At 47.9% G+C, this 57,671-nt stretch carries 48 protein-coding genes and 4 tRNA genes (2 of these 52 cut by a window edge); 14 read left to right on the forward strand and 38 right to left on the reverse strand.

Annotated features, from left to right (window positions below):
* The 6 genes from Q4488_RS07055 to Q4488_RS07080 all read right to left on the reverse strand — a co-directional run.
* Positions 1 to 96, reverse strand: partial view of an acyl-CoA thioesterase gene (locus Q4488_RS07055; protein WP_303579775.1) — the beginning only. The gene continues 465 nt to the left of window position 1, outside the view; the window shows 96 of its 561 coding nt (coding positions 1–96); it begins with the start codon at positions 94 to 96; the stop codon falls past the left edge of the window.
* Positions 97 to 165: 69 nt separating this feature from the next.
* Entirely contained in the window at positions 166 to 1,980 is a 1,815-nt protein-coding gene (locus tag Q4488_RS07060) for an SLC13 family permease (protein ID WP_303579776.1), read from the reverse strand.
* A gap of 72 nt (positions 1,981 to 2,052) precedes the next feature.
* Complete coding sequence (locus Q4488_RS07065; protein WP_303579777.1) at positions 2,053 to 2,934, reverse strand: DMT family transporter; 882 nt, start codon at positions 2,932 to 2,934, stop codon at positions 2,053 to 2,055.
* A 136-nt stretch (positions 2,935 to 3,070) separates the two neighbouring features.
* The gene (locus Q4488_RS07070; RefSeq protein WP_303579778.1) at positions 3,071 to 3,940 is read right to left on the reverse strand and encodes a GyrI-like domain-containing protein; all 870 of its coding nucleotides are present in this window, start codon (positions 3,938 to 3,940) and stop codon (positions 3,071 to 3,073) included.
* A 184-nt stretch (positions 3,941 to 4,124) separates the two neighbouring features.
* Positions 4,125 to 4,451 (reverse strand): chaperone modulator CbpM, encoded by a 327-nt coding sequence (locus Q4488_RS07075; protein WP_303579779.1) that lies wholly within the window; start codon positions 4,449 to 4,451, stop codon positions 4,125 to 4,127.
* Positions 4,444 to 5,400, reverse strand: a complete 957-nt coding sequence (locus Q4488_RS07080; protein ID WP_303579780.1) for a DnaJ C-terminal domain-containing protein — start codon at positions 5,398 to 5,400, stop codon at positions 4,444 to 4,446. Before Q4488_RS07080 ends, Q4488_RS07075 begins: the two co-directional genes overlap by 8 nt.
* A 652-nt stretch (positions 5,401 to 6,052) precedes the next feature.
* On the opposite strand from Q4488_RS07080, the gene Q4488_RS07085 reads away from it, so the two are divergent.
* Positions 6,053 to 7,192, forward strand: coding sequence for a PLP-dependent aminotransferase family protein (locus tag Q4488_RS07085; protein ID WP_303579781.1), 1,140 nt, complete (start codon positions 6,053 to 6,055; stop codon positions 7,190 to 7,192).
* 99 nt (positions 7,193 to 7,291) lie between these two features.
* Here Q4488_RS07085 and Q4488_RS07090 read toward each other — a convergent pair whose 3' ends face one another.
* The 5 genes from Q4488_RS07090 to Q4488_RS07110 form a co-directional block, all read right to left on the reverse strand.
* Positions 7,292 to 9,823 carry an MFS transporter gene (locus Q4488_RS07090; protein WP_303579782.1) on the reverse strand — a complete coding sequence of 844 codons (2,532 nt, stop codon included), beginning with the start codon at positions 9,821 to 9,823 and terminating at the stop codon, positions 7,292 to 7,294.
* Between the two features lie 153 nt (positions 9,824 to 9,976).
* Positions 9,977 to 10,399 (reverse strand): hotdog fold thioesterase, encoded by a 423-nt coding sequence (locus tag Q4488_RS07095; RefSeq protein WP_303579783.1) that lies wholly within the window; start codon positions 10,397 to 10,399, stop codon positions 9,977 to 9,979.
* A 106-nt stretch (positions 10,400 to 10,505) separates the two neighbouring features.
* Entirely contained in the window at positions 10,506 to 11,291 is a 786-nt protein-coding gene (locus Q4488_RS07100) for a sulfite exporter TauE/SafE family protein (protein ID WP_303579784.1), read from the reverse strand.
* 43 nt (positions 11,292 to 11,334) lie between these two features.
* Positions 11,335 to 11,847, reverse strand: coding sequence for a M48 family metallopeptidase (locus tag Q4488_RS07105; RefSeq protein WP_303579785.1), 513 nt, complete (start codon positions 11,845 to 11,847; stop codon positions 11,335 to 11,337).
* A complete protein-coding gene (locus tag Q4488_RS07110) occupies positions 11,844 to 12,308 on the reverse strand; it encodes a DUF1499 domain-containing protein (RefSeq protein WP_303579786.1) in 465 nt (154 codons plus the stop codon). Before Q4488_RS07110 ends, Q4488_RS07105 begins: the two co-directional genes overlap by 4 nt.
* A 280-nt stretch (positions 12,309 to 12,588) precedes the next feature.
* Between Q4488_RS07110 and Q4488_RS07115 the strand changes: the two genes are divergently transcribed.
* Positions 12,589 to 13,473, forward strand: coding sequence for a DMT family transporter (locus Q4488_RS07115; protein WP_303579787.1), 885 nt, complete (start codon positions 12,589 to 12,591; stop codon positions 13,471 to 13,473).
* On the opposite strand, the gene Q4488_RS07120 is transcribed toward Q4488_RS07115, so the two are convergent.
* A complete protein-coding gene (locus Q4488_RS07120) occupies positions 13,426 to 13,980 on the reverse strand; it encodes a GNAT family N-acetyltransferase (RefSeq protein ID WP_303579788.1) in 555 nt (184 codons plus the stop codon). The two genes, Q4488_RS07115 and Q4488_RS07120, sit on opposite strands and share 48 nt — an antisense overlap.
* Before the next feature lie 202 nt (positions 13,981 to 14,182).
* Here Q4488_RS07120 and Q4488_RS07125 point away from each other — a divergent pair, with 202 nt between their 5' ends.
* From Q4488_RS07125 to rrtA, 3 genes are all read left to right on the forward strand, one after another.
* On the forward strand, positions 14,183 to 14,917 hold the full coding sequence (locus Q4488_RS07125) for an XRE family transcriptional regulator (RefSeq protein ID WP_303579789.1): 735 nt from the start codon (positions 14,183 to 14,185) through the stop codon (positions 14,915 to 14,917).
* A 173-nt stretch (positions 14,918 to 15,090) separates the two neighbouring features.
* Positions 15,091 to 17,271 carry a VIT and VWA domain-containing protein gene (locus Q4488_RS07130; protein ID WP_303579790.1) on the forward strand — a complete coding sequence of 727 codons (2,181 nt, stop codon included), beginning with the start codon at positions 15,091 to 15,093 and terminating at the stop codon, positions 17,269 to 17,271.
* 7 nt (positions 17,272 to 17,278) lie between these two features.
* Positions 17,279 to 17,905: a rhombosortase gene (gene rrtA / locus Q4488_RS07135; protein WP_303579791.1), complete on the forward strand. Its 627-nt coding sequence runs from the start codon at positions 17,279 to 17,281 to the stop codon at positions 17,903 to 17,905.
* Here rrtA and Q4488_RS07140 read toward each other — a convergent pair.
* The gene (locus Q4488_RS07140) at positions 17,877 to 18,566 is read right to left on the reverse strand and encodes a 16S rRNA pseudouridine(516) synthase (RefSeq protein ID WP_303579792.1); all 690 of its coding nucleotides are present in this window, start codon (positions 18,564 to 18,566) and stop codon (positions 17,877 to 17,879) included. The genes rrtA and Q4488_RS07140 overlap by 29 nt on opposite strands.
* Before the next feature lie 60 nt (positions 18,567 to 18,626).
* The gene (gene ppsA / locus Q4488_RS07145) at positions 18,627 to 21,002 is read right to left on the reverse strand and encodes a phosphoenolpyruvate synthase (protein ID WP_303579793.1); all 2,376 of its coding nucleotides are present in this window, start codon (positions 21,000 to 21,002) and stop codon (positions 18,627 to 18,629) included.
* Between the two features lie 177 nt (positions 21,003 to 21,179).
* On the opposite strand from ppsA, the gene Q4488_RS07150 reads away from it, so the two are divergent.
* Positions 21,180 to 21,998, forward strand: a complete 819-nt coding sequence (locus Q4488_RS07150) for a pyruvate, water dikinase regulatory protein (protein ID WP_303579794.1) — start codon at positions 21,180 to 21,182, stop codon at positions 21,996 to 21,998.
* Between the two features lie 13 nt (positions 21,999 to 22,011).
* Here the strand turns inward: Q4488_RS07150 and Q4488_RS07155 are convergent, their stop codons facing one another.
* Positions 22,012 to 23,439: an MFS transporter gene (locus Q4488_RS07155; protein WP_303579795.1), complete on the reverse strand. Its 1,428-nt coding sequence runs from the start codon at positions 23,437 to 23,439 to the stop codon at positions 22,012 to 22,014.
* Positions 23,440 to 23,950: 511 nt separating this feature from the next.
* On the opposite strand from Q4488_RS07155, the gene Q4488_RS07160 reads away from it, so the two are divergent.
* Positions 23,951 to 25,054 carry a phosphoribosylaminoimidazolesuccinocarboxamide synthase gene (locus tag Q4488_RS07160; RefSeq protein ID WP_303579796.1) on the forward strand — a complete coding sequence of 368 codons (1,104 nt, stop codon included), beginning with the start codon at positions 23,951 to 23,953 and terminating at the stop codon, positions 25,052 to 25,054.
* 48 nt (positions 25,055 to 25,102) lie between these two features.
* Here the strand turns inward: Q4488_RS07160 and Q4488_RS07165 are convergent, their stop codons facing one another.
* On the reverse strand, positions 25,103 to 25,294 hold the full coding sequence (locus Q4488_RS07165) for a CPXCG motif-containing cysteine-rich protein (RefSeq protein ID WP_303579797.1): 192 nt from the start codon (positions 25,292 to 25,294) through the stop codon (positions 25,103 to 25,105).
* 213 nt (positions 25,295 to 25,507) lie between these two features.
* On the opposite strand from Q4488_RS07165, the gene Q4488_RS07170 reads away from it, so the two are divergent.
* Positions 25,508 to 26,119 (forward strand): LysE family translocator, encoded by a 612-nt coding sequence (locus Q4488_RS07170; RefSeq protein ID WP_303579798.1) that lies wholly within the window; start codon positions 25,508 to 25,510, stop codon positions 26,117 to 26,119.
* A 123-nt stretch (positions 26,120 to 26,242) separates the two neighbouring features.
* Here Q4488_RS07170 and Q4488_RS07175 read toward each other — a convergent pair whose 3' ends face one another.
* From Q4488_RS07175 to Q4488_RS07220, 10 genes are all read right to left on the reverse strand, one after another.
* Positions 26,243 to 26,869 carry a class I SAM-dependent methyltransferase gene (locus tag Q4488_RS07175; RefSeq protein ID WP_303579799.1) on the reverse strand — a complete coding sequence of 209 codons (627 nt, stop codon included), beginning with the start codon at positions 26,867 to 26,869 and terminating at the stop codon, positions 26,243 to 26,245.
* Positions 26,870 to 27,268: 399 nt separating this feature from the next.
* Positions 27,269 to 27,652 (reverse strand): hypothetical protein, encoded by a 384-nt coding sequence (locus Q4488_RS07180; protein WP_303579800.1) that lies wholly within the window; start codon positions 27,650 to 27,652, stop codon positions 27,269 to 27,271.
* Positions 27,653 to 28,014: 362 nt separating this feature from the next.
* Positions 28,015 to 28,740 (reverse strand): YebC/PmpR family DNA-binding transcriptional regulator, encoded by a 726-nt coding sequence (locus tag Q4488_RS07185; RefSeq protein WP_303579801.1) that lies wholly within the window; start codon positions 28,738 to 28,740, stop codon positions 28,015 to 28,017.
* A gap of 166 nt (positions 28,741 to 28,906) precedes the next feature.
* Positions 28,907 to 30,202, reverse strand: a complete 1,296-nt coding sequence (clpX, locus tag Q4488_RS07190; protein WP_303579802.1) for an ATP-dependent protease ATP-binding subunit ClpX — start codon at positions 30,200 to 30,202, stop codon at positions 28,907 to 28,909.
* A 146-nt stretch (positions 30,203 to 30,348) separates the two neighbouring features.
* Positions 30,349 to 30,969: an ATP-dependent Clp endopeptidase proteolytic subunit ClpP gene (gene clpP, locus Q4488_RS07195; RefSeq protein ID WP_303579803.1), complete on the reverse strand. Its 621-nt coding sequence runs from the start codon at positions 30,967 to 30,969 to the stop codon at positions 30,349 to 30,351.
* Between the two features lie 115 nt (positions 30,970 to 31,084).
* On the reverse strand, positions 31,085 to 32,416 hold the full coding sequence (gene tig / locus Q4488_RS07200; RefSeq protein WP_303579804.1) for a trigger factor: 1,332 nt from the start codon (positions 32,414 to 32,416) through the stop codon (positions 31,085 to 31,087).
* A gap of 253 nt (positions 32,417 to 32,669) precedes the next feature.
* Positions 32,670 to 32,745 (reverse strand) — tRNA-His (locus tag Q4488_RS07205).
* Positions 32,746 to 32,769: 24 nt separating this feature from the next.
* Positions 32,770 to 32,854, reverse strand: a tRNA-Leu gene (locus Q4488_RS07210).
* A gap of 63 nt (positions 32,855 to 32,917) precedes the next feature.
* Positions 32,918 to 32,993, reverse strand: a tRNA-His gene (locus tag Q4488_RS07215).
* A gap of 35 nt (positions 32,994 to 33,028) precedes the next feature.
* Positions 33,029 to 33,104: transfer RNA gene (locus Q4488_RS07220), tRNA-Arg, on the reverse strand.
* Between the two features lie 510 nt (positions 33,105 to 33,614).
* On the opposite strand from Q4488_RS07220, the gene folD reads away from it, so the two are divergent.
* The 3 genes from folD to Q4488_RS07235 all read left to right on the forward strand — a co-directional run bounded on the left by folD (position 33,615) and on the right by Q4488_RS07235 (position 38,446).
* On the forward strand, positions 33,615 to 34,466 hold the full coding sequence (gene folD, locus Q4488_RS07225; RefSeq protein ID WP_303579825.1) for a bifunctional methylenetetrahydrofolate dehydrogenase/methenyltetrahydrofolate cyclohydrolase FolD: 852 nt from the start codon (positions 33,615 to 33,617) through the stop codon (positions 34,464 to 34,466).
* Positions 34,467 to 34,691: 225 nt separating this feature from the next.
* Positions 34,692 to 36,827: an FAD-dependent oxidoreductase gene (locus Q4488_RS07230; protein WP_303579805.1), complete on the forward strand. Its 2,136-nt coding sequence runs from the start codon at positions 34,692 to 34,694 to the stop codon at positions 36,825 to 36,827.
* Positions 36,828 to 37,369: 542 nt separating this feature from the next.
* Positions 37,370 to 38,446, forward strand: coding sequence for an FUSC family protein (locus tag Q4488_RS07235; RefSeq protein WP_303579806.1), 1,077 nt, complete (start codon positions 37,370 to 37,372; stop codon positions 38,444 to 38,446).
* A 72-nt stretch (positions 38,447 to 38,518) separates the two neighbouring features.
* Here Q4488_RS07235 and Q4488_RS07240 read toward each other — a convergent pair whose 3' ends face one another.
* Positions 38,519 to 39,952 carry an aldehyde dehydrogenase family protein gene (locus Q4488_RS07240; RefSeq protein ID WP_303579807.1) on the reverse strand — a complete coding sequence of 478 codons (1,434 nt, stop codon included), beginning with the start codon at positions 39,950 to 39,952 and terminating at the stop codon, positions 38,519 to 38,521.
* Positions 39,953 to 40,323: 371 nt separating this feature from the next.
* Between Q4488_RS07240 and nhaD the strand changes: the two genes are divergently transcribed.
* Positions 40,324 to 41,559, forward strand: coding sequence for a sodium:proton antiporter NhaD (gene nhaD / locus Q4488_RS07245; protein ID WP_303579808.1), 1,236 nt, complete (start codon positions 40,324 to 40,326; stop codon positions 41,557 to 41,559).
* Between the two features lie 161 nt (positions 41,560 to 41,720).
* Here nhaD and Q4488_RS07250 read toward each other — a convergent pair whose 3' ends face one another.
* Both Q4488_RS07250 and Q4488_RS07255 read right to left on the reverse strand, forming a co-directional pair.
* A complete protein-coding gene (locus Q4488_RS07250) occupies positions 41,721 to 43,913 on the reverse strand; it encodes an OsmC domain/YcaO domain-containing protein (RefSeq protein WP_303579809.1) in 2,193 nt (730 codons plus the stop codon).
* A 178-nt stretch (positions 43,914 to 44,091) separates the two neighbouring features.
* A complete protein-coding gene (locus tag Q4488_RS07255) occupies positions 44,092 to 44,925 on the reverse strand; it encodes a helix-turn-helix transcriptional regulator (protein WP_303579810.1) in 834 nt (277 codons plus the stop codon).
* Positions 44,926 to 45,048: 123 nt separating this feature from the next.
* Between Q4488_RS07255 and Q4488_RS07260 the strand changes: the two genes are divergently transcribed.
* On the forward strand, positions 45,049 to 46,338 hold the full coding sequence (locus tag Q4488_RS07260; RefSeq protein ID WP_303579811.1) for a YbfB/YjiJ family MFS transporter: 1,290 nt from the start codon (positions 45,049 to 45,051) through the stop codon (positions 46,336 to 46,338).
* Between the two features lie 240 nt (positions 46,339 to 46,578).
* Here the strand turns inward: Q4488_RS07260 and Q4488_RS07265 are convergent, their stop codons facing one another.
* On the reverse strand, positions 46,579 to 47,499 hold the full coding sequence (locus tag Q4488_RS07265; RefSeq protein ID WP_303579812.1) for an AraC family transcriptional regulator: 921 nt from the start codon (positions 47,497 to 47,499) through the stop codon (positions 46,579 to 46,581).
* Positions 47,500 to 47,664: 165 nt separating this feature from the next.
* Here Q4488_RS07265 and Q4488_RS07270 point away from each other — a divergent pair, with 165 nt between their 5' ends.
* Positions 47,665 to 48,615: an SDR family oxidoreductase gene (locus tag Q4488_RS07270; RefSeq protein WP_303579813.1), complete on the forward strand. Its 951-nt coding sequence runs from the start codon at positions 47,665 to 47,667 to the stop codon at positions 48,613 to 48,615.
* 116 nt (positions 48,616 to 48,731) lie between these two features.
* On the opposite strand, the gene Q4488_RS07275 is transcribed toward Q4488_RS07270, so the two are convergent.
* From Q4488_RS07275 to Q4488_RS07310, 8 genes are all read right to left on the reverse strand, one after another.
* Positions 48,732 to 49,757: a histone deacetylase family protein gene (locus Q4488_RS07275; RefSeq protein ID WP_303579814.1), complete on the reverse strand. Its 1,026-nt coding sequence runs from the start codon at positions 49,755 to 49,757 to the stop codon at positions 48,732 to 48,734.
* Positions 49,758 to 49,791: 34 nt separating this feature from the next.
* Positions 49,792 to 51,048, reverse strand: a complete 1,257-nt coding sequence (locus Q4488_RS07280; protein WP_303579815.1) for a M20 family metallo-hydrolase — start codon at positions 51,046 to 51,048, stop codon at positions 49,792 to 49,794.
* A 13-nt stretch (positions 51,049 to 51,061) separates the two neighbouring features.
* A complete protein-coding gene (locus tag Q4488_RS07285) occupies positions 51,062 to 51,964 on the reverse strand; it encodes a glyoxylate/hydroxypyruvate reductase A (RefSeq protein ID WP_303579816.1) in 903 nt (300 codons plus the stop codon).
* 35 nt (positions 51,965 to 51,999) lie between these two features.
* The gene (locus Q4488_RS07290) at positions 52,000 to 53,652 is read right to left on the reverse strand and encodes an ABC transporter ATP-binding protein (RefSeq protein WP_303579817.1); all 1,653 of its coding nucleotides are present in this window, start codon (positions 53,650 to 53,652) and stop codon (positions 52,000 to 52,002) included.
* Between the two features lies 1 nt (position 53,653).
* Positions 53,654 to 54,493, reverse strand: a complete 840-nt coding sequence (locus Q4488_RS07295; RefSeq protein WP_303579818.1) for an ABC transporter permease — start codon at positions 54,491 to 54,493, stop codon at positions 53,654 to 53,656.
* Entirely contained in the window at positions 54,490 to 55,473 is a 984-nt protein-coding gene (locus Q4488_RS07300; protein WP_303579819.1) for an ABC transporter permease, read from the reverse strand. The genes Q4488_RS07295 and Q4488_RS07300 overlap by 4 nt, the downstream gene beginning before the upstream one ends.
* Positions 55,474 to 55,526: 53 nt before the next feature.
* Positions 55,527 to 57,080 carry an ABC transporter substrate-binding protein gene (locus Q4488_RS07305; protein WP_303579820.1) on the reverse strand — a complete coding sequence of 518 codons (1,554 nt, stop codon included), beginning with the start codon at positions 57,078 to 57,080 and terminating at the stop codon, positions 55,527 to 55,529.
* A 67-nt stretch (positions 57,081 to 57,147) separates the two neighbouring features.
* Positions 57,148 to 57,671, reverse strand: the 3' portion of a protein-coding gene (locus Q4488_RS07310; protein ID WP_303579821.1) for a class II aldolase/adducin family protein. The gene runs 268 nt beyond the window's last position; 524 of the gene's 792 nt are visible here — the last part of the coding sequence; its start codon lies off the right edge, out of view — the gene reads right to left on this strand; it ends in the stop codon at positions 57,148 to 57,150.

Raw genomic sequence — 57,671 nt, forward strand, 5'->3', positions numbered from 1 at the left:
ATGCACCTTACCGCCAAAGTTAGCGTAAGAAGGTACCATCAACTCTTTTAAGACGGTCTGCGATGCCTTAACGGTTCGATACTCACGATTACTCATTATTGATAAACCTATCCAATTATTATGGTTGTGACGCTGATCATACCTTTCTGATATAAAAAAGTAGTGCTAAAAAGGAAAAATAATCGGTATCAAAAGCAGTGTGATTAGCATCGAGATCAACTGCAAAGGCAGGCCAACGCGAACAAAATCAATAAACCGATAATTACCCGGCACCAATACCAAGGTATTGACCGGTGAGGCGATCGGTGTCGCAAACGCCGTAGACGCCGCTAATGCCACGGTCATCATGAAGGGTTCTGGATTCATACCTAGCCCCTGAGCAATGGCGATCGATATGGGGGCAATTAAAACCGTCGTCGCGGTATTGGAGATAAATTGACTCAGTACCGAGGTGAGTACAAAGAGTGCGGCACAGATTAAAAGAGGCGTACTATCCCCCAGTGTGGTGAGCAAAGCCGAGACAATGAGTTCGAGTCCGCCACTTTTTTGCATCGCCAAGGCCAATGGCAACATACCGGCAATCAACACTAAGCTACTCGCATTCAATGATTTATAGGCTTCATTCATGGTGATACAACCTGTCAAAATCATCGCCATCGCTCCCAGTAGAATGGCCGCTAAGCTCGATACAGTTCCGTGAATCATCAGGCCCAACATTGTCAGCAGTATGAGTAGCGCTACCGGTGCATGTCCCCAGCGCGCCGAGGTTTCGCTCATCTCCGCGGGTGTTTCTAGCATGACAAAGTTATGCCGTTCATCCAGTGCTTCGATATAACGCCAACCGCCCGCTAATAGTAGGGTGTCACCAAACTGTAGCGGCAAACCATTAAAGCCTGTACTCAACGGCTTACCGTCGCGTAAAACACCGATAACACTTAGATTGTATTGCTCCCGAAAGCGTCCATCACTCAGCGTTTTACCAATCATTGGCGAGCGGTTATGCAACATCACCTCCGCCACGCCAAACTCTTTACTCATGCGGGTGCGCTCATCATCGGGAAATCCCATAGACAAACACCCGTTGGCGACACACAACGCTGCAATGCCTTCCGTTTCACCGTAGGCTAGCAGAACATCGCCCCGTTCGATAATGGTTTCACTCAGCACCGGCATCAGCGATGAAACCAAGCGACCATCGCGACGAATGGCGAACACGGTCACTTCAAAGCGACTGCGCAAACGCTGATCGGATACGCTATGACCGATCAATGGCGAATCCTTAGTGACGCGTAAGCGGTGTAGGTTATCCTCTATACCATAGCGCTCAGCAAACTCTTTCAAGCGCGGATGCTCCGCTTCACGCACCCCCGCTTCAGGCAATAAACGCGGCGCAATGAACACCAAATACAACGTCCCAAACAGCAACATCACGCCGCCAATGATGGTGAAATCAAAAAAGCCAAACGGTGCAAAACCGGCCGCCTGTAACTGAGTACTGACCACCATATTGGGCGGCGTACCGATCAGCGTCATCATCCCGCCGATAAGCGAAGCAAACGACAGCGGCATTAATAGGTGTGAAGGCTGTAATTGTGCCGAGCGACAAATACTCAGCACCACCGGAATAAACAGCGCCACCGCCCCCGTTGAACTCATCACCGCCGACATCCCCGCAACAACAGGAATAAGCACTAATAACAAGCGCTTTTCACTCTGCCCTCCCATGCGCATTATCCAGCTACCCACGGCAGCAGCGACGCCGGTACGAAATAACCCCTCGCCGACCACAAACAAGCCAGCAATCATGACCACCAATGATTGCCCAAATCCAGATACGGTTTCTGCCGGTGTAATAATGCCGGAAACAGCCAACACCACTACCACCATCATGGCGACGATATCCATACGGATACGATCCCAGATAAACAGGCCAATGGTGATCAGTAGCAGTGCAAACACAAAAATAAGCTCACTATTCATAGAGATCTCATACACTCAGACAAGATTATTTTCCTTAATACTCTCTATTCAAGCCTTCAGCAACGCTTACTCTCACTGCCTAGCCGAAGGCTTCAATACCAGATAAACCCCAAATACGGTCACCAAGATAGCCGTCACTTGAACCACGCTTAAGGCTTCGCCAAAGAGCAACCAAGCTTCGACTGAGGTAACCGGTGGTACCAGATAGAAGTAACTTGCCACGCGTGCTGATTCGCCCTCGCGAATCATAAACATCAACAACAAAATAGCAGAGATCGATAAGCCAAAAACCAGCCAACCAAGCGATAGCATTAACGTCAGCGTCCATTCCACCTGACGCTCTTCAAACACAAACGCCAATACCGCCATCAGCATCGCCGTCGAGAGATACTGCCAGATCGCGCCGGTCAGCAAGTCAACTTGACCACCAAATTTCTTCTGATACAAGGTACCAACAGAAATAGCCACTAACGCAATCAGCACCGCTATCAGAGCCGCCGGACGAATCACCAGCGCCTCTGCCTGCTGACCATCCAGCAGAATCATTGCTACCCCAGCTAAGCCCAAAAACAAACCGCTCCACTGCACTAGGCGCAACCTTTCACCAAGCCACTGCCAACCAATGAATGATGTTAACAGGGGCTGTAAACCAACGATAATGGCAGCAATACCCGCGGGCATATCCAACTTAATAGCGGCAAAGACACCACCCAGATAACAACCATGAACCAACAACCCTGTCACGGCCTGATGCCCGCCCTGTCGCAGCGTCGGCCAACGTGAGCGATACAGCAAGGCCAGCACGACAAACACCACCAGTGTCATAATCATCCGCACAAATAACAGATAAAACGGTTCGATATAAGGCAGCGCATACTTCGCGCCGATAAAACCGGTACTCCACAGCAAAACAAATAGCAGCGGCACTAAACGCGTGAGTCGGGGATAGCTCAATTAATTCACCTGTTGATTGATTTGAGATGGGCAAACATAGTCGCTAAAATTGCCCCTAGGTTGACGCGCTGAATGCGGCACATCTGTTCGATTTATGTCAATATTCATACTGCATGCCTTAGTTAAAACGGGCAGATCAATAAAACGACACCGGCTGATAGTAATACAATTCAAATCGTTCCTCTGCATCAAGAAACTGATTACGCTGATATTCGGTAAATGCTGGCGAAGCCCCGGTTTTCAAACCAGAGCTGGCTAACCACTCATCTTGCAAGCGATTAATCCAGGGCAAAAGCTCACCATAGTGACCGGTAAATTTAAACCGGGCATGCAAACCACCCGGAATAATCATCGTATTGATCATGCCTCGTTGCGATACTGGGCTATCGATGCCTAGACAGGCGACATAGCGGCAGTGCTCTAAAGGTGTCAAAGCCGGATTCGAGTGATGCAAACCGATCTGATGAGTGAAGTTGCGATGTTCAGCCGCAGCCCACGCCTGCAGTGCTTGCCAAGCCAAACGAATCGAGCGATCGTAACCCAAGTGTCGAACATAGGCTACCCATTGATTCTCCAGCTCGATAAGATCTGGCTGCGGTAGCGGCAAGCTGGCCACCCGTTCAGCGCACGCGGCGATCTCTGGATCGCTCAAGTACGGCTCGCGTCGAATCGATTCTTGTTGCCGCCAGCGTCCAGGGCTAATGCCAAACTGTTCACCGAATACTCGAGTAAAAGAAGCGAGAGAGTTATAGCCGCACTTCAAAGCGATATCACGCACCGACGTCGCGGGCTCAAACATCAGCAAATTCGCCGCATGCTCGAGCCGTACACGACGAATATAACGATGCAGTGACTCCCCTGTAACGCGCTTAAATAAACGATGAAAATGTTGCTCGGAATACGCCGCCACCTGAGCCAAACCGGCCCCGGTTAATGGCGCACTGAGGTCTCGATGAATTTGATGCAACACATCATTAATACGGGCTTTTTGCTGCAGACTAGGCATAGATATTTAGATTCAAAAATAAGCATGAGGTGTCATTATCTCGTGTTAATATCGTCTCGTGTTAATACAGACACGACAGCAATATGATGCCATGCCATGAATGCAGAACACCCCGCTATCCACCGAGCAATACAAACACCTCAAAAAACGCTTAAATTAACGCGACTGAGTTATGCTCAATTCACTATTTCCAACGGATGTCAGCGGTATCACTCACAAAACGTTCCAACTGCTTTTTAAGACACTCATTCTCTCTCAGCAAGGCGTCTTTTTGTTTCAACAAGTCAATAACGATAGCAATCGATACCCAATCAATATCAAGATCATGATATAGCCGAATCGCTTTTTTCATCCAATGAACGCTGCTTAGCTCGAACATCCACTCATCGCTATCTTGCCCTTCGTAAGGTTCAACAATGCCATGCTCTACGACCTCAATCAGCATGGTTTCGGTGATCCCCTCTTGCACGCACAACTCTTGCAATGAGACTTTCAAGACGATATCAGACATTGTTTTTCTCCCATTCGGTTCTGGGATCAAAAGCCGAGAGATCAGACAACGATTGCCACAACGCTTTTGATGCTTCGTTGGTTTGCGCAGGAATCACAATCTTAAAGATCACATAGAGGTCACCAACGCCATTTTTCATCGGCAGTCCCTTACCTTTAATACGCATTTTTTGACCCGACTGACTATTCGGCGGAACCGTCAAACTAATTTTACCTGTCAGTGTGGGTAAATTTACTTTTGCCCCCAACGCCGCTTCCCAGGGAGCAATCGGCACCGTAATCAATAAATTATGTCCCTCTACATCGAATATCGGATGAGGCACGATACGAATATGTAAATAAAGATCACCGTTGGGTGCATCGCCTTGCCCTGGAGCCCCTTGCCCTTTCAACCGCACGCGCCCGCCGTCAGACACCCCTTTGGGTATTTTAACTTTGAGCGATTTTTTAACTTCCGTTACCTGACCATTAACGAACGCCGGCATACGGTATTCGATAGGTTTTTGGACATCGGCAATAATATCTTCAAGAAATACCGGCAGTTCAACTTCAACATCCTGACCCCGAGCCGCCGACTGTTGAAAATCACTGTAACCCTGAAACCCGCCACTCCGGTCGCCTCTGTGCGAAAACGCAGAGCGAAAGAAATCAGCAAAATCATCTTCAAATTGACCATTACCCGATGATTGTCTGCCTTGCCGACCATGGCCTTGATCAAATCCTTGCTGACGACCACCGTAGCGCCGTAATTCATCATACTCAGCACGGCGTTCGGCATTCTTCAAGACTTCATAAGCCTCGGCCACTTCCTTAAATTTATCTTCTGCTCCGTCGTCCGAATTAACATCAGGATGATATTGACGGGCGAGTTTACGATAGGCTGTTTTAATCGCTTTAGCATCCGCATCGGGCTTAACCCCGAGCAACTTATAATAATCTTTAAATTCCATAGCCCCTTCCATGTCTCTTTACTAGCGCCATATTCAACACGCTTTTGATGGCGATATAATCACACTATAAACCTATTTCTATGAGGATTGCAGGTAAAATAATGAGCTTTCAATAGCACACAACCGTTAACAAACAGGCCTCAATCGTCATTCATTGAAGTACCGCTAACCGGCGACAATAGTCGAGTATGCTAAATTGATAGCGCGACAACGCTAGCAGCCCAAGCAGTTAAAACGCTCACCTGACAGCACTCTCTGTATTAAGTCGATATCAGCAGCCGCTATCCTTGGCTAATCTAAGCAACCTAAAACCTAAAACCTAAGCAACGATCGGCCAGCAGCATGACCGATGCAGCAGTCATTATCGGGCTATATAAGCCTTGATAGTCCTTAATCGTCCTTACCTTTAAGACTAATCACCGAGCGTTTCCCTCTTCGAACGCATATAAACCCGTCAAAAATCATAAATGGATTAATATCAGAGCATAATAAGATAACTTAATTCCTTGCTTTAAGCATACACTCAGATGACACTCTACAGCACATTCCCGGCGATACATTCCCACTATCGCTCAGAAATCGCGCAGAATTCTCGCATAGCAACAGCATTCGATGAGTTATTCAACACTATTACCCTATTCAGGACAGGACCATGAAGTTTGCACGTAACGCCCAATCACTAGATGCTTCCTACATCAGAGAGATTCTCAGCGCCGCCAATCAACCCGAGATGATATCAATGGCGGGAGGACTGCCTGCCTCCTCTTTATTACCGGTCCAACTGATCCGTGCCACTTGCGAGTCATTAGCGGACAACCATCATCTGTTTCAATATGGTAGCAGTCAGGGTTATGAGCCGCTTATTGACACCATGAAGCAACAATCGCAGCACAGCGACAAGCCTTGGCTTATCTGTAATGGCAGTCAACAAGCACTGGATCTCATCGCACGCGCCTTGTTAGAAGCAGGCGACAACATCGTCGCTGAAGTACCTGCTTATCTTGGCGCACTGCAAGTATTTCAATTGACGGGAGCGACCATCTGTCCACTCAACAGTGATACCGCTGGGCCCGACTTAAATCAGTTAGAAGATTATTTCAAACACCACAACGTCAAACTATTTTACTGCGTACCTGATTTCCACAACCCCACTGGACGGGTGTGGCCGAGAGAAACGCGTATCGCTGTGGCTCAGTTGTGCCGTGACTACGATGTTACGCTGATTGAAGACGCTCCTTATCGCGAGCTACGATTTGCCGGTGAACAGCTTGGCTATGTGAGTGATCTGTGTCCAGAGATTAGCATCCGTTTGACGTCGTTTTCGAAAATCGGTTTCCCAGGACTACGAGTAGGCGCCATGAACGGGCCGACAGCCTTTATCACTATTGCAGAACGTATTAAACAAGCGACGGATCTGCATACCGGTATACCTCAGCAAGCAATCATTCATGCCCTGTTGAATCATGCAGAATTTGAGCAGCATTTAACACGGTTACGACGAGGCTATCAGGAGCGTTATCAATGCCTAAGTAGAGAATTAACTCAGCAACTAGGCGATCAGATACAGTTTGATACCGTTGAAGGCGGGATGTTTGTGTGGCTTAAACTCACGCAAGGGGATAGCGCTGAGATCGCCGCGCGCGCACTGCAACATAATCTGGCGGTCGTCCCTGGGGCGGCATTTTACCCAACCGATACAGCACTAGAAAATCACGCATTGCGCCTCAACTTCAGTAATACCGACCCCGCGCTATTCCCCGAAGCCGTGGCTCGATTAGCGAAAGCACTTTAATTCACACTCGGCGACTCAACTCGCAGGGATAAAAAAAGGATCAATCAGACTGATTGATCCTTATCGCGTGCGAACATCACTCACCGAGTGAGGATTCTTTCAGGCATTCGGTTTCTCGCTATATTGATCAATAGAATTGACCCACTCGCCTTCACGAGACTCGTCACCCGAACTAATCGCATCCACCACATCTGAAGCCGCTTCAGGTATCGTTTCGAGTACCGCGACAGCCACTTCTTCGGCATTATCGGGTGCCACTTCACGCAAACGATTAACCAGTTCGACGGCATCCTCGATCTCGCTAGAGTCATCGTTATCAATACTATTTTCAGTTTGATAACTTTCGTGCAGCAGTCGAGCAACTTCAGCAGCAACATATTGAGCACTTTCCGGCACTGCCTCAACAATTTTAACGGCTAAGTTCAGCGACATCTCCGGTGATAATTGCGACATCCGAGTTAACCATTCAATCGCTTTCTGATGCTCTTCCTCTTCCGGATCGGTCTCTTCGGCCTCTATATCGGGGTTTTGTTCTGGCTGCTCAGGCGTTTCAGGCTCACCCGATACGACCGCCTCTTCCTCTTCAACCGCTGACAGATATTCCTCTGTTATTTCAAGCATTGATTCCGGCACCGCTTCAACCACCGTGGCCGCAACATCCAGTGCTTGTTCAGGTGCTGCTTCAGATAGTCTTGAAACCCACTCAACCGCATCGACGTATTCACTGTCATCGCCATCGCTCGCCTGCTGAGTAGGCGTCTGATCGGTATCGCTTAGCGCATCCGTCTCAGCATCATAGCCCGCCATATACTCTTCAGTCATGGCAACAGCCGTTTCGGGCACCGATTCGGCCATCGTTACCGCAATATCCAATGCTTGATCTGGGTTAGCATCCCACAGTTCTGTGGCCATATTCAGCGCGTCTGACTCACTGGTATCATCTTCCCGATCTGCCGGTCGAATCGACTCGCGCTCTTCAGCAATCAGGTGGGCATAATATTCCGCTACCTGCGTGGCTGATTCAGGTGCCGACTCAACCGCAATCCGCGCCATCTCAATCCGCATATCGGGGAACACGCGACCCACTTCGATCGCCACCGGCACCACCTGCTGGGGATACCACTCGGCTAGTCGTGATACCAGATCCGCCGCCAATTCTGGCTTCGCCTTAACAATCGCCTGAGTGATGTCCAAAATCTGATAGGGCGCCGCTTCCTTCATGACTTCATAAAGGCGCATCACATCAATACCGGGCACCTGTGCCACGGCCGCTGCCACTTCAGTACCCTTTTCAGGATTCTTCATAGTCAACGCGCGAGCCAACCTAACCGCTGCCGCCGGGTCTGATTCGGCAATACTCATCGCCAATTCAGCCTCAGAACTCAAATGCGCTTCCGGTTCGCTGTACTCCATCCGAGGGTCAAGATGAACCGAAGTCGATAATGCCTCACTCTGCATAACGAAACCTTCCTGATCTTCCACCGGCAAGGCCTTTCTCACGGTCATTCGATAGATAGTGAACAGTGCCAAACACATATTCGTCACCGCTATACAGTAAAACAGACTCGCACTACCGTAGGCTTCCATTATCAAGGAGGCCGTATAAGGACCGATCGCCCCGCCGACACCATACGCCAACAGCATACTGCCCATGGCCGCGACCATCTCTGTTTTTTTCAGCTTATCGAATGCTTCTGCCACACTCAGCGGGTAATAGCAGGCAACAATACCGGAGGTCACACCACACACAACAAACAGCGCTAGCATCATTTCGAGTGCCGCCAACGGTACAATGGCAACCGCCAATACCGATGATAACAATAACAATCCGAGTAACACTGTGCGTCGATCAAGGCGATCGGACAATAGCCCCACCGGAAACTGCAATAAAAACGCGCCGAGAACCGCACAACCCATAAACAGCGATAGCTTGAAACCACTGATATTATATTCGGAGGCAAACACCGGCAACAGGTTAAAGAGGGCTGAATACACCGCACCGGCGATGAGACAGGTCACAACCCCGAGCGGCGATATCTTAAATAACGAGATAATCGACATCGGCGCTACCGTTTCAATAATCGGGCCTTTCTCACTACTAAATAAAACCGGCAGTGCTGCTAAGCAGAACAGAATCCCCACCAACACAAACAGCGTATTATCGGAAGGATCGGCCACCCCCATCAAAAACTGACCACAAAACAAACCGGTCATGATACAGGCATTATAGACGGCCAACATTTTACCGCGCGTCTCTTCAGTCGCGGTATCACTGAGCCAGCTTTCCATCGCCGTCAACAGACTGGCATGACTGAAACCTAGCAGTACCCTTAACCCTCCCCAAAGAATAGCATTCGTCTCGAGTGTGAAGGCCAATATACAGATCGCCTCAATGGCCAGACTACCAGCAAACACCCGGATATGGCCCACCCGTTTAACCAGCTGTTTACTGTAAATAGCGCCGGTGAACATACCCACGAAATACATGGATAGCACGAGACCGATGGTGTCGGTCGTCATCCCTTCTAGCCTCATCCTCGATGGCACTAGAATATTCATCAGGCCGATACCTAGATAAAGGATGATACAGCTACTCAATAGAGCAATTAATGACAGCAGGGTTTTACGCACGAAGCATCTCTCTTCAACTGTGTGTTTAACAGTTGAAACTCAGGTTAAAAAATAAAAAAAGCCGGCAATTTTGCCGGCTTGTTGATTTAAGAGTCTAACACCCAAAATAGGCCACTCATACCCTTTTCAGAGCAATTTTTCTTAAAAATGAATTTAGTTTTTTTCTAAAACCGCCATTGTTAAACGGGATGCACAAATCGCCTTTTCGTTTTCATCAACGATGCGAATATCCCATACTTGAGTCGAGCGACCGATATGAATCGGCGAGGCTTTACCATACACATGACCGGTACGAATACTCGACAAATGATTAGCATTAATTTCAAGCCCAACACAGTGTTGCCCTGATTCTGTCGCTAACTGAGCCGCCACACTGCCCAGTGTTTCAGCCAACACCACCGAAGCCCCTCCATGCAACAACCCCATCGGCTGATGGGTGCGATTATCAACAGGCATCGACGCACAAACATAATCATCACCTACCTCGGTGATTTGAATCCCTAGGTGCTCGACTAAAGTATTTTTGCACAAGGTCTGTAACGCCTCAGCACTCATCTCGGTTTTCCAGATCGACATAATAGCTCCCTTAAAATAAATCACTCTAATCACTTAGCCGTAACAAGAAAATGACATTTCCCCGCAATTTAATGACAACAGCGTTCAACCGATCAGCCACCGAGATTCATATCAGCAGCGTTTTCATAAGCCCCAAACTACTCACCACGATTAGCACCGTGCCGAGTACCCGATAAAATATCCGCGTGTCCGCACTCATCAACTTGCTATGCATCTGCTGACCCAACAGATGACCAATATAGGCACAGGGCAACAGCCAGAGATGATGAATAAGTTGCAGATCAATGCCGGCGACAATAAAGGAGCTCAACTTAATCACTACCAGAATAAACCAGAGCACAAACAGCGTATCGCGTAACCTTTCACGGCTCACATGGGATGCAAATACCGCAGCAATCAGCGGCGCACCAATCAACGAGGTGCCGCTGACATAGCCTCCCAGCACCAAAAACAAGATATCCAAACTGCGATGATTACTTTTGAAAGGCCGGTTAAGCACATAGCTAATGGCATAGGCAATCACAATGACATAGATAATGGCGCTCATCAGCGAACTAGACAGGGTTAGCAGCCCGAAGATCCCGATCATTTTAGGTACAATCATGATCAACAGCGCGTAACGTAGATAGCGCCAATCGATACTCGACACCGCCGCTTGATCCATCATGGCGGTCTGCTGCATCCGTTGACGACTTTGCCAAGTAATCAGCAACGAAAACACCATCAGATGCACACCGATAATTGGCAAAAAGATCAACGGATCATCAATAATGAATAACAGAAACGGCAAGGTCAGTACCGAACCGCCAAAACCGAGTCCTGAACGGATAAACCCGCTCCAAACAAACAGTAGGCCAATCAGACTATATTGGTAAAGCTGCAGATCAGCCATCGGTCACCTTAGAAAAAAGAGAATACATATTTTGCAAGTTACTTCAGTCGAGCGGCCCAAACAGCTCGAGGCAGGTTAGGTAGAGTCGCAAATCTAACTCCAGTTGATGGTAGTCTGGCTCCATATACTGACAGAGGTTATAAAACGCTCGGTTATGCTCTTTTTCACGGATATGCGCCAACTCGTGCACCACGATCATGCGCAAAAAGGGCTCGGGAGTCTGCTTAAATAAAGAGGCAATACGAATCTCTTTTTTAGCCCGTAGCTTATTACCCTGTACTCGAGAGATATGCGTATGCAACCCTAACGCGTTGTGAATCACATCAATACGGTCGTCATATTCCACTTTACTCAACGGCGCCGATTTTTTCAGATGTGTGTTTTTTAACGCAAGCGTGTATTGATACAACGCCTTAGAAGAGGCCACCGAGTGTTTGCCCTGATAACGCTTGCGTAGATAATCCGGCAACTTACCGGTATCGATCAATTGACCTGCTTGCTGTTGCAGCTCAGACGAATAACCCGCGAGATAGTCAGTGGTGTTGTTACGACTCATTCCTGCTGCTCCAAGTATTGCCGTAATGCTTCAACCCGCTGCCGGTTCACACCCATATCGGAATACCCTACTCGAGCAGCGGCGCGAACCTGAATAACACCCTCAGCTTGATTGTGTAACAGTTCAAGATCGTCGACAAAACCAAACAGCTTCGAGCTAAACACAGCCGCAATATAATCAGCGTCTTGACTCACAACACGGCCACCTAAATGCTCAATTATCTTGAGCACGGGGGTTAAACTCTCCCCTTGCCATCGAATCGGTGCAATATAATGGGCTTGATCGGTAGATTGACGACTACAAACAGCGTTGGGCTTCATACCACAGGGGGTCAGTTCGCCATTCACCAAGCCGGGAGGCGTTTGCTCGCGAGACTTGATTCCCTGCAAGACTAAATAACCGGTCACTAACATCATCGAGATGATAACGATGCTGCCAGCAAGCATTAAAAACGACTTCATAAAGATCCTTAACGGGTTAAGAAAAACGCATTAAACGATGTTTGTTAGCGCTTAACAAAGAGTACTTAAAAAGAGTACTTAAAATGAATACTTAACATTCGCCTCAACAAACTTAAGCGGCAGTGAAAGCTCGCTATCGATAAGCCTCATATCCACTCAACCACAAACTTAAATAATAGCAGCTAGATAACAACTAAAACCATCCCGCAAGATTAAAGCTTTAGCGTCAAGAGTAGTATAAACTTACGCGTTTTCCCGACCTTCAGCGCAGACCTAACTCGTGTTTACACCACAACTGATCAACTGGCTCTTACTTGGCTTCCTCGTGATAACCTGGGGCTCCTCATTTATGGTGACCTCCATCGCTCTGCAAGGCGGCTTGTCCTCACTCACGGTGACCACCGCGCGGATTAGCTTAGGTGCCGTCGTCATTGTGCTTTTTGCCTATTCGCGTGGCTTACGTTTGCCATGGGATATTAAAAGCTGGGGGAGTTTTATGCTGCTCGGTTTATTTGGCAGCGCGATGCCCTTTATCTTGATTACTTGGGGACAAAATTACGTCACTTCGGCTAGCACGGGGGTGCTGATGTCGGTGATGCCCTTCGTCACCATGCTGATCGCTCACTACTTGGTCGCCGGTGAACAACTTAACCGTTATAAATTCCTCGGTTTCATCGTTGCCTTTAGTTGTGTGACGGTCTTACTTAATCCATTTGGCGCCGGTAGCATCGACTTACTAGGCGCGCTGGCGATTCTAGCCGCCGCCAGTAGCTATGCCATCAATACCGTACTGATCAGATTACTGCCTACCTTTAATCCGTTAATCGGCGGCGCGGGGATGATGATCTGTGCAACCGGCTTGATATTACCTTTCGTGATTTACAATGCGTCCAGCATCACTCACGAAATCTCCATGTTGGCTTCACCTAGCGCGGTATTCGCGCTTTTTTGGCTCGGCTTAATGCCCGCCGGCATCGCCTCCATTGTTTACTTTATCGTGGTTAATCGGGCCGGTCCTAGTTTTCTGTCGAACTGTAACTTCTTAATCCCCGTGGTGGCCTATTTCGCCGGCACACTGATACTCGGCGATAAGGTGCCACCGAGTAGCCTGTTTGCCTTAATCGGCATTTTGACCGGTATCGTGTTGACCCGTATTCAGCGCTGAAGGATGCCGATAGATCAACGCCTCTTTATCGCGAAAAACAAACTTACGTTCGAGCGTAGCCCCCACTGCTAACGCCAGTTTGCGCGACGCTTGGTTTTGCTCAAAGATCAAACTGATCAGGTGCAGTTCGGGTAGATAAGTCGCCGCCAAAGCGCGCACGCCTAAGGCCGCCTCTGAAGCATATCCCTGACCGCTAAAACCGGGTATTAATGACCACATAATTTCCGGCTCAGGCCAGTCACCGGGATACCAAAGGCCCACCAGCCCAATAATTGTTCCGCTGTCTTTAAGCTTTACCGTATAGGGGCCATAGCCGTGTATTTCCCAATGACCGATCAACGCCGCCACGATACGCCAACTCTCCCCTTCGGTTAATGGGCGACCGGTGGTGTAACGAGTCGATTCTTCATCTTGGTAAAATTGGTGCAACGCGGACCAATCATCGATTGTGGTTTTCTCCAGCACTAATCGCTCAGTGCTCAAGGACGAGGGGATTTTATAGGTCACATCTATTCCTGATTATAGTTAGGCGCTTCTGCCAGCCAACATTACTGTAATTAAAGCTTTTTTCAAGGACAAGAAAGACCTCAAAGATAACGGTATAAATAGAAAGATGTGAGTCTTTATGCCATTTCGGGCAGATCTCCGCCGATGTTTATGCTAAAAACAAGCTGTCGATATCATCATTGAGTGGAGGCAAAAAAATCTTATGGCGCAGGCAGCAGCACTGATTCAAACACTGAAGAAACAACTAAAAGCTCAGGGGAAGACCTATATCGATGTTGCCGAAGCTCTGCAACTCAGTGAGGCCTCGGTGAAACGGCTGTTCTCGGAACAGAACTTCACTCTGCAACGCCTTGAGATTATTGCCGATCTGGCTGGCTTAGAACTGACCGGCTTATTTAAGCTAATGGCACAGGAACAGCAACGACTGACACAGCTCAGCCGAGCACAGGAGCAAGAGATCGCCTCCGATCTTGAATTACTGTTGATTGCCGTCAGTGTCATCAATGGATTTGGCTTTCAAGATATTGTCGATCATTACGCCATCAGTGAACACGATTGTATTCGCAAACTCGCCCAACTCGATCGTCTACGGTTTATCGAGCTACAGCCCAACAACCGGATTAAACTGTTGATCGACCCTAATTTCACCTGGCTGCCCAATGGCCCGATTCAACAGTTCTTCCAGCAAAAGGTCGAACAGGATTTTTTTCAATCACGGTTTGATAAGAAACACGAAAAGCTAATCGTGCTGAACGGCGTACTCACCCCTGAGGCTAATCTGGCCTTGCAGAAAAAAATGCAACGCATCGCGGAAGAGTTTAATAGCCTGATTCGAGATGACTATGCCCTACCAATGGATCAAAAACATGGTAATACGATGGTGCTGGCGATACGACAGTGGCAGTACAGCCTGTTTAAGCACTACCGCAAAGAATAACTCCAACAGTCCTTCTTCCCTTATTTATCACGGCTAACTCAACTCCAGGTATCGTTATGTGATACCTCAAGCGTTTTGCTATGTTCAACGCACGGCTCACGACATGATCTCTCTGACTTCAACGCACTGACATCCGCCGTTTAGATTCAGTCAAAAGAATTAAGAGGATCGATATGAACAATAAACTATTTTCCAGCGCTCTTGCCTTGAGTGCCGCACTCACCTTCGGTGTCACCCCATCCGTCGATGCCGCCGGACTGCTCAAGCCGATTCAGTCAAACCTTCCCGATCTAAGGATTAAAGAGCACCACGTCAACGTCGTACTGGAACACAGTTACGCGGTCACCAGTATCGAGCAGGTTTTTCATAACCCAAACCCGCAAGCGTTGGAAGCAATTTATAGCTTCCCCCTGCCGGATCATGCGGCTGTCGGTGAGTTCACCTATTGGATTAATGGCAAACCGGTTACCGGTGAAGTGATTAAAAAGCAGCAGGCACGACAGATCTATGAGCAGGAAAAACAAGCGGGCCGTGAAGCCGCACTGGTCGAGCAAGACCAGTATAAAAGCTTCGATATTAATGTCACCCCGGTGCAGCCCAACAGCGATGTGCGCATTAAATTGGTCTATATCCAACCCGCCCATGTGGATTCCGGCATTGGCCGTTATGTTTATCCCTTAGAAGATGGCGGTGTTGACGAGCAAAAAAATGCCTTTTGGAGTCGCAACGAGACCGTTGATGAAAAATTCAGCTTCAACATGACGCTCGCGTCCGGTTATCCGATCGATTCTATTCGCCTGCCGCAGCATTCTCAGGCCGCTATCCAGCAACTGAATCCGCAACAATGGCGCGTTAGCCTCGGCAATCAAACAACCAATCGAGCCACGGACATAGCCGTCGGCCAAAACGGCGATGCGGCTGAAGAAGATCCTTCCAGCGCTGATCGCCAAAGCATGACCAAGAGCCACCTCTCCCCTGCCAGCCTTGATAAAGATATTATGGTTTATTGGCGTCACCGTGAAAACCTGCCCGGCAGTGTCGACTTGCTAAGCTATAAAGCCGCCAACAATAAAACCGGCACCTTCATGATGACACTGACACCGGGGGATGATCTGAGTGTTTTACAGGGCGAACGAGATTGGGTCTTTGTGTTGGATGTATCCGGCTCTATGCAGGGAAAATACAGCACCTTGATCGAAGGTGTCCGTCAGGGATTGGCTAAATTACAGCCGCAAGATCGCTTTAAAATCATCTTATTTAACAACCGCGCCAGTGACTTTTCTCAGGGATTCCAAGCCGCTATACCTGCAAACATTAACCCGTTGCTGAATCAGTTGGAACAATACCAACCTCGCAATGGCACCGACCTCTACGCAGGTTTGTCGCAGGGATTACAACAGCTTGATGCCGATAGAAGCACCGCCATGATTCTCGTCACCGATGGCGTCGCGAATGTCGGTGTCACCGAGAAGAAGCGCTTTCTTGAACTCATGGAAGCTGCCGATATTCGGCTATTCACCTTTGTCATGGGCAACAGCGCGAACCGGCCCCTACTGAACAGCATGACCAAGGTGTCTAACGGTTTTGCCATCAGTGTGTCTAATGCCGATGATATCGTCGGCCAATTGATGCTGGCCACCAGCAAGATGACTCACCAGGCGTTACGCGATGTTCAACTGACCATTGATGGCGGCCGAGTAACCGACCTGACACCGGATCAAATCGGCTCACTCTACCGCGGCGAACAACTCACCGTATTGGGCCACTATCGCACCCCAGGACCAGTGAACGTCAAACTTACGGCAAAGGTCGGCGGACAAACACGTCACTACAGTACCGATGTCACACTACCACAACAGAGTTTATTGCATCCCGAACTAGAACGAATCTGGGCCTTTGCTAGCATTGAAAATATGCAAGCCAAAATGGATTATCTCGGCGAGGGCCAAGAGGCTAATGCTGATAGTATTGAAGCAATCACTGATCTGGCTATCCAGTATGACCTTGTTACCGATTACACCTCGATGCTGGTTGTGCGGGATGAGATGTTTAAACAGTTAAATATCGACCGCAATAACCAGCAACGGGTTGCCACTGAAAACCAAGCCCGACAACAACGCTTACAGCAATCATCGCAACAGCAGTCGTCTCAACAATCGTCTCAACAATCGTCATCACAATCACAGAATGTGGCCAATAAGCATCGAGCCGATAGCCAGCCGATGTTTGATCCATCCCAAAACAGAGCCTCATTAGGCGGTGGATCAGGCGCCATTGACCATTGGTTACTGCTCTTGATAGGGGCGTTACTGTGGGTATATGTGGGTAACAAACGCCAACGTAAATCGGTTTGAGGTGGTTATGAATCAATCATTAACACTGACAAGCAATCGAAAGGAGCCTCCCGTTAACGCGGGAGGTGCTTGCAGGCCTTGGGTCACCTTAACGATCATCTTACTCTCCCTGCCCTTTAGTTTAGCGCCGCCGCTGTTTGAGCTAGGTTATTTCGATCAAGCGTTAATTCAACAAGGACAGTTTTGGCGCTTACTCACCGGGCATCTCAGCCATACATCCCTCAGTCACTTACAGTGGGATCTGTTAGCCTTTGCCCTTGCCGCAGGCTATCTTGAACGACATTCGCGCACGTTACTGCTGCTATCTCTGCTCGCCGCTATCACCCTACTGGATCTGCATTTATTATCCAATGGCGCGACGATTCAGCGTTATGCCGGACTCTCCGGAATACTCTTTGCCCCGCTGATAATTAGCCTAGTGCTCTTCGCGCAGCAACAATCATCCATTAACGGCTGGCTACCGCTGCTCATCTGTCTTAGTAAACTCGTCTGGGAACTCGGTAGTCAGCAAGCGTTGTTGAGTCAAAGCCCTTGGCCCGCCTATCCCCTCGCTCACCTCATCGGTGCTTTAGCTGGGTTCATTATTCTGCTACACAAAAATAGGCTTAAAAAAGCGCCACTTCGGCGACGCTAAGTGGCCGAAATTCACCGGGAAGTAAGTCGGGATCAAGCGTTAATTCGCCGACCCGTTCACGGTGTAACTCAGTCACCTCATTATCGAAGTAACCAAACATGCGTTTAACCTGATGGTAGCGCCCCTCATAGAGTGTCAGACGGGAATGATAACGGTCTAGCCGTTGCAGTTCGGCAGGTTGCGTGGTGATATCTTCATAACCAAAGTAGATCCCCTGCCGAAACACCGCTTCGGCCTCAACGGCCACCTCATCTTGCGTCGTGACTCGATACACTTTGGCTATTTTTGAACTCGGCTGAGTGATACGTCGAGACCATTGACCATCATTGGTCAGCAATAGCAATCCTGTGGTTTTCAGATCTAAACGACCGGCAAGGTGCAACCCCTGTCGTAGTTCCTCGGGAATCAAATCAATAACCGTTTGATGTTCGGGGTGTTGCGTTGCACTAACAACCCCGGCAGGCTTATGCAACATCAAATAGTACGCTTGTGCTGCCTGCAAACACTGATTATCGAGACTGATAGGGATAAAACGATCCACCTCAACGGAGCCATCCCTCACGACATGACCTGCCACGGTTACCCGTCCCTCAGCCAGCAGACATCTCACCCGCTGCCGACTGTAAGGCGTATTAAGCTGTATAAACCGATCTAACTGCATGTGTCATTCGTCAATTCAGGGCTGAAATGTGCTAAACACCCTATAGATAACGGTATAAGCTTAATGAGCTTGCTGCTCTTCATTAGCAAGAAAAAACCAGGTTTCGAGAACGGTATCAGGGTTCAAGGACACCGAATCGATCCCTTGCTGCATCAACCAGCGCGCCAAATCAGGATGATCGGAAGGCCCTTGACCACAGATACCGACATACTTTCCTTGCGCTCGACAGGCCTGAATAGCCATTTCCAATAACTTACGTACCGCATCGTTACGCTCATCAAATAGATGGGCAATCACACCAGAATCCCTATCCAGTCCCAACGTCAGTTGCGTTAGATCGTTGGAGCCAATGGAAAAACCATCGAAGTATTCCAAGAATTGTTCGGCTAACAGTGCATTAGACGGTATTTCGCACATCATGATCAGTCGCAAGCCGTTTTCGCCGCGCGTCAAACCATTCTCGGCCAGCAACTCTACCACCTGACGCGCCTCACCCACGGTGCGCACAAAGGGAATCATCACTTCCACATTGGTGAGTTTCATCACATCACGAACATATTTAAGCGCCCGACACTCTAACTCAAAACACTGCCGAAATGATTCTGAAATATAGCGACTCGCCCCTCGGAAACCCAACATAGGGTTTTCCTCATGGGCTTCATAGGCATCACCACCGATAAGGTGACCATATTCATTGGATTTAAAATCCGACATGCGCACAATCACTTTTTTGGGATAGAACGCCGCCGCCAATGTAGAGATCCCCTCCACCAGCTTCGCCACATAAAACTCAATCGGATTTTCATAACCGGCTATCCGTCGCGCAATGGTCGATTGAAGGGCGGCATCCTGAAGCTCAAATTCAATCAACGCCTTTGGGTGAATGCCAATCATTCGGTTAATAATAAACTCTAGGCGGGCCAACCCAACACCCGCGTTGGGTAACGCCTGAAAATCAAACGCACGATCGGGATTACCCACATTCATCATGATATCTAAGGGCAAGGGCGGCATTGAATCGACTTTATTGGTTTGATGTTCAAAATCCAAATGGCCCTCATACGCGCGGCCAGTATCACCTTCCGCACAAGAAACCGTCACTTCCTGATCATCGCTTAAACGTTCAGTCGCATCACCACAGCCGACAATCGCAGGAATGCCCAGCTCTCGGGCAATAATCGCGGCATGACAGGTCCGCCCACCGCGGTTGGTAATAATCGCCGCAGACCGCTTCATCACCGGCTCCCAGTCGGGATCGGTCATATCGGTTACTAAGACATCACCCGGCTGAATCTTAGCCATATCACTCAGGCTATCGACGATACGCACCGGGCCACTGCCAATACGATGCCCGATAGAACGCCCTTCCAATAACACCTTACCCGTTTCTTTGAGTAGATAACGCTCGATAATGGCCGTTTTATCACGACTTTTTACCGTTTCGGGGCGTGCCTGAACAATGTAGAGTTCGCCATCGTCACCATCTTTAGCCCACTCGATATCCATTGGGCGTCCATAATGCTGTTCGATCGTCATGGCGATCTGTGCCAATCGCTGCACATCATCATCATTGATAGAGAACTGTTGGCGTTGTTCCCTCGCTACCTTAACGGTTTCAACCGCTCCCTGCGTGGTACCCTCGGCCCCATAGACCATCTTAATCGCTTTAGTACCTAAATTACGCCGTAAAATCGCCGGCGCACCCTGTCGAAGGGTCGGCTTATAGACATAAAACTCATCCGGATTAACCGCCCCCTGCACGACGGTTTCACCCAAGCCATACGCCGCGGTAATAAACACCACATGCTTAAAGCCTGATTCGGTATCCAAGGTAAACATAACACCACTCGTACCGGTTTCACTGCGTACCATGCGTTGAATACCCGCCGAGAGGGCGACATCATGGTGCTCAAAGCCATGGTGCACTCGGTAAGAAATCGCGCGATCATTGTATAGCGAAGCGAACACCTCATGGATCGCCGCTTTGATATTCGCCAAACCTCGGATATTGAGGAAAGTTTCTTGCTGACCAGCAAATGATGCATCCGGCAGATCCTCAGCGGTCGCCGAGGAACGAATAGCGACCGCTTGCTCGGCATCCCCTCCCATATCAGTAAATGCCTGTTCAATGGCATTATCGAGGGCCTCAGGAAAGGGCGTATCAAGAATCCACTGACGCACCTGTTTACCGGTTACCGTCAGCGCCTGCACATCGTTAGGATCAAGCTGTGCTAACGCATCACTGATGCGCTGATCCAGTTGCTTGTGCTTTAAGAAGTCCCGATATGCAGTGGCCGTGGTAGCAAAGCCGCCGGGCACCTTTACCCCTGCATCCGACAGCTCTGTGATCATCTCACCCAGTGAAGCGTTTTTACCGCCCACTTGTTCAATGTCACTCATACCCACCTGATCCAGACGAACGATATATTCCTGCAAAACCGTACACTCCTTAAATATTGAGATATGGCGCTAATGATACTGTAATTCTGCACTTAAGTTCAGTACGTTAACCAACTTCCTGCTTTATAGGATAGTTTGATATACAGCCTGCACCAATAGCGTAATAATAGCGCTCAGACACGATATCTCGATGACATAGGACAGTTTTAAGTTATGAAACGAACCGCTTTTTTTATCTCCGATGGTACAGGCATTACAGCAGAAGCACTTGGCAATAGCTTACTCGCGCAGTTCGGTTCGATTTCATTTAATAAAGTAACGCTGCCTTATGTCGATAACGCCGAAAAGGCGAACGAAGCCGTCAGAGTTATTGATAAGGCAGGTAATGATGACGGACACCGACCGCTGGTCTTCGATACCATCGTCGATGAGGCGACTCGCGCCATTATAGCCACCAGCAGTGCCTATAAGATCGATGTCTTCTCGGCGTTTCTCAAACCATTAGAACTCGAACTCGGCAGTCATTCATCCTATAGCGTTGGCAAGTCGCACTCGATCAATGAAGTCAACACCTATATGGATCGCATAGAGTCAGTCAATTTTGCCATGGAGAATGATGATGGTGCGAAAACGCGACACTACGATAAAGCCGACATTATTTTAACCGGTGTCTCTCGCTGCGGCAAAACCCCCTCCTGCCTCTATATGGCGCTACAATTTGGTATTCGAGCCGCCAATTACCCACTCACGGATAGCGATATTAACAGCACAGAGCTACCCGAGGTGCTAGAACCTTATCGAGATAAACTATTTGGCTTGACCATCGACCCCTTTCAACTCGCAGCCATACGGCATGAACGTCGCGCCAACAGTCAATACGCATCGCTTGATCAATGTGAAGATGAGGTACAGAGTGTCGAGCGAATGTTGCGGCAACAAAACATCCCGTATATCAATACCACCCATTTCTCCATCGAAGAGATCGCCACGCGTATCATCGCGCAAAAAGGCTTACAACGCCGCATCAAGTAGCCATACGCTTGCGTTACCGCGTCACGTTACCTCGGCTATAGGAGAACCAGGCCGCTAAAAAGCTATACCCGGCGGCACTGGCAAAACCTAACTGCACCACCAGCAGTAGATCGGGATAACGTTCAGGATGAATCTGCTCACCGGCGAAAAACTGACTCATTAACATCATAACAATCGCCATACTAAACATATTACCGCTGGTGCGTGCTAAATTAAGTAGCGCCGATGCAATACTCAGGCGCTCTTTAGGCACCGCCCCTAACGCCGCATTGTTGTTGGGGGTGGAAAACAAGCCAAATCCGACCCCCAGCAAACATAGCGCAATCATCACATGATTGAGCGGACTATCTGCCTGTAAAAACATCAACACCACAAAGCCGATACCGAAGAAAAGGCAACCAATCGTCGCAATCAACCGTGGCTCATAGCGATCCGATAGCCGCCCTGCAATCGGCGCTAACACGGCCATAATCAATGCTTGTATTAATATCAACTGACCTGCTTCGCTCGGTGACAACGCCTGTAGATATTGCAGATAAAGACTTAATAAGAAGAGCACCGGGTAATTCGCCGAGTACATCATAAAACTCGCCATTAATGAACGACTCATCACTCGATTAGAGGCCAATAAACTAAACCGCACCAAGGGGTACTGACAGCGATTCTGATAACGTACAAACACCACCACCAGCACCATTCCCACCACTAACATGACGCCACTCAATACATCCGGCAAGCCCGACAAACCAAATAACAGCAGTGTGACAATAGCAACGAAGATAAGCGATCCCAACCAATCTAGCGGTTGAGTAGGTTGCGCAGAACGGTGATCATTACGAATGTAGATAAAGGCCAAGATAATGGCAACGATTGCCAACAATAACGGCCCCCAGAACACACCCTGCCAGCCCACATGTTCGGTTAGCCAACCACCAATTAACGGGCCACAGGTCAGTCCCAGATAAACAGAGGTGGAGGCAAACCCCAGTGCCGAACCACGATTATTATCACTGAACACGGTGGCAATGATCGCCATCGCCGTGGCAAAAATAAGACTACTAAATAACCCCTGTAACACCCGCACCCAGAGTAAGACAGCCACAGAATCAACCACAAACACCAGCAAAGAAGCTAACGAAAAGCCCATCAAACCCAACATAAAGATCGGTTTGCGACCGACCATATCGGCAACTCGGCCCGCGGGCAGCAGCAGCACAATACTCCCCCATAATGTCGCCGTCGTAATCCAGCTCAACCAAACCGCATCAACATGCAATGCTGCAGCAATCGCCGGTAGTGCCATGTTCACCCCAGACATCGACATCGGCACTATGAATAGCGTGATACAGATACTCGCGAGGACAAACCAACGCGCGTTAGGGTTGAGTTGATAAAACGTCGCTTCCGCAGTAGCAAAAGCATCAGATGAAGAATCAGTCACGGCATCACCTTGTTAGTGTGGGTGATGCAGTATAACAGGAGATACTTTATACATTCATTACTTTAGTCGTCGGCCTCTCAGCCGTACAATTTTTTGTTACAAAGGAAAAATAACCACCATAAAACAAGGGACTTAGGCTCAACTATGTCTATCTTGGAATTGAGTACCTAAGGTGTTACGCAGTCACATTACGTCAAGAATTCAGCATCAATTTGCGGCAAAGCTTAGATAAAAAAAGAATATGTTAGATATCGATAAAGCATATGAACAGGCAGAGCCCAGTAACACGGCGATGCAGGATTGTCATCAGCCTGCCAACGAACATAAATCAAGCCACCAACCTGTAGCGAGGGGGTACAAATCTGTGTAATATCCTTGTTCCAGAATCTGGCAGAAATATTCAGCGATTCATCCTGTCTATGACTGCCCGCTCTGCAGTGCCATTTTAGTTAGGCAAACGCTGTTATTCTGGAACTTTATTAATCTATTTTAAGATACAGGACAAAGTGCAATGAGTCTTGCTGATAAGGTTTTGGCAGTAAACAATGATCTGCCGATCCGTACCGATCTTCCGGTACACAGTGGAAAAGTACGCTCCGTTTACTGGTTGACCGAAGCGGATAGTCGTCGCCTAATTGAAGAAAAAGGCTATGATGTAGCCGCCGATGCGCCCTTGGCCATTATGGTGATTAGCGACCGTATCTCTGCCTTCGAATGCATCTGGCATGGTGAAGGTGGCATGAATGGCGTTCCAGGCAAAGGCGCAGCGCTGAATGCCATTTCTAACCATTGGTTTAAACTGTTCCGTGAAAACGGCCTAGCCGATAGCCACATCCTTGATATCCCGCACCCGTTTGTCTGGATTGTACAGAAAGCCAAGCCGGTGATGATTGAAGCAATCTGCCGTCAGTATATTACCGGCTCGATGTGGCGTTCATACGCCAAAGGTGAACGCGAGTTTTGCGGTATTCAGATTGCCGAAGATCTGCAAAAAGATCAGAAACTGCCCGAGTTACTGATTACCCCGTCTACCAAGGGTATTCTCAGCGGCATTCCCGGCGTACCTGAAGTCGATGATGTAAACATCACCCGTGATGACATCAGCAATAACTATGAAGCCTTTCAGTTCCGTTCTAAGGACGATATCGCGGTTTACGAAAAACTGCTGCAAGAAGGTTTTGATGTCATTAGTAACGAACTCGAAAAAATTGATCAAGTGTTTGTCGATACTAAATTTGAGTTTGGTTATGTCACCGATGCAGCCGGTAATGAAAAGCTAATCTATATGGATGAAGTCGGTACTCCTGACTCATCACGGATATGGGATGGCCCGTCTTATCGTGAAGGCAAGGTGGTTGAAAACTCGAAAGAGGTATTCCGTCAAGAACTGCTTAACTTCTTCCCTGATCCCGATATCCTCATTAATAAGGATCGCATGGAAGAGCGCTATGCCCTGGCTAAAGATAACGCCCTACCCGCCGCATTACTGCAAAAAGTGTCTGACACCTATGTCGGTATTGCTGAGAAAATTATCGGTGAAAAATTAACGCTCTCGGAAAATCCGAAAGCAGAGATCATCGAGATTCTACGCAACGATTATGGACTGATCGACTAACCGACAGCCCAGCACCAATCGCTAACGCCGCACACTCAGCGGCGTTTTTTATACCTCATTTTCAGTTTTGAGAACCACCTCAGGCTCAGCATCATCGAGCTTAACTTCGACCGTGATCGGCTTACAACAGACATGACAGTCCTCGATATACTGCTGATCTCCGCCACTACAATCCACCAATAACTCCACAGGCTCACCACAATAAGGGCAAAAACCGGACACAGTTTCTAAACTTCGCATGACTAACATCCTCGATTAATACGTACATCTATAGCCAACACTTGATCGCATCGACAGCATCAAACATTAACACTCGATATCACCACCCTGCCTGATCTCTGGTTCCTGTCGCAGCGCTGTAATATAATTATCTATCAGCTTAGGTGCTTTTTTCCAATCGTGCCGAATTCAACCATTGCTGTCACATCAACATCACATATTCAGAGACATCTCATGACTTTAACTGCTTGGCTCTCCCTCCTCGCTATCTGCTGCTTGGGTGCCATGTCGCCCGGACCAAGCCTCGCCGTCGTCCTTAAGCAAACCGTCAGTAACAGTCGCGGCCACGGCTTAGCTGCTAGTTGGTTCCATGCCGCAGGTGTTGGCCTCTGGGCTTTCGCAACGATTTCGGGTCTGGCGATTGTCGTCGCGCAATCTCAATTAGCGTTTCAGGTAATTACTTGGTTAGGTGCAGGTTATCTAGCCTGGATCGGCGTTAAAGCAATTCGGGCCGGTAAGGATTCGGCTTTTGGTGTGCAGGGAGGCAAACAGGCATCGATACTGACGGCGGGTATCGAAGGGGCGACCATCTCAGTCCTCAACCCCAAACTAGCGATCTTCTTTATCGCCCTGTTCTCGCAATTTGTCAGCCCAGATGCCAGCTTTACCGATCATATAATCATGACCGCCACCGCCGCACTGGTAGATGGTCTTTGGTATACATTGGTCGTATTTTTGTTATCTCACGGCCCAGTATTAAAAACGCTACAGAAACGCAGTCAATGGGTTAACCGTCTCACAGGCGGCATTTTGATCGCACTGGCTGCTCGGGTTGTCACATTGTAATCATAGGGCGCTGATGAGCCTGCGAACCGCAACATCATCCACAAGCCAAACACAACAATAATCTATCCTCAGGGAAATCCGCTAGCGCAACAGGTTTGAGTCGACTTAACACTGAGAACTCGCTCATAATTTTTTGGCAATTATAAACACATCGATACCTTGCGGCCCATGATGCCACTGCCGCTCTATGGAAAACCCAGCATTTTTGATTTCGTCAGCTAATTGCGCTTCGCTAACAATGAAAATATCCGGTATAAGGCCTGTCAGTTTAAATAATGGCGCGATGAACTTGAGAAATCGAAAGCTCGAATTCCCTAAGCAGCCGGTACTACTGACAAAAACGCCTCCGGGCTTAAGAATTCTAGCAACCTCGGCTATCAGTTCAGTTCGATTTGCTACTAGATGAATTACATTTAACCCCAGAACAGCATCAAAACTACAAGCACCTGCATTGAAATCCTTTAGCGTGCCTAGCGTAAAAGCAACATTGTTTATTTCTGCTTTTGCAGCCTTACCCCGCGCAATTTCAATCATTTTCTGCGAAATATCAATTGCATCAATTTTACGTACGGCGGCAGCATGATGAAGTGCAGTCGTTCCCGTTCCACAGCCAAACTCCAACACATGCATATCCTCAGAAAGAAATGCCTGTGTTTCAGCAAGTTTGTTTTGATACTTTTCTTCGTCAGGCACCGCTTTCTTGGAATATTTTTCCGCTGTTTTATCCCAAAATTTATCAGACTTTATCATCCGCTCTCCTGATTTATACCAATAAATTGTTCGCGTTACCTCAAAGACTGAGCACGCATAAAGCCGGTACAAAACGATCAATATTCAGCCACATAACAAGAAATTTTAACTCTATATAGCAAAAACTTAGCGTAAAAATAGATAGGTATTTTACAAAACAGCCCTATCTGTCGGGGCAGCATCCCTGCCATAAAACTGCCTTTAATCATAATAACCATATGCCATTAAATCAAAGCGCTAGTTCGATTTTCAATCAATATTGATTTAATCGCGACGAGGGCGTCGCTCGCTACAGTTGAGATAACAAGTACTTCACATCATATGAGCGCTATTTTTGGCGCCTTTGTTAGAAAAAACGGCCGAGGTAAGCCTCTGATTTAACCCGCTTGAATATGCCGCTTAAAACCAAGCGACAATCATCACACCAATACTAACCGCGATAACGACGCTTAAATGAAATTTTTTAATCTGAGTGTGCGGTATAGGGTTTATTGAACTTACTTCTAACTCCGCCTTACCGGCGCAAGCTTGAGCAATAATCGCGAACTGTTCCAGTTGTTTTTGACCCGCGATAAGTGCTTGATGATTTCCTATACAAAAAACAAGGTAAGCAGCAACAATGGTCATGGGTTCTAAAAACGATTTTGGCGGAATGTCACTGCTGAGGACAAAACCGATCATTGCCAATGTGACGACACTAAAGTACCCCCATAGCTTATCCACTTGAGTATATTGTGTTTGGTATATCTTTATTGCTTCAAATGCTACTTTCAATTCACACATCAAAAACACCTAGTCATGTAACACTCACCTCAGCGAAGCTGGCAGCATCCCTGCCATAAAACTGCCTTTAATCATAATAACCATATGCCATTAAATCAAAGCGCTAGTTCGATCTTCAATCAGCATCGATTAATCGCGACGAAGGCGTCGCTCGCTACCCGTCATGATTGAGTATCTCTCCACAAGGGAGGTTAAATCTGAAAGGCATGTAAAAATACTTGGGCCCTTTCGAACCTCTGCAAGTCATGCAGCCTGTGACGTTCGAGCAACGCTTCTGTAACGTTTAAGCAGTGCATTAAACAAACAAAAAAGGCCGATGTTTTCACATCAGCCTCTTTTATTGCTTAGCACGATGGCGCGAGTTACTCGTCCGGCATCTCTACGTTATGGTAAACCTCTTGAACGTCTTCTACATCGTTCAACATCTCTAAAAAGGTTTCGAACTGTTCAAGGTCTTCACCGGCCAGTTCAACATAGGTTTGAGGAATGAAGGTGATCTCTTCTACCTCGACCACAAGATCGGGATAGGCTTCATGCAAGGCTGTCTTCGTTTTAAAAAACTCGGTATGCGGTGCGTAAACAGTGATGTTGCCATCTTCGCTTTCGACCTCGGTCACATCAACATCGGCTTCCATGAGCGTTTCGAGAATTTCATCTTCATCGTCATGGGGAAAAACGAATACAGCCTGATGATCAAACATATGGGCAACCGTGCCCTGACCACCCAACTTGGCTTTACCCTTGTTGAACGCCACTCGAACATCACCAAACGTACGGTTGTTATTATCGGTCAGGCAATCGGCGATAACCATGCAGCCACCAGGACCAAAGCCTTCATAGCGAGTTGGCAGGAAATCTTCACCACCGCCGCCTGCAGCCTTGTCGATCGCTTTTTCTATCACGTGGGCCGGTACTTGATCTTTTTTGGCTTTCTCGATGAGGCGACGCAGAGACAGGTTACCCTCAGGATCGACGCCACCATTTTTTGCAACAACATAGATCTCTTTGCCATACTTGGCATATACCTTGGATTTAGCTCCCTGAGTCTTAGCCATGGAAGCCTTACGTACTTCAAACTTTCTTCCCATTGGAAAATCTCTTTCTTACATTAAGGCAGGCACTCATTCTAATCGCTAGCCCGCCTAAGCTCTAGTGTATGCATCCTATTTTAAGCCAAACCCGCGCTTATCCTAGGAGCTTGTGTGCGACACACAAAAAACGCGCCGAGGGCGCGTCTTTATCTATCTTTGCTAATCAGTCTTCTGACGCCGCTTTTGGCGCGTCCTGATTTTCATAGATAAGAATTGGATCAGAGTCTCCGGTGATAACACCTTCATCAATAACAACCTTAGAAATGCCTTTCTCAGAAGGCAGGCTATACATGATATCCAGCAGATGCTCTTCAAGGATAGAACGCAAACCACGGGCACCTGTTTTACGCTCTAACGCTTTGGCAGCCACGGCCTTGAGCGCGTCTTCACGGAAATCTAAGTCAGCGCCTTCCATACCAAACAAAGCCGTATACTGCTTCGTCAGTGAGTTCTTAGGCTCGGTCAAAATCTGAATCAGCGCTTCTTCGTCCAGCTCGGTCAGTGTGGCAATCATCGGTAGACGACCCACAAACTCTGGAATCAGACCGTACTTAACCAGATCTTCAGATTCGAGATCGACCAGCACATCGGTGACTTTCTTGGTTTCTTCTTTGCTGATAACCGCCGCATTGAAGCCAATAGAGCTTTTCTCACTACGATGTTTGATAACTTGATCAAGCCCAGCAAAAGCGCCACCACAGATAAACAGAATATTCGAGGTATCAACCTGTAAAAATTCTTGCTGCGGATGCTTACGTCCACCTTGCGGTGGTACAGAGGCAACCGTACCTTCGATCAGCTTCAACAGCGCCTGCTGTACGCCTTCACCACTGACATCACGGGTGATGGATGGGTTATCTGATTTACGTGAGATCTTATCGATCTCATCGATGTAAACAATACCCAGCTGCGCCTTCTCGACATCATAATCGCACTTTTGCAGCAGCTTTTGGATGATGTTTTCAACATCCTCACCCACATAACCCGCTTCGGTCAAGGTGGTTGCATCCGCAATCGTAAACGGCACGTTCAACATCCGCGCCAAGGTTTGCGCCAACAATGTTTTACCACTACCGGTGGGGCCTATCAGCAAGATATTACTCTTACCCAGTTCAACATCGGTGTCGCCTGCGGTTTGCTGAAAACGCAACCGCTTGTAGTGGTTATAAACCGCGACGGACAGTACTTTCTTGGCCCGTTCTTGACCAATAACGTAAGCATCCAGATTATTTTTTATCTCAGCCGGAGTCGGCAGGTGATCCCCATCTTCTTGTGGAGCTTCTGCGTCTTGAATCTCCTCTTTGATGATGTCGTTACAAAGATCGACACATTCATCACAGATAAAAACAGACGGACCTGCAATCAGTTTTTTAACCTCGTCCTGGCTTTTACCACAGAAAGAGCAATACAGCAGCTTGCTGTCATCGCCTCCCTCTTTACCGTTGATATCGTCAGACATTCAACTTCCTCTATTTGTCCCAACCAAGCTGACTAGTCAGGCCCTTTAATTTCTTTATCGCGTTAGCCACAGTATAGCGAACAATGTGCACCGTATGACATCAAACTTCAAGCGAGGTGCACCATCTAAACAACCTGACAAGCCCTTTAACGACGACTCATTACCTGATCGATTAGGCCATATTCAACCGCTTGCTCAGGTGACATAAAGTTATCCCGATCAGTATCTTTACTGATGGTAGTCATATCTTGACCGGTGTGATGCGACATAATGCTATTTAATTTGTCACGAATACTCAAAATTTCTTGAGTATGGATCTCAATATCAGTCGCTTGCCCCTGATAACCGCCCAACGGCTGATGAATCATCATGCGCGAATGCGGCAAACAGAAACGCTTGCCCGCCGCGCCACCCGTCAACAGTAAAGCGCCCATGCTGGCGGCCTGACCGATACACATCGTGCTAACGTCTGGCTTAATAAACTGCATGGTGTCATAGATAGACAAGCCTGCGGTTACCGAACCACCGGGCGAATTAATATACAGATGAATATCTTTATCCGGATTTTCAGATTCCAGAAAAAGAAGCTGAGCAACCACCAGATTAGCCATATGATCTTCAACCTGGCCAATCATGAAAATAACACGCTCTTTCAGTAATCGAGAGTAGATGTCGTAAGAACGCTCACCACGTGCTGATTGCTCAACAACCATGGGCACCAGACCACTGCTAGTAATTACGGTAGGGCCATCATAAAAATCCGACATTGAATTCTCTCCTAGATCCTTGACAACGTGCTCATCGCACGTCCAGAAAAAAAAACGGCGGCCGACCTTAAGCCGACAACCGTTCTTTTATAAACGCAATTAAGGCGAAGGGCAATTACGCCTCTTCAACTTCTTCAGCAGCCGGTGCTGCAGGCTTGATTGCGTCTTCATAGCTTAGTTCAGTTTCGCTAACTTTAGCAGACTCAAGCAGCAGATCCAAAACTTGATCTTCCAGAACCAGATTCTGGATCTGATTCAGCATCTCTTGATTGCTGTAATACCAGTCGATCACTTCTTGTGGCTCTTGATAAGTGGCAGCCTGCTCTTCAACAGTCGCACGCACACGATCATCATCTACTTTCAGTTCGTTAGCTTTAACAACTTCAGAGACCAACAGACCGACTTTAACACGCTTTTCAGCCTGTTCAGAGAACATCTCTTTCGGCAGCATGTTAGGATCGATATTGGCATCCGCACCACCAAACTGCTGAATCGCTTGACGACGCATCGCATCAATCTCACCATCGATCAGCGCGGCAGGCACATCAATCGCATTCACTTCAACCAGCTTACCGAAGACTGCTTCTTTTAGCTTAGACTTCAGCGCTTGCTTCAGTTCACGCTCCATGTTTTTGCGTACTTCAACCTTAAAGTTTTCAACGCTGTTTTCTGCGATACCAAACTTAGCGAAGAACTCTTCGTTCAGTTCTGGCAGTACTTGAACAGAAACTTTGTTCACCTTAACACTGAACTTAGCATCTTTACCTTTCAGGTTTTCAGCGTGGTATTCTTCAGGGAAAGTAACGTTTACTTCTTTCTCTTCACCCGCTTTAACACCTTCCAGTGCTGTTTCAAAGCCAGGGATCATTGTATTAGAGCCTAATACCAGATCCATACCGGTCGCCGTGCCGCCATCGAAAGCTTCACCATCGATAGTGCCTTCAAAATCGATGTTCAGTTGATCGCCTTCAGCCGCTGCTTTATCCGCTTCTTCATAAGCGGCTTGCTGCTTCTGCAGAGTATCGATCATCTGATCAAGATCAGCGTCTTTTACTTCAGCGGAATTCTTTTCGATCTCAACGCTGGAGAAATCAGCTAGCGCGATTTCAGGATACACTTCAAACGTTGCCGTGTAAGCGAAATCTTCGCCCTCTTTGTCGGTTTTGAATTCAACATTTGGGCCGCCAGCGGGTGTCAGGTTTTCCTGCTCAATCGCTTCATAGAAGCTCTGCTGCACAACCTCACCGATGACTTCCTGACGGATACCTTGGCCGTAGCGCTTCTTAACCACCTTAACTGGCACCTTACCAGGACGAAAGCCGTCCAGACGAACAGTACGAGCTGTCTGTTGAACACGCTTGGCTACATCGTTGTCAACACGATCAGCAGGTACAACAACAGTCAGTTGACGCTCAAGACCAGTAGTAGTTTCTACGGATACTTGCATGGAATTCCTCACAAAATTATTTGTATCGTAACAAATCTGAAAATTGATCTATCGTTTACCCTCATACCGAGGCTGAGGCGCTTCACAATAGATACCAGAATTTCTAAAGGGCGAAATTGTCGGGGAAGCGGTGCTATTAGTCAAGCGAAAAGCGTTGAATATCAACGGATGCAAGATAAATGCACGGTTCTCTAACAAAAGGAGTCAATATTAATTTAAAAAGAGGGAGGTGAAATATGGAACAAATAAGAAATGGGGTGGACGATGGGGTTTGAACCCACGACCGCCGGAATCACAATCCGGAGCTCTACCAACTGAGCTACGCCCACCACAGGCGTCTTCCTAAGAAGTAATGGTGCGAGTGGGGAGACTCGAACTCCCACACCGTAAGATACTGGTACCTAAAACCAGCGCGTCTACCAATTCCGCCACACTCGCATAAAACACTGTTTGCTATCGTTGGAGTGGCATTACTATACCACAATTATGATAGCGATGTACTGGGGTGGACGATGGGGTTTGAACCCACGACCGCCGGAATCACAATCCGGAGCTCTACCAACTGAGCTACGCCCACCACTACGTACATTTTGACACTTTGTCAGACCTTGCTGGCGCGCCCGGCAGGGGTCGAACCTGCAACCGCTCGCTTAGAAGGCGAGTGCTCTATCCATTGAGCTACGGGCGCCTGACACTGCCCGATCTCATCCAAGGTAAGCTGCAACACCGTAGTGCTTCGTGCCCCTCTTCAAGATGGAGCGCATAATATATATCGAGTGTTATCTCGTCAACACCCTTTTGGAAATTTAAGTAAAATAAACTACTTAGCCTGCTTATATCTCCCCCCTAGCTTCCCCTTCCCTCTTTTAGCCGCATGCCGATGCCGTAGTATGGTCCCTAGCCGTTAACATCATCGACTGTTTATCACCTATCGCCATGCATCCAGTATCGAGCATCGCTAGCATGCTTACTTGTTAGCCTTACAAAAACCATTCAGCGAGACGCCTTCTATTACGCTATTACGTCATAACGGCTGACTATACTGACCCTATAGTGATCGAGCAGTCCGCAAAACATTGTAGCAATTGCGCTAATGCCCATTGATCATGCCGCTAACCGCGATTCCCCTTGGAGGAATAACGCAACCATGAGACAATCCGCGTCATCAAAATTAATGACTGAGGAAGACATTCGTAAGATGAGCGCTCAGATAATTGACGGCAAGCAGATTGCCCAAAATGTTCGCGACCAAGTAGCCGTAGGTGTCAAAGCCCGCCTTGATATGGATAAACGTGCCCCATGTTTGGCTGTAATTTTAGTCGGCTTCGATCCCGCCTCTCAGGTATATGTCAGAAACAAGAAAAATGCCTGCAAAGAGGTTGGCATTGAATCGGTTTCCTACGATTTATCCGCAGACACCAACCAACAGCAACTCCTTACGTTGGTCGACACACTCAACAGCGATGACAACATTGATGGTATTTTGGTGCAACTACCATTACCCGCGCATCTTGATGCGAATGAGATTCTTGAGCGTATTCGCCCGGAGAAAGATGTCGATGGCTTCCATCCGTTCAATTTAGGTCGACTAGCACAACGCTTACCGGCACTGCGCCCCTGCACACCGAAAGGCGTGATGACATTATTGGAATCCACGGGTCAAACGATTCGTGGTAAAGACGCCGTGATTGTCGGTGCATCTAACATTGTTGGTCGCCCAATGACGCTCGAACTGCTCCTCGCGGGCTGCACGACCACCACCACTCATCGATTTACCCAAGATCTCGCTGCACATGTTCAACGTGCGGATATTGTGGTTGTCGGTGTTGGCAGACCCGGACTGGTTAAAGGTGAATGGATTAAACCCGGCGCCATCGTGATCGATGTAGGCATCAACCGTCTTGAAGATGGCCGCTTAGTTGGTGATGTCGACTATGCGGTTGCAGCAGAACGCGCTAGCTGGATCACTCCTGTCCCCGGCGGAGTTGGCCCCATGACGGTGGCAACACTCATGGAAAACACCTTGGAAGCCGCCAACAACCATAGCTAATCACAACGTTAGCCACGAAAAAGCCTTTTGGGTTCACTCATTGAGAACTTAAAAGGCTTTTTTATTCGCGTCAGCCCCTACATCAAGCACTCAGTTTTCTCTGATCAGCCGAAACATGTAATTAAACTTAACGCCATCGACTATCATCATCCTTTCAGGATATTTTCAGTTTACTGTGAGATTATCCCCAGCACTCACTCCACTCTTGCCAAGCAGAGCCTGTTTATGAATAGTAAAAAAATCTTTTTAATCGTTGTTATTGCCACACTCATAGGTGCTTTCTTCCTATTTGATCTTGGCAGCTACCTCAACCTCGATTATATAAAAACACAACAGGACAGCCTGCAAAGCTGGGTCACAGCGAATAAAGTGTTAGCGCTTGCTGCCTTTGTTGTGTTCTATGTCCTTGTCACTGCGCTATCTCTCCCTGGGGCGGTTATCATGACGCTCGCGGGCGGCGCCATCTTCGGCCTCGCAACGGGTCTGATACTGGTGTCCTTTGCCAGTGCAATCGGCGCGACGCTGGCTTTCTTGATGGCCCGTTACCTCTTACGTGCGCCGTTAACCAATAAGTTTTCTAGCTATATCGACCCCATCAACCGTGGTATCGAGAAAGACGGTATCTCCTATCTCTTTACCCTGCGCTTAGTGCCGTTGTTTCCATTTTTTGTCATTAATGCCGTGATGGGCCTTACTCGCATGAAAGCAGCCACTTTCTACTGGGTGAGTCAGCTCGGCATGTTGCCCGGCACCGCGATTTTCGTTAATGCGGGCACCCAACTAGCACTCATCGAACAACCTGGCGATATTCTGTCACCAGGACTGATTCTATCCTTCTGCTTGCTAGGCATCTTCCCTTGGATCGCGAAACTCATTGTCGATAAAGTCAAACAACGCCAAGTTTATAACGGTTATAGCAAGCCGAAAAAGTTTGATACTAATATGGTGGTCATTGGTGCCGGCGCGGGCGGTTTAGTCACCTCTTATATTGCAGCGGCCACCAAGGCTAAAGTCACTCTGATCGAGCGTCATAAGATGGGCGGCGATTGCCTTAATACCGGCTGTGTTCCCTCTAAAGCCCTGATTCGCACCACTCACTTCCTCGCCGATGTGCGTGATGCCAAAGAATTGGGGATTCGCAACGCCGAAATCGAGTATGAGTTTTCAGAAGTGATGGATCGAGTGCAACGGGTTATTGAAACTATTGAGCCCCATGATTCCATTGCCCGCTATGAATCCCTTGGGGTTGATTGCGTCACCGGCAGTGCTCATATTCGCAGCCCTTGGGAAGTCGAGGTCAACGGCAAAACTATCACGACACAAAACATTGTCATCGCCACCGGCGCACGACCGACGCTGCCAAGCATCCCAGGCATAGAACAAGTCGAGCCACTCACGTCCGATACTATTTGGGGCCTACGTCAGCGTCCTGAGCGCCTACTGGTACTCGGTGCCGGCGCTATCGGCTGCGAACTCGGTCAGTGCTTTGCGCGACTCGGTAGCCAAGTATCGATCCTCTTTCGCGGTACTCAAGTACTCACCCGTGAAGATCAAGACGCTGCCGCCGTGGTTGAAAAGCGTCTTCAAGAAGATGGCATTACGATCTGCTCAAGCCATACCCCAGTGCGTTTTGAAGTGACTGATCAGGGCTATCAGCTTGTTTGTCGTCATAACAAACAGGAAAAACGTATCGCTTTCGACAAGTTGCTGGTCGCCACCGGACGTACCGCCAATGTTACTGGTTTTGGCCTCGAAGCGATGGGCATCACGGCTAAGCCGGGTGGTACCATTCAGGTCGACCCTTACCTTCGCACTAGGATACCTAATATCCTTGCCTGCGGCGATGTGATCGGGCCTTTCCAATTCACCCATGCTGCCGCTCATCAAGCATGGTTTGCATCGGTGAATGCCCTATTCGGACAGTTTAAAAAATTCAAAGTGGATTACTCTTTAATCCCATTCACCACTTACACTAGCCCAGAAGTGGCTCGTATCGGCCTCAACGAGAAACAAGCGATTGATGAGGGCATTGCCTATGAGGCGGTACGTTATAACCTCGAAGAGCTAGATCGGGCGATCACCGATGAAGCCGCTTACGGATTTGTTAAAGTCTTACTCAAACCCGGTAGCGATAAAATCATCGGCGTTACCTTGGTCGGTGAACATGCCGCCGAGATGCTGCCCGAATTTGCCTTAGCCATGAAAAACAAACTGGGCTTAAACAAGATCCTTGGGACCATTCATGCGTACCCAACCCTCAACGAAGCCAATCGTTTTGTGGCCGGTGAGTGGAAGAAAAAACATGCGCCACAAAAGATTCTCGGCTGGCTAGAAAGCTTTCATCGTTGGAAGCGCGGCTAATCCTCGAACGCATAAATGTTAACGCCTAATGACATAGGGTCGACGCAGACACAGGGGCTTAGATTAAGGCTTGTATTAAAAATACACCTCAATCGATAGCCTTCGTACTCGCACAAGTCTCCGAATCAAAAAGCCCTATCACACTGCTAGGGCTTTTTATTACCACCCAATAAAAACTTTTATATCAATGAATTAAGCAGACTATCTAACAAAGTGAATTAAGTTTAGGTGTGGTTTTTTAATTGACACCATGCACTAAAATCACTTCATAGTGCGGCGATGTGAGCTCAACATCATGCTTACCCACCGCTAATTTACTCTTCCCAAAATAGGCTTCACCTTGGCATAAAATGCACGCCATAAAATTGACAGTGCTGTGCCTCAACCTTCCCTTTCGATAAGGCCAAACACCTTTCAACGCCTAGCAATAGTTAGACAACGCCATTACACTCACCCCGAGCACATCATAACCATGCTACTTTTCGCTCTACCACTACGGCTGTTTTTTCAGCATTGCTGACAACGACTGAAAGGATATTCGATTGGATAATAAATTCGCTCTTACAACTCGACTTTACACGAGCATTCAACCGCTGCTGGCACTCAGCGACCACAAGCGCCCCCTTGGTTTTTTAATTGTTTCAGCATTATCTGTGGGCCTACCCGCACTGATAGGTGCCTGGCTAGGCGATATTCAAACCGCAATGCTAGGCTGCTTGGGCGGCTTGTCTATTTTATACATGCGCCAAACCCATATTCCCCGGCGAATGATGACATTAGCCACCTGCGCTTTCGGCTTTTCACTTAGCTTTGCACTGGGCGTGGTGACTAATTTTGATCCCCTTTTTTCAGCTGCCACACTAACCCTCAATGTGTTTATGGTCACGGTAATCTGCCGTTTCTACTCTGTACCACCACCAGGCACGCTGTTTTTTATCGTCGTGGCCTGCCTCGCCCGCACACTCCCCTTTGACCTTTCACTGGCCGCTGAACGCACAGGAATTTTAATGTTTGGCGCGATGGGAGGGTGTTGTCTGGCGCTTCTGTATAGTGTTTATCAGGTGTATATTTCGAAAACCTTTGTCGATCGACCAACTGAAGAGATTGATCACAACATCATCGTCATCAGTATCGAATCTGTGGTAATTAGCTTATTTGTCGGCGGCGGCTATGTCCTCGCACTGCTTCTTCAATTAGACAACCCCTACTGGGTGCCCATCTCGACTATCGCCATTATGCAAGGGGCTACCTTTCGCGCTATCTGGCACCGAAACGTGCATCGTATTATCGGAACAACTATCGGCATGGGTATCGCTTGGGTGATTTTCTCATTCGCGCCAGGCCCATGGGAGACCGCCTTTTTGATACTGGGACTGAGCTTTATCATAGAGCTGTTAATTACCCGCAATTATGGCCTCGCGGTGATGTTTATTACGCCATTAACCGTGATATTTACAGACACCAATATACCCACCGGCGAAACAGATCAACTGATTCTTTCCCGCTTATTTGATATTATTTTAGGCTCTGTAATTGGTTATATTGGCGGCTGGGCGATACATCATGCCAAATTTAAGCAGGCCATCGAAGCCTACTTAGCGGCACGGAGTAATCGCTAAATAATCTGCATAAAACTCATCTGTATAAAACAGTGCCAAAACCTGCTCAGAGCAGGTTTTGGCTCGATAAAATTAGTTCCAGCCACTGACGGCTTTAACTTCAAGGAAGTCTTCAAGCCCCCAGACACCGCCCTCACGGCCATTGCCCGATTGCTTATAGCCTCCAAACGGCGAGCCCGCACCGAGGAAGGTGCCGTTAATCTGCACCATGCCCGCTCTCAACCGACGCGCCACTCGGTTAGCCTTATCGCCATCTTGAGTCTGCACATAGTGTGTCAAACCATAAGGACTATCATTGGCAATGCTAATCGCTTCCTCTTCGGTATCGAAAGGAATAATCACTAAGACGGGGCCAAACACCTCTTCACGGGCAATACTCATCTGATTGTTTATATCCGCAAAGACCGTTGGACGAACATAAAAGCCTTTTTCAAGACCGGTCGGTTTACCCAATCCCCCAGCAACCAAACGACCACCCTCATCAATACCTTTCTGAATCAATCCCTGAATTTTATCAAACTGCATCTGAGAGACGACGGGACCAATATGATGACCTTCAAGGCCTGCTGAATTAACCGCCGTTTTATTGGCAACATCCGCCGCGGCCTGCACCACCTGATCATACATCGAACGCTCCACCAGCATCCGAGTCGGCGCGTTACAAGACTGACCACTGTTATTAAAGCAATGACGTACTCCCCGAGTCACCGCCTTCTCATCAGCATCGGCGAAGATAATATTGGCGCCCTTACCGCCCAACTCTAACGCCACACGCTTAACCGTATCGGCTGCATTTTTACTGATGGCAATTCCCGCCCGTGTTGAGCCGGTAAATGACACCATATCGACTTCAGGGTGCCCAGATAGCTGTGACCCCACACCCAGGCCATCACCATTCACTAGGTTGAACACACCGGCGGGGAAACCTGCCTGATCGATCATCTCGGCAAATAACAACGAAGACAATGGCGCAATTTCTGAGGGTTTTAACACCATCGTGCAGCCTGCCGTCAACGCCGCCACAACTTTCAACGTGACCTGATTCATCGGCCAGTTCCACGGCGTAATCAAGGCGCAAACACCGATCGCTTCATGCAGAATACGATTATCCGGCGCATGCTCGCCCAGAGGCTGATCAAACTCATAGCCTTTCAACGCGCGAATCAGGTTTTTAATATGAGCAGAACCCGCACCACACTGTGATGTTCGCGCCAATGCAATCGGCGCACCCATCTCAGTAGAGATCGCTTGCGCCATCTCATCGGCACGCTCATTATAAATAGTTAACAGTTTTTCCAACAACGTAATGCGAGACGCTTTCGACGTCTGACTCCAACGATCAAATGCTTTGCGTGCCGCCGACACTGCCGCTTCGGTATCGGCCTCACTGCCTAAAGAAATAACCGCACACACGTCTTCTGTCGAAGGATCAATCACATCAAAATCTTGTGCTGCAAGGGGAGCTACCCAACGACCATCAATATAAAACTGACGCTTATCTAACATCTTTATTTTTCCTTATTTGTATACCAACACGCGCTGACGCGGTTAACATCAATATCATTAGACCATCAAAACCGTCATCCTCGCTCAAGCCGCCATCTCACCCACCACAACGACCTTTACTCATCGACTGATAAACTAACGTCAACACTAGCCATAATCCTACAGGTTTAATGGCTAATCTTGTGACCCGCAAGCGATAAAATAGTTTACCCGCCAACAAAAGCACAATAAATAATCAATATCGCTGCTAGCAGCACGTCATAAAGTCGTAAATCCTATATTCTTACGATCTTAACCGATTTATCTATTGTATTGTCCTAATACAAAAGTAGAAAATAGTTGCCTTAAAAAATTTTAACGTGGGACTAACAATGCATTATTTGCTATTGGGCCTGATTATCCTCGCCTTTGTGCTAATTGTTTTTGAAGATGTTGTACATCTGAATAAGGCTAAATCAACACTCTTTATTGGTACGCTTGTCTGGATTCTCGCCTTTATCTTCCCTGAAAAGTCACCTCAGGCAATTCAGGAAGCACTCAACGAACAACTACTCGATATCGCCATTCTTTGGCTATTCCTGATGGCCGCCATGACCTTCGTCGCTTATCTCAACGAAAAAGGCCTGATTACTCAGCTTGTCTACCGTCTATTACCGAGTCAGCTGCGGCTGAGCACCTTGATGATTCTCATCGCGCTACTCGGACTGATGTTTTCATCCTTAGCGGATAACATTACCGCTTCGCTGATTATGCTGTCGTTACTGGCATCACTAAAACTCGAAACCAAAAACACCCTTAAGTTTGCCGCCCTCATTGTGTTTGCGGTTAACTCCGGCGGTGTGTCGCTGATTACCGGCGATGTCACCACTTTGATGATCTTCCTCAACGGTAAAGTCTCAATTCTCAACCTATTACTATTGGTTCTACCGGCGATTGCTGGGGTGGCCATTCTGGCATTGATTCTGATGCAAGGCTGTAATGAGATCATCACCCTACCGAAATTCAAACGACCGATCTCGGCCGGTGACAAACTCATCGCCAGCCTGTTTCTGCTGACCATTATCAGCACACTCGCCTTTAGCGTCCTGTTTTCAGTGCCGCCGGTGCTGACCTTTCTGTTCGGTTTGGCGCTGATGTTTATCGTGCATCAGGTGATCTTTCGCAAAGAACACAACCCCAATGTCTTGGAATATGTCCGCGAAATCGAGTTTGATACGTTGCTGTTCTTCCTCGGGGTGCTGTTATTAGTGGGTATGCTCAAAGAGATGTCGGTGTTAGAGCTACTGCCAGAACTGTATACCATGATGCCGGCGGTTTATGCTAACTACATTATCGGTATTCTGTCTGCTTTCGTCGATAACGTGCCACTCACCGCAGCGATTCTGCAATCGGACATTCCGATGACCAAGAGCGAATGGTTAGGGCTGACCTATGCCGTCGGCGTTGGGGGGTCTATTCTGATCGTCGGATCGGCCGCCGGTGTTATCGCCCTCAGTAAGTTGCAGGAACTTTCGTTTATTAGCTACCTGCGCTTTATTCACTGGTTGCTGATCGCATACACCTGCGGTTATCTAGCGGTCATGGGGCTAACCAAGCTGGTACTCTAACAGGCCTTAGACGAGCAGTGTCTCGAATATGATGCTTAAAACAAAAAACCAGCGACATAACCGCTGGTTTTTTTTGGCTGAACCCAACACATTATCGTTTACGTATGCTTAAACCACTCAAAGCACCCCAACCCTTCTAGTCAGCCCTTAATGTGCGTTTTTTAAGACGCCAGACCCGCCTTCGCAGCGCGCACCGCATGTAGCTTTTGATAGCTATCAATCAAGCGTAGATGGCGATCGAGCCCTTCGAGTTTCATGCTGGTAGGGGTTAAGCCATAGAACCTTACCTCACCCATCACCGAATCGACCACACTGTCCATCACCGGCTCAGCAAACATCCGCCGCAAATTAGGCAGATAATCATCTAACGACAGCTCTTCATCCAAGACAATCACCAAGACAGCATTCATCGCCTGATAAAACAGCCCACGCTCAACGGTATTGTCATTATATTGCAAGAAGCTTTCCACCAGCTCTAACGCCGCTTCATGCTCGCCCAGCGCGAGATAAATGAGAATTTTCAGTTCAAGAATGGTTAACTGACCCCACACCGTATTCTCGTCAAACTCGATGCCAATCAAGGTTTTAATATCGGTGTAATTATCTTCTTCGCTATCTTCGAGACGCTCAACCAAATCGGCTAATTGATCGTCGCTTAAGCGATGCAGATTCAGGATATCCTCTCTGAACTGAATCGCTTTATTGGTGTTATCCCAGACTAAATCTTCCACCGGATAAACCTCAGAGAAACCCGGTACCAAAATGCGACACGCCGCCGCCCCTAAATCATCAAACGTAGCGATATATACTTCCTGTTCCAGCTCATTCAGAATCGCCATCAAGCGATCACTTTCCTCGGCATTGGTGCCAGAGAAATCCCATTCGCAGAACTCATAATCATGACGCGCACTGAAAAAGCGCCATGAAACCACTCCCGTCGAATCGATAAAGTGTTCGACAAAGTTATTCGGTTCAGTCACCGCTAAACTATTAAACGTAGGCGGCGGTACATCATTGAGCCCCTCAAAACTGCGCCCTTGCAGCAATTCGGTCAGACTCCGCTCCAGTGCCACCTCAAAACTTGGATGCGCACCAAACGAAGCAAACACACCACCCGTGCGAGGATTCATCAATGTGACGCACATCACCGGAAACTGCCCTCCCAAAGAAGCATCTTTTACCAGTACAGGAAAGCCCTGCTCTTCCAAGCCTTGAATACCCGCGACAATCTGAGGATATTGCGCCAATACGGCCTCAGGCACATCCGGCAGCACGATCTCCTGCTCGATAATTTGCCGTTTAATCGCTCGCTCAAAAATTTCAGACAGACACTGCACCTTGGCTTCATCAATATTATTACCGGCACTCATGCCGTTACTGAGAAACAGGTTTTCCAGCAGATTGGAGGGGAAATAAACCGTTTGTTGATCAGACTGACGTACGTAGGGCAGCGCACAAATACCGCGTTCAACATTACCCGAATTAGTATCGATCAGATGAGAACCGCGTAACTCATCATCGGGGTTATAAATCGCCAGACAATAATCATCCATCAACCCCTCGGGAATACGATCATCGTCGGTTAATTTAAACCATTTCTCATTGGGATAATGAACAAACTCGCTATTGGCAATCTGCTCACCAAAATATTGATCGTTATAGAAGAAGTTACAGCTGGCCCGCTCAATAAACTCACCCAACGCCGAACAAAGCGCGCTCTCTTTGGTGGCGCCCTTACCGTTGGTAAAACACATCGGTGAAGAGGCATCTCGAATATGCAGCGACCACACATTAGGGACGATATTACGCCAAGAAGAGATCTCGATCTTCATGCCGAGGCTTTCCAATAGCCCCGTCATATTGGCGATAGTTTTTTCCAGCGGCAGATCTTTACCGAGAATCATGGTGTTGGCCGTCTCATCGGCAACCCCCATCGCCATAATTGAGGCATCGGCATCCAGGTTTTCAACCGTCTCAATTCTAAATTCCGGCCCCTGCTGCACCACTTTCTTCACGGTACAGCGATCGATCGAACGGATAATGCCGGTACGGTCCCGCTCTGAAATGGTGTCCGGCAGTTCCACCTGAATCTTAAAAATCTGGTTATAGCGATTTTCAGGATCGACAATATTGTTCTGTGATAGGCGAATATCGTCCGTTGGGATATCCCTAGCTTGACAATAAACCTTAACGAAATAAGCGGCGCATAAGGCTGAAGACGCTAAAAAATAATCAAATGGACCGGGCGCAGAACCATCCCCCTTGTAACGAATCGGCTGATCGGCGATAACGGTAAAATCATCGAACTTCGCTTCAAGCCTGAGATTGTCTAAAAAATTTACTTTGATTTCCATCTGAATACTTTTCCGGGATCATTTAATGCAAAGTTGGTGAGTATGTTGATGCCACCCTAAGGTAAAACAGCACCCTTACAGCCCAGCAGGCTACATACAGTGGCGGGCATTTTAACATTAATTTTGATATTTAAACGAAGACTATCTGAGCCTGAAATATCGCCACCGATAGACCCTGTTATTTAAGTTTTTCTGAGCGATTTCGATATTGAGCAGGCGCAACACCAAACTGTTCTCGAAACATATAGATGAAGGGTGATGCGGCGCTATAACCGAGCTCTAACGCGATCTGTGTGACACTATGCCCGGCGTTCAATAACTCAATGGCCTGCATCAATCTTAACTGCAAACGCCACTGCTTTAAGGTCATACCCGTTTCTCGGCGAAAACGGCGATCTAATGTACGCAAAGACACCGCCATCGAACTCGCTAACTGTTCTGAGGTGACCACCTGATCCGGCTGCTGATACAAACGATGACATAATGCCGTTAACTCGGGACTCACGGGCCAAGGCAGAAAACGATCATCCCGCTCTAACCGGCTGAGGGATTTTAATAACAACTGCACCAGATCGTTTTCATAGGACTCTAAACCATATTCAACCTCAAATTCCGCAGCGGTGAGAATCAACTCTCGAATCAACGGTGTAATATGCAGTACCGTCGCACGCTCAGTGCCTAATGCCTGATACTCTTTCGCTAAATAGAGGCTTTTCAGATCGGCCCCATACTCGGTATATACCCGATGCTGGCAACCACTGGGCAACCAGATCGCTTGCTCTGGCGGAATAAAATATCGTTCGCCGACCAGATCCACCACCAATACGCCGGACACGGCATAGAGTAGTTGATGCCAATCATGCTGATGTGCGGGGAAATAGTGTCCCGCCGGCATCTTCTCCTGTCGGACATACAGCTCCCGCGGTAAGGCCGGCATCGTTAGCGGGCGCAGTTCGGGGGAGAGTTCAGAAGAGAGCTCAGAAGAGAGTTCGGGTGATGCTTGTCCTTTCACAACATTTTGTCCTGTTTTATAGATATTCTGTCATTTTATAGAAAGTTTACTGATACAACATCCTCTAATCTAACCACAGTGCTACGACACCCTTTTCCATCATCACCCATAGGAAAACAGAACATGGTTGAGATTAGTAAAAACCGCATGCTAGTCACCTGCGTTTTAGCCGTGGTGGCCACCATCGGTATCGCGCGTTTTGCTTACACCCCAATGATTCCTGAAATGGCCAGCGAAGTGGGTTTAAGTGAATCGGTGGCCGGTTACCTCGCCGCCGCTAACTATGCAGGCTACCTCAGTGGCGCACTGCTAATCTCGTTTATCCATAGCTTGGCACTCAAGGCGCGTCTCTTTAGAGTCGGCTTAGTGGTATCCGTGATGACCAGTTTTGCGATGGGGCTCACCACACTGGAACCTTTATGGTATCTGTTACGCTACCTCTCTGGCTTAAGCAGTGCGGCGGGCATGTTACTCGGCGGCGGCTTACTGATGCACTGGTTAATGAAGCGTAACCATAAAGCCGAGCTGGGCATCTTCTTTTCAGGGTTAGGTATTGGCATCGTTATTACCGCCCTGCTTTCAAACTTAATTAACGATTATTTCAGTTGGGATCAACAGTGGTTTATCTATGCACTGGTCACGCTCCTGCTCATCGCACCAGTATGGCAATGGCTACCCGATTTCAGCACCGAGAAAGCGCTCGAAAAACACCCTCATCATCATATTTCGCTACCCCGCAGTTTTATGCCAGTGTTACAACTGGCCTACTTTTGCGCGGGCTTTGGTTATGTCATTTCAGCTACCTTTTTAATCACCATAGCCGAAAGCATTGATGCACTAGCCGGCCAAGGCTGGATAATCTGGCTCATTGCAGGTTTAAGCTGTGCACCAGCCAGTGCGCTATGGGATAAAGTCGTCGCCATGACCGGCTCTTGGCAGGCCTTGATCTGCGCTTATCTGTTGAACGCGGTCAGTATTTTAATACTACTGTTAAGCCACCAGCTATGGGCGGTTATCCTCAGTGCGATCATTTATGGCGCAAGCTTTATCGGTATCGTTAGCATGGTGTTGTCGATGGTGGGCCGCTTGTTCCCTGATAACCCTTCTAAACCGATGAGCCGTCTTACCTTCAGCTACGGCACCTCACAGATGATCGCACCAGCGCTCGTTGGCTATATGGCGGAATACTACGGTAACTTTGATAACGGCCTAATCATAACGCTCATTGTTATGCTGGCAGGTTGCGTGGCGATATTAGTTGCCCAACGGATTGAGCGGCAAACAGACATGCGGCTCACCTCTCACGATAGCCCTGATGAATGTTCACCTGATAAAGCGGATAATCACACAAACACCAACATAATGGTGTCTAACACAGCCACGTCAAAAACGATTAAGGCTAAGACCGCTTAACCACCCTGGATCAAGCCAACCATTCACTCATCAACCGGTTTAAAACTCGTTTCACCGCGATGACACAAACCGGTTAGTTGGTTACACCGCTACCACTGTTGGTGACCGACACGAGAACGTGCCTCGCGAGCAACCCTAAATATTTGCCTAATTTGTTGCACCGTTGCTAATGCTAGCATAGAAAACAACGCGGATTTTGTGTTCCTTAGGGCTATCCAAGAGGGTCTTAAATTCGAACCGTCATGCCATGCCCGCCACTAGCTGCTGGGCGTGGGTCCACTGTTTGGGTGATTTCCCATACATCCGTTTGAACTCTCGACTGAACTGAGAAGAACTGACATAGCCCACATCCATCGCCGCGGTGTTGACGTTCATGCCTCCGGCAATCTTCATAGCAGCGGTATTCAGTCGCATCGACTTAACAAACTGAATGGGCGACATGGTGGTCGCCTGCTTGAATTTACGGTGCAGTACGGCCCGGCTCATCCCCACCTGTGAAGCCATATCTTCTATATTGATCGACTTATCGAGATGAGAAGACAAATACTCAATGACTCTAGCGATTTCATTACCCACACCAAATGCACGCCTTACAGAATTGCCCGCTTCGCCTTTTAAGACGGCGTAATACAACTCACGCAGCCGAGTATCTCCCAGTATGGAGGTATCAACAGGACGACCCACCAATTGTAGCAACCGCCATAAAGCATCCGTGAAGGCCTCATCCCAGTGGGCGAGTGCAAACCCAGGGGGAACCGAACCACCTTGAGATTTAATGACACCGATAGCACTTTCCATCGCAATCGCAAGCTCAGTCATCACCTTCGTATCCAGCGAGATCATCACGCCGAGTAGAGGATTGTCAGGCGAAGCCCTCGGCGTTCCAGCCTCCACCGGCATCGACATCGAGCAACACATGTATTGACGATTGTCATAAACATATCGTTTACCATCCAATATCGCCTCTTTAGCGCCACTGACGATGACCACGACGGAGGGTTCGTAAACCGCCGGGGCGCAGCGAACTGAATGGGTGATCCGGAAAAGCTTTACCCCCTTCACGCCGGTCTCAACCATGCCATCTTCGCTGACTCTATTTTCAATCAGTTGTTTGATTAGCTGCTTGCTCATACCATCCACGACGTTCAATAAAACATGCATTTAAGCTATCACTGAAGAATGGGAGTTTCAATCCAGTGATACGAATAGGCATGTTTTAGAGACTATTTCGCCTACTTATACACTCGCCTGAGAGTTATATTGATTCACAACGCACAGCAGCCATTATGTAACCGCTTGAATACAGCAACACTAGGAATTTGAACCATGAACACGACAACCCCATTTGGGCCAAAAGGCTGGACTCCCGAGCGACTCGGTTCTCTCTCAGGCAAAACATATGTGATCACCGGTGCAAATGCCGGTGCAGGATTTCAGGCAACCCGAATACTCCTCACCAAGGGCGCAAAAGTGGTGATGTTAAACCGCAACCCAACTAAATCTGCAGCGGCCATCGCCAAGCTAAAACAGGAGTTTAGCCATCATGCTGACGTTAGTTTTGTGCGCATGGATCTCGCTGAGCTGGCGTCGATACGCAAAGCAGCAGCAGAAGTCTTGAATAAAGTCCCTCACATCGACGCACTGATGTGCAACGGCGCTATTGCCCAGGTCGCCAAACAGACATTAACCGTCGACGGTTTTGAAAGTCAGCTGGGTGTGAACCACTACGGTCATTTCTTGCTATGTGGCCTGTTATTCGACCGCCTCAACGAGTCCAAAGGGCGTATCGTGGTTGTCTCCAGTGAAGGCCATAAAATGGGACTGAGAACCATCCAGTTCGACGACATGAATTGGGATAAGCACTACCATCCCAACAAAGTCTACAGCCAGAGTAAACTCGCGCAGATGATGTTCGCCTATGAATTACAAGATAAAATCAAAGCCGCACGTAAAGCGGTCAAAGTTTATGTGTGCCACCCAGGTGCAGCCAACACATCACTTATCAATGAAAAAGCCAATTTAACGACCAGGGTGTCATGGTCTTTGATGGTCAAAATAGGCATGGCGCAATCGGCTGAAAAAGGCGCCTATCCCGAAGTCATGTGCGCGACGGAAGATAATCTAAAACAGCGAGCTTATTACGGCCCGACAGGCATGATGAACTTTGGTGGCCCCGTTGGCGAATGTAAGCTCGCGTCATTTGTTTTAGACAAAGCAGTTCTAACAAAGCTCTGGGCGCTCTCCGAACGAGAAACATCTCTAAGCTGGCCGCTGTAAAACGATATTGTGCAGCTAAAGCCTTGCACTAAAGTGCATAGTTTTGACTAGCGAGTTGATACAATAAAAGCTAGAAGTCAAATACCGCTATGGCTTCTAGCTTTATAAGCTTAGATTTATGCTTGACAAAAAGGCTTCAATACGGCCGCAAGGTTATTGCCCAAAATAGGTGAGATATAGCCTCCCTCTTGAATAATAACCGTTGGTTTATTTAATGCTTTGATACGCTTGCCGATCTCAGAAAAGCCTTCGGTGGTGAGCTTTAATACCGCGAAAGGATCTTGCTCTGATGCATCTAATCCTAAGCCGAGAATGATCGCATCGGGTGCATAGGCTTCCAATTGCTCAAGTGCATGCTCGAATACTTTTAAATATTCCACATCACCGGTGCCTTCTGGAACAGGAAAGTTTAGGTTATAGCCAAAGCCCTCGCCTTCACCCTTTTCATGGGCATAACCCCAGTAATGCGGATAGCAATAGGCTGGGTCGGCATGCAGCGAAATGGTCATCACATCTTTACGTTGCCAAAAGACAGCCTGTGTACCATTACCATGATGCAGATCCACATCGATAATCGCGACCCGCTCAAAATCTTTTAATAATCGCTGAGCGGCAATCGCCGAGTTATTTAAAAAACAAAAACCAGCCGCGCCATCGGGATAGGCATGATGACCCGGTGGACGACATACCGCATAAACAGCATCGCACTCTTTGTTAGCTACTGCATCTGCCGCACTTGCCGCTGTTTGAGCAGATGCGTACACGCCGGTCCACGTTCCAGCCCCTAAGGGACAAGAAGTATCGATCAGATGCCAACCCACTTGACCAATAATATCGCTCGGATAAGTGGCGGCATAACGGCCGGGATTACTTTTAGGGATGATTTCATCGCTAGCATCGGGTAACTCAGCCCATTTCGCATACGCCGAGCGTAAGAAATGAACGTAGTCAGGTGAATGCACTTGTGAGATATAAGACAAACCAAAGTCCGATGTTGGACTGATCGTAATATTTAAATCCTTTAGCACATTACGGAAAATATCACCCCGCTCAGGGACTTCTCGAGCCGGTGTTGATTTACCATTTTTCATATAAAATTTTGGATCATGCTGACACTGATCCTCATGATAAAAAGCTTTCACTTAAACACACTCCTTATTCAAGGTAGGCAAATCACTAGTTTGAATTGGCGGATAGAATGATGGTGTTCAACAGGACATCACACCCTTTTTCCAACTGTTCTGGACTGGTGTATTCGCGTTCGTTGTGACTCAAACCATCTTCGGATGGCACAAAAATCATTGCGGTCGGGGTCACTCGGCTAACATAAACCGCATCATGCCCTGCGCCACTGATTAAGCGGTGAGGCGTTATATCGGGATAACTCATAGCGCAGGCTTGTTGAATATTGTCGAGACATTTTTCATCGAAAGGGCACGGCGGTAACGACCAAGTCTCTTTAATGTCTACCTCTAACTGGTGATGAAATGCGATCCGGTGGATGGCTTCAAATGATTTGGTTTGCAGCTCATCCAGATCTGCCTCTCGCCCTTCACGCAGATCCAACGAAAAGATGACATTTCCTGGGGATACATTGGTTGATGAGCTTGGAATGCTTAATTCGCCAATCGTGCAACGGCTATCTTTACTCTGTGATTCCGCTATACGTGTTAATTCCGTCACCATCTCCGCAACGCCAACCAACGCGTCATTACGAAGATCCATAGGGCTCGGTCCGGCATGACAAGAACGCCCTGTCACTTTCACGTTGTACCAACGCATGCCTAAGACACCCGCGACTACGCCTAAATCAATATCCAAAGCTTCTAATACGGGGCCTTGTTCAATATGTAACTCATAATATTGATAGCCGATAGGTGCATCATCATTGGCTATATCTTGATAACCGAGACGCATTAACTCTGCGCCTAAGCTGATGCCTGCCTCATCTTTTGTCGCTAAAACGTCCTCAAGCTTAAAAACGTTTGCATAAACACCTGATCCCAACATCGCGGGCTTAAAGCGTGCCCCCTCTTCATTGGTCCAAACGACGACCTCAACTGGGCGTAAGGTATCGATACTTTTCTCATTTAAACAACGCAGCACTTCCAGCCCTGCCAAGCAGCCATACACGCCGTCAAACTTACCGCCCGTCGGCTGCGTATCTAAATGACTGCCAGTCATGACCGGTGCTAAATCATTATCGATACCCGCACGGCGTAAAAATAGATTACCCACCGCATCGACTCTGAGCGTACAGCCAACCTCTTTTGCCCACGTAACAAAGAGATCTCTCGCTTGTTTATCTTTGTCCGTCAAAGCCAGCCGGTGACAACCGCCCACCTTACTTCCGGCAACCTCGGCATGACCTATTTCCCCAATCTCCATAATGGAGTTCCACAAACGATCACGATTACATTTTTCAACTGTCATAATAAATCTCTAATTAATAACCACGCGCCGGTTCAACTTTATTGTTGGGCATTTCACCCATCGAAAACCGCCTAACTTCTTCGACTAAATTTTCAACAGCGGCTTGCGGTCGTACATCACTTGCATCATGAGGCGTTACTAAAATACGCGGGTGTTGCCAAAACGGGCTATTGCTAGGCAGTGGCTCTTCATCAAACACATCTAACGACGCACCGGTTAGCGAACCATCATCAAGCGCCCTCAACAGATCATCAGTGATAAGATGCCCGCCGCGACCGAGCTGAATTAAATACGCATTCGGTTTTAACTGAGCAAATAACTCCGCCGATAAAATACCTTGAGTTTGCGGTGTCAGTGGCAACACACAAATAAGCACTTCGGTTCGTTGTAAAAAGCTGGCTAATTGAGCGTCTCCACTGAAAACGGTGATCTCTGAGTTATCTAGTCGCTTGTCGCTTTTACGCCAACCCGCCACATCGAATCCCAAGGTATAGAGATCATTGACCATTTTTTCACCCATAAAGCCCAGCCCTAACACGCCAACATTCACCTCACTCGGAGCTCGCATCGGCAAGCGCTGCCAGACTTGCTCCTCTTGTTGCTGCCGATACTGAGCAAAACAACGCTGATGATTAATCACGTTCCAAATGGCAAAGGTACTCATGATCGAGGCTTGCTCGGCATCACGATTGCGGCACACAATGACATCGTCACGAATGCTCGGACAAGCCAGAATACTGTCTACGCCGGCGGCGATAGACGCCACGACACGCACGTTTGGATAACGATCAAAGAAGTCATCTTCGGGATACCAAAGCAAGGCAAACGTCACCAATGAAGCATCATGAGCTTGATCACAGGTCACGACCGATACTTCATCCGCATAACGATCAAACTCGGTAAGATAAGGTGCCATGTCTAAAAAGGTGCTATGTGCAACGCCATACAACATCAGACCTGAGCCTCCATGATTTCAATCGATTGATTATCCTCAACACCCGAACGCCAATGGGCACCGGGGATCGAGGCGATCAGGCTTTTTGTATACTCATGTATGGGGGCTTCAAACACTTGACTCGTTTCACCCATTTCGACAATTTTGCCTTTCTCCATCACGATTACCCTATCGCATACTTGAGCGGCCACTCGCAGATCATGTACGACAAATAAAACGGCTAAATTCAGGCGCTTTTTCAACACGTCAATCAGCTCAAGAATTTGCGCTTGCACCGACACATCAAGTGCTGAGATAGCCTCATCCGCCACCAGTACTTCAGGATCATGAGCTAAGGCACGGGCTATGCCTATACGCTGTCGTTGCCCGCCGGAAAATTCATGCGGATAACGATCCAGCGCGGTTTTAGGCAGCTCCACGAGCTCTAATAATTCAGCCGCTTTGGCCAACGCATCTGTTGCGGGCATGCCCTGTGCGATAGGCCCATCGGCAATAATTTGGCCAATCGTTTTACGAGGATTCAATGAGGCATAAGGGTCTTGAAAGACCATTTGTATACGTTTTCTGAACGGCATCAGCTGTTTGCTATTTAACGACTGAATTTCGTTGCCAGCCAATAATATCTGACCACTATCGGCCTCAAGCAAACGCACGACACAACGACTCACGGTGGATTTTCCTGAACCCGATTCGCCGACTAACCCCAGAGTTTCACCCCGGTGTAGTTCAAAATTAACATCATCCGCCGCTTTAACTATGCGGGCTTTCGTAAACCAACTACCGCCGGTGGTATAGGTTTTACACAAATTTTTAACCTGTAAGATCGGCGCCTCTTGATGCACGCTAACCTCTCGCTGAGGCGATACTAACGGCGGCACGGCGGCAATCAATTTTTTGGTGTAAGGATGCTGCGGGTGATTCAGTACCTCATCCCGTTTACCCAGCTCCACCATTTCGCCTTTTTCCATCACCACCACTCGGTCAGCGATCTCTGCCACCACACCAAAATCATGGGTAATAAACATCACTGCCGTATTGTGCTTATGCTGCAGCTCTTTAATTAACTTAAGAATCTGCGCTTGTGTGGTCACATCCAATGCCGTCGTCGGCTCATCAGCAATTAAAACAGCAGGCTCAAGTGCCAGCGCCATCGCGATCATTACCCGCTGACGCTGACCACCCGACAATTGATGGGGGTAAGCCCGCAGCATCTTTTTCGGATCTGGCAAACCGACATCTTCTAATAAGGCTAATGTACGATCATGTCGCTCTGTCGCAGACATCGCCGTGTGGATCAAAAACACTTCTGAAATTTGATCTTCGACTCGCATCAATGGATTGAGCGCCGTCATCGGCTCTTGGAAAATCATACTGATGCGATTGCCTCGCAGCGCTCTCGCTCTTCGCTCTTCCAATGACGTTAAGTCAAAACCATCGAAGGTCACCGCCCCGCTGTCGACTTCAATCACCTTAGGCAGCAATCCCATCACCGCGTTGGCTGTCATCGATTTACCAGAACCAGACTCACCCACGACACATAACAATTCACCCGGCATTAATTCATAATTGACATTTCTAATCGCAAATTCACGATCAGCACCTTTGGGTAGACGAATACTTAAATTTTCAACATGCAATAAAGGTTTCATATTAGCTCTCCCGCTTACCTGATAACTTAGGATTTAGGGCTTCGTTTAAGCCTTCGCCTAGCAAGTTGAGAGAAAGGACCGTGATTGCAATGGCTATACCAGGAATGAAACTTAACCACCACGCTTGGCGAATAACTGTTTTAGCCGCGCCAATCATATAACCCCAAGACATAATCTCTGGATCGCCTAGACCCAAGAAAGACAGGGAGGATTCAAGCAAAATAGCACTGGCTACCATCAGTGATGCCAAGACAATAATCGGTGAGAGACTATTCGGTAAAATCTCACGCATAATGATGTTGCGATTAGTTTGGCCGTTTAGTTTGGCCGCCAATACATACTCTTGACTACGTAGAGATAAAAACTCGCCTCGTACCAAGCGCGCGACAGGAGGCCAACTCACGATGGCGATCGCACCCGTGATGGAATAAACAGAAGGCTCAAAAATTGCCACTAATACCACCGCCAATGCAAAGCTGGGTACGGTCTGAAATATTTCAGTGAAACGCATTAATACTTCATCAACCCAGCCACCGTAATAGCCTGCGTATGCACCCAATGGAATACCGATTAACAGCGCAATGGTGGTTGAGACTAAGCCCACCAGCAATGAGATACGTGCACCGTAGATCAAGCCCGCCAAGACATCTCGCCCTAACGTATCCGTACCTAAGATATAATTACTGTTTTGAAAAGGCGGTAAAAAAGGCCGCTGCACCATACGCCAAGGGCTTCCGTCATAGAGGTAAGGCCCAAATAAAGCGATGACAACAAACATAAACAATATGCCAAAACCAACCATCGCCACTTTATTTTGTGTTAAGGATTTAATTACATTCATTTTGACAACTCGATTCGTGGATCAACGACGCAATAAATAACATCAGTGATCAAGTTGAAGATAACAACCATCGCGGATGAGACAAAGAACACCCCTAATAGCAGGTTATAGTCTCGCTGGAATAGCGCCTCAAACATCAACCGTCCAATACCGGGCCATGCGAATACGGTTTCCGTTAACACCGCGCCTCCGATCAACTGCCCCGCTTGCAAGCCGGCGAGTGTCACGACCGGTAACAACGCATTACGCAAAATATGGTGAGTCGTGACGCGCGAAGGTTTCATACCTTTGGCTTTGGCTGTTTTAACAAAATCTAAACGACTCGTTTCAATCATCGACGTACGCATCATTCGCGCATAGACCGCCGTAAAGAACAGCCCAAGCGTGCTGGCAGGTAAAATCAAATGCAGTGCAATATCGGTCACTTTTTGCCAACCCGTTAGGTCCTGACCCACCGTTTGCATGCCAAAACTAGGCAGCCACTCTAGATACACAGAAAAGAACAAGGCAGCCATCATCGCTAACCAGAAAAGTGGTGTTGCATAAAAAATCAGCGCCGCCACGGTGATCGCTGAATCCGCCCATTTACGATGTTTTGCTGCAGCAACCACGCCCGCTAAAATCCCCAATAACAGCGATAAAAGGAACGCCGCTCCCGTGAGCAATAAAGTAGCAGGCATACGATCCATAATCAGATCAAACACCGGCATTTGTTGACGGTAAGTGATACCCATATCGAACTGCATCAAGTTACTAACATAGATCCACAACTGATAGTAAAGCGGTTGATCGAGACCAAATTGTTCTCGCAACTGCTGCAGAAAAATAGCATCTGTCGCCCCAGCTTCACCTGCCAGCACTTGCGCGGGATCCCCTGGTGCCATTCGAATTAAAAAGAAGTTAAAGATTGCGATAACCAATAGCACCGCCGCCCCTTTAACCAAACGACCACCGATATATAATAAGGTTTGCACACTCATAGACGTTACTACTCTCGTTACAGGGGCAAGCCCGAAGGCTTACCCCTTTTTGACTACTGTTTAATCCAAGCGGTACCAAAGGCATCGTTCACACCGATGGCAGAGTCAACCAAGTTTTGTACTTTGCAGTTATAGATGGTTGGAAATTCCAACTCCATCAACCAAGCAACCGGTACATCCTCGACGATTTGATGTTGCGCCTTGCTATATAACTCAGCTCGTTTCGCATCAGGGAAAGCAACGGCGGCTTCATTGAACCATTGATCGACCTGCTTATTGACATACCCTTCGGCATTATTCCAAGGTGAACCTTTAGCAATATTGTTTGACAGGTAGGTACGTGAGACACCAAGAGCAGGGTCTCCGTACTGATATAGGTAAGTAAAGGAAATATCGTAGTCCCAATCGCCAATCTTCTGATTCCAGCCCGCCACATCGGTTGAAACAATCTGGGTTTTAATGCCAACCTCTTCAAGATTCTGTTTGATCACTTCGGTCCAACGCTGCCACGTTTCACCATAAGGCATCGCCATCAAACGGACTGGCGTACCGTCATAACCCATTTCCGCCAACAAGGCTTTGGCTTTTTCTGGGTTGTATTCATAATTAGGCAACGAGTCATCGTAGAATTTCGTTTTAGACCCCACTGGGCCTTTAGCGATTTTTCCGTAATCGTTCCACAAGACTGATTTAGCAAACTCTCGATCCATAGAGTACATAACAGCCTGACGGAAACGTTTGTCAGACGTTGGCCCTTGACGATTGTTTAACCATAACCAAGCATGTGGCGAGAAGAACTCCCAACCATCGGTTGTAACGCAAGCATTATCTAACTCTGTTAAACGTGGCACATCGAAGTTTTCGACTGAGCCACCGGGTAAGACATCAATTTTTCCGGTTTCAAAGGCCACAGAACGAGAAGCCGCATCAGGAATGACATGCCAGTAAAGTTCGTCAATATGCGGCAAACCTTTCACGTGGTAATTTTCGTTTTTAGCCAAATGGATAAATGAACCTTTTTTCCATTCCTTAAAGACAAACGGCCCCGTACCGATAGGGTGATGATTGGCAGGGTTTAGCTTATAGTCGGTACCGGCATAAATATGTTTAGGCAACATCGGTGTTGTGCCCACTTCAAATAAACGAATGAAGGGACCAAACGGCTGATTAAGCTGAAAAACAACGGTGTAATCATCCGGTGCAGTGATACTATCAACAAAAGCGAGTGAACCTCGCAAACGAGCATTGGTTTCTCGTAACAGTTTATCAATAGAAAAGACCACATCAGCAGAGGTGAAAGGCTTTCCATCATGCCAAACAACACCCTCTTTTAAGTGGAACGTCCAAGTTTTACCATCTTCAGAGTTTTCCCAAGCAGTAGCCAAAAGAGGATGTGGATTTAAATCCTTGTCATAACGCATCAACCCTTCAAAAATATTACCGCCTACCTGTTGGGTGGTAGCATTAGAATACATACCAATCATTAAGCTGGGTGGCTCAGGTTGAACAACAACATTGATTGTTCCGCCCTCTTGCGGATCTTCGGCATAAGCACTTGACGTAAAAGGTAAACAAGCGATTACCGCGCCCATAATTATTTTTTTCATTTATCTCTCCTAAGTTTAAAACAATCAGTATGACGTTCTTTTTTGACTGGTTTTACATTGATGAGCATTACTCTTTATAAGAGGGTGACACTTTTTCTAACAAACGAAGATAAGCCAGCCACTCCACATGGAAGCCTCCTCGCTGACTCATTTCGGCAAATTGTATATATTGCTGATAGGTCAAATCACACACCGCTGAGTCAACAGGGTTAACCGGTTGACCACTCGCTAGAACGCCCATTTGTACCTTACAAACACGTTCCAAATTAAACATCAGAGTAAAGGCTTCACCTACGCTGTTACCCATAGTCATCAGACCATGATTATCTAAAATAAGAATTTTATTCTCAGGGCCTAAATCCTTAACCAGGCGCTCTCGCTCGGCTAAATCTAAAGCGATGCCTTCATAAGCATGGCGAGAGACGCCATGATAAAATTGCAACGCCCATTGATTAATCGGCAAAATACCCGTTTGCGTTGAAGCAATAGAAACACCCGCCACCGTGTGAGTATGCAACGCGCATTTCAAATCTGGGCGTGCACCATGGATGGCGGAATGAATGGTAAAACCAGCGGGATTTGCACCCATAT

It is taken from the genome of Amphritea sp. 1_MG-2023 (genome assembly GCF_030547545.1).
Taxonomy (GTDB): Bacteria; Pseudomonadota; Gammaproteobacteria; order Pseudomonadales; family Balneatricaceae; genus Amphritea.

Bases quoted from the DNA above. Each gene is read 5' to 3' on its own strand.
- Q4488_RS07060 (WP_303579776.1), bottom strand. From the start codon at position 1,980: ATGAATAGTGAGCTTATTTTTGTGTTTGCACTGCTACTGATCACCATT.
- Q4488_RS07070 (WP_303579778.1), bottom strand. From the start codon at position 3,940: ATGCCTAGTCTGCAGCAAAAAGCCCGTATTAATGATGTGTTGCATCAA.
- Q4488_RS07075 (WP_303579779.1), bottom strand. From the start codon at position 4,451: ATGTCTGATATCGTCTTGAAAGTCTCATTGCAAGAGTTGTGCGTGCAA.
- Q4488_RS07080 (WP_303579780.1), bottom strand. From the start codon at position 5,400: ATGGAATTTAAAGATTATTATAAGTTGCTCGGGGTTAAGCCCGATGCG.
- Q4488_RS07085 (WP_303579781.1), top strand. From the start codon at position 6,053: ATGAAGTTTGCACGTAACGCCCAATCACTAGATGCTTCCTACATCAGA.
- Q4488_RS07095 (WP_303579783.1), bottom strand. From the start codon at position 10,399: ATGTCGATCTGGAAAACCGAGATGAGTGCTGAGGCGTTACAGACCTTG.
- Q4488_RS07100 (WP_303579784.1), bottom strand. From the start codon at position 11,291: ATGGCTGATCTGCAGCTTTACCAATATAGTCTGATTGGCCTACTGTTT.
- Q4488_RS07105 (WP_303579785.1), bottom strand. From the start codon at position 11,847: ATGAGTCGTAACAACACCACTGACTATCTCGCGGGTTATTCGTCTGAG.
- Q4488_RS07110 (WP_303579786.1), bottom strand. From the start codon at position 12,308: ATGAAGTCGTTTTTAATGCTTGCTGGCAGCATCGTTATCATCTCGATG.
- Q4488_RS07125 (WP_303579789.1), top strand. From the start codon at position 14,183: ATGGCGCAGGCAGCAGCACTGATTCAAACACTGAAGAAACAACTAAAA.
- Q4488_RS07130 (WP_303579790.1), top strand. From the start codon at position 15,091: ATGAACAATAAACTATTTTCCAGCGCTCTTGCCTTGAGTGCCGCACTC.
- rrtA (WP_303579791.1), top strand. From the start codon at position 17,279: ATGAATCAATCATTAACACTGACAAGCAATCGAAAGGAGCCTCCCGTT.
- Q4488_RS07140 (WP_303579792.1), bottom strand. From the start codon at position 18,566: ATGCAGTTAGATCGGTTTATACAGCTTAATACGCCTTACAGTCGGCAG.
- Q4488_RS07150 (WP_303579794.1), top strand. From the start codon at position 21,180: ATGAAACGAACCGCTTTTTTTATCTCCGATGGTACAGGCATTACAGCA.
- Q4488_RS07160 (WP_303579796.1), top strand. From the start codon at position 23,951: ATGAGTCTTGCTGATAAGGTTTTGGCAGTAAACAATGATCTGCCGATC.
- Q4488_RS07165 (WP_303579797.1), bottom strand. From the start codon at position 25,294: ATGCGAAGTTTAGAAACTGTGTCCGGTTTTTGCCCTTATTGTGGTGAG.
- Q4488_RS07170 (WP_303579798.1), top strand. From the start codon at position 25,508: ATGACTTTAACTGCTTGGCTCTCCCTCCTCGCTATCTGCTGCTTGGGT.
- Q4488_RS07175 (WP_303579799.1), bottom strand. From the start codon at position 26,869: ATGATAAAGTCTGATAAATTTTGGGATAAAACAGCGGAAAAATATTCC.
- Q4488_RS07180 (WP_303579800.1), bottom strand. From the start codon at position 27,652: ATGTGTGAATTGAAAGTAGCATTTGAAGCAATAAAGATATACCAAACA.
- Q4488_RS07185 (WP_303579801.1), bottom strand. From the start codon at position 28,740: ATGGGAAGAAAGTTTGAAGTACGTAAGGCTTCCATGGCTAAGACTCAG.
- clpX (WP_303579802.1), bottom strand. From the start codon at position 30,202: ATGTCTGACGATATCAACGGTAAAGAGGGAGGCGATGACAGCAAGCTG.
- clpP (WP_303579803.1), bottom strand. From the start codon at position 30,969: ATGTCGGATTTTTATGATGGCCCTACCGTAATTACTAGCAGTGGTCTG.
- tig (WP_303579804.1), bottom strand. From the start codon at position 32,416: ATGCAAGTATCCGTAGAAACTACTACTGGTCTTGAGCGTCAACTGACT.
- folD (WP_303579825.1), top strand. From the start codon at position 33,615: ATGAGCGCTCAGATAATTGACGGCAAGCAGATTGCCCAAAATGTTCGC.
- Q4488_RS07230 (WP_303579805.1), top strand. From the start codon at position 34,692: ATGAATAGTAAAAAAATCTTTTTAATCGTTGTTATTGCCACACTCATA.
- Q4488_RS07240 (WP_303579807.1), bottom strand. From the start codon at position 39,952: ATGTTAGATAAGCGTCAGTTTTATATTGATGGTCGTTGGGTAGCTCCC.
- nhaD (WP_303579808.1), top strand. From the start codon at position 40,324: ATGCATTATTTGCTATTGGGCCTGATTATCCTCGCCTTTGTGCTAATT.
- Q4488_RS07250 (WP_303579809.1), bottom strand. From the start codon at position 43,913: ATGGAAATCAAAGTAAATTTTTTAGACAATCTCAGGCTTGAAGCGAAG.
- Q4488_RS07260 (WP_303579811.1), top strand. From the start codon at position 45,049: ATGGTTGAGATTAGTAAAAACCGCATGCTAGTCACCTGCGTTTTAGCC.
- Q4488_RS07265 (WP_303579812.1), bottom strand. From the start codon at position 47,499: ATGCATGTTTTATTGAACGTCGTGGATGGTATGAGCAAGCAGCTAATC.
- Q4488_RS07270 (WP_303579813.1), top strand. From the start codon at position 47,665: ATGAACACGACAACCCCATTTGGGCCAAAAGGCTGGACTCCCGAGCGA.
- Q4488_RS07280 (WP_303579815.1), bottom strand. From the start codon at position 51,048: ATGACAGTTGAAAAATGTAATCGTGATCGTTTGTGGAACTCCATTATG.
- Q4488_RS07285 (WP_303579816.1), bottom strand. From the start codon at position 51,964: ATGGCACCTTATCTTACCGAGTTTGATCGTTATGCGGATGAAGTATCG.
- Q4488_RS07290 (WP_303579817.1), bottom strand. From the start codon at position 53,652: ATGAAACCTTTATTGCATGTTGAAAATTTAAGTATTCGTCTACCCAAA.
- Q4488_RS07295 (WP_303579818.1), bottom strand. From the start codon at position 54,493: ATGAATGTAATTAAATCCTTAACACAAAATAAAGTGGCGATGGTTGGT.
- Q4488_RS07300 (WP_303579819.1), bottom strand. From the start codon at position 55,473: ATGAGTGTGCAAACCTTATTATATATCGGTGGTCGTTTGGTTAAAGGG.
- Q4488_RS07305 (WP_303579820.1), bottom strand. From the start codon at position 57,080: ATGAAAAAAATAATTATGGGCGCGGTAATCGCTTGTTTACCTTTTACG.